Raw genomic sequence first — 57,671 nt, forward strand, 5'->3', positions numbered from 1 at the left:
GCCCTCCGTGGTGCCGAAGACACACAGCTCCGGCACGTTCGTCAGGCCCACGACCACCGCACCGGCCGCCCGCAGCCGGGCCACCGTGACATGGTCCTCGGCCGCCGGCGCGTCCGGTGTGGCGAGCGTGCCGTCGCGGTGGGCCTCGCCGCGCACCGCGAGGTTGTCCTTCACGGCCACCGGCACGCCCGCGAGCGGCAGCCCGGCCAGCTCGGCACGCGAGGCCACCTCGTCGGCCTCGGCCAGCGCGGCCTGTGCGCGGACCTTCCGGAACGACTCGATCCGTCCGTCGAGCCGCTCGATCCGGGCGAGGTGCTCGGCCACCACCTCGCGCGGTGTGACCTCCTTGGCGCGTACGGCGGCGGCGATGTCGGACGCGGTCCGGCCGGCCCAGCTGTTCAAAGGCACTCCTCGGCTAGTCATCTGCTGTGCTCGGGCGACGGCTCCGGCCGGCCGACGGTTCCGCCCGGGCGACGGTCCCGTGGGTTCCGCCCGGGCGACGGCCGGTCGGCCGCCCGGCTCTGCCGGGCCGGTCGCCGGCTCCGCTCGGCCGGCCGCCGGTCCGGCGCCGGGTCGTCGGCCCAGCCCCCGTCGGCGAACCGGATGCCCGTCGGCGGGAGTTCAAGACGCGCACGGAGCCGCGCATCGAGAGGCGTAGGAGAATCCTGCACGGCCGAGCCGGGTACGTCGAGAGGCTGTTTCCCGGACACGGCCGCCGTACGCGCCGATCCGCCGTGTCTCAACCGGAGCGCGCGGGCCCCGTGCTGTCGCGCTCGATCAGGCGGGGGACCGGCACCCGTACGGCCCGGGCCGGTCCGCCGTCCAGCAGCGCGAGCAGCTCCCTGGCCGCCGTCACCCCGAACTTGACGCTGTCCCGCGACAGAGCGGACAGCCACGGCTTGACGATGCGGCACAGCGCCGAGTCCTCCCAGGCCACCACCGACAGGTCGGCCGGCACACCAAAGCCCAGCTCGGCCGCGGCCGCCACGCCGGCGACCGCCATCACGTCGTTGTCGTACACGAGGGCCGTCGGGGGAGTGGGGCCGTGCAGCACCCGGCGGGTGACGGCGGCCGCCGCCACGTCGGAGTAGTCGGTGGTCACCGACTCCACCTCGGACAGGCCGCGCCGCCGGGCCTCGGCGCGCAGGGTGCGGATGCGACGCTGGGTGTGCGCGAGGTCGGGCAGGCCGGCGATGTGCACGATCCGGCGGTGGCCCAGGGCGGTCAGCTCGTCCACGACCGCGGCCATCGCGCCCGCGTCGTCCGCCCACACGGTGGACAGCCCCGGGTGGCGTTCGTCCGGTGCGCCGCCGATCACCACGGCGGGCAGCCCGAGTTCGTCCAGCAGATCGGGGCGCGGGTCCGTCGCCCGCGGGTCGGCCACCAGGACGCCGTCCACCCGGTGCTCCGCCCACCAGCGCCGGTACACGCCGCACTCGTCGGCCACGTCCCGCGCCACCTGGAAGAGCAGGCCGAGATGGCGCTCGGCGAGCACCTCCTGGATCCCGGAGACGAGCTGCAGGAAGAACGAGTCGACCCCCAGCGTGTCCGCGGGGCGGGCGAGGACGAAACCGACCGTGGCGGCGCCCTCGCCGGACAGGGCGCGGGCCGCCGTGCTCGGGCGCCAGCCCAGTTGCTCGGCCACCCGGTGGACCCGGGCGCGGGTGGTCTCGGAGACCCCGGGGCGGCCGTTGAGGGCGAACGACACCGCGCTCTCGGAGACTCCGGCGCGGCGCGCAATGTCCTTCATGGTCGGCCGGCGCGCGGGTGATCGCCTCTCCGCCACCGCGGTGCCCCCCTTTCTCCGGGTGTGGTGCGCGCCAACTGCTAATGCGCTTCAGTAGCCGCACTCTAAAGCGCATTAGCGATCGCTGGCAATGGTCTTCACGAACCGTGCTGAGCAGGGGTTTTGAGTCACTAATGTCTTTAGCGGAGTCGAATCCATTGACGCGTGCGGGAATCGGCGTGCAAGGTCTGGCCCGGCACCTTCGGCCACATCCCCTGCAAAGGAGCCCAGTCGCCGTGCGTATCTCCCGCAGAACCTTCGCCGCCGCTGCCGTCGCCCTCCTCCTGCCGCTGAGCGCCTGCGGCTCCGGCGGTGACGACGGCGGATCGACCGACGCCTCGGGCAAGGTCGAGGGCGACATCAGCTTCCAGACCTGGAACCTGCGCGCCAACTTCAAGCCGTACTTCGAGGGCGTGATCGCGGACTTCGAGAAGAAGTACCCCGGCACCCACGTGAAGTGGATCGACCAGCCCGCCGAGGGCTACGCCGACAAGATCAGCGCCGACGCCGCCGGCGGCACCCTGCCCGACGTCGTCAACGTCTCCCCCGACCTGGTCGCCCCGCTCGCCCGGGCCGGGCTCGCCATGGACCTCGGCAAGGCCGCCGCGAAGTACCGGACCGAGTACCTCGACGGGGCCTGGAAGAGCCACCAGGTGCCGGGCATGAACGGCACGTACGCCTTCCCCTGGTACCTGAACACCGGCCCCCTCTTCTACAACAAGTCCCTGTTTGAGAAGGCCGGGCTGGATCCCGGCAAGCCGCCGGCGACCTACGACGACCTCTTCGCGGACGCCCTGCGGATCGCCCGGAAGACCGGCGGGAAGGTCGCCACGCTCGCCAACGTGCCCACCATCGAGGACTTCGGGCGCTACGGCGTGCGGCTGATGAACAAGGAGGGGACCGGGTTCGCCTTCGACGACGCCAAGGGGGCCGAACTCCTCGGCAAGTACAAGGAGTTGTACGACGCCGGAGCGCTCGATCCGCAGGCGCTGACCGCGACCCCGGAGTCGTCCGGGAAGAAGTTCCTCACCGGGGCCGTCGCCATGAACCCCGGCAGCGCCCTGGACCTCGGCAACTTCAAGAAGCAGGCGCCCGAGCTGTACAGGAACATCGGGATCACCGACCAGATCACCAGCACCGGTCACGTCAACATGTACGTGATGGGCGTCATGGTCAACTCCCGTACCAGGCACACCCCGGCCGCGGTCGCCTTCGCGCACTTCGTCACCGACGCGCGCAACCAGATGTCCTTCGCCAAGAAGGTCGCCATCTTCCCGAGCACCGCCGGTTCCCTCGACGACCCGTACTTCACCGAGCAGGACGGCACCGACGAGACCCGGGTACGCGTCGCCGCGGCGAAGTCGCTGAAGAGCGCCGTCAATTACACACCCGTGCTGTTCAGCGAGCAGATGAAGACCGCGCTGCGCAACGAGGTGGCCAAGGCCCTGCAGGGCAAGGAGAGCCCCGCGGCGGCCCTGGACAACGCTGTCAAGGCCTGCGACCGGCTCCTGAAGCAGCAGGGCTGACCCGTATGGCCACCCCCACCGCACCGACCCGGGTCCGGCGGCAACTGCCCACCAGCCCCTGGCTGTTCGCCGCCCCCGCACTGCTGGTCACCGGCGCCTTCGTGCTGTACCCGTTCGTGGCGACCGTGGTGAACTCCTTCACCGACCGCCGCACCCTGATCCCGGGCCGCTTCGTCGGGCTCGCCAACTACCGCGAGCTGCTCCACGACGACATGTTCTGGACGGGCCTGCGCAACAGCGCGCTGTACATCGCCGGTGTCGTGCCGGCCCTGGTGGTCCTGCCGCTGCTGCTCGCGCTGCTGGTGCGGAAGAACATCCCCGGCATCACCTTCTTCCGCTCCGCCTTCTACACCCCGGTCGTCGCCTCCATCGTGGTCGTCGGGCTGATCTGGGTGTGGCTGCTGGACGAGCGCGGTCTGGTCAACTCCCTGCTGGAGGCCGTGGGCGTGGGGCGGGTCGGGTTCCTCAGCGACCAGTGGCTGCTCCTGCTGAGCGCCATGGCGGTGACGGTGTGGAAGGGCCTCGGCTACTACATGATCATTTACCTGGCGGCGCTCGCGAACGTACCGCGCGAACTGCACGAGGCGGCCGCCGTGGACGGCGCGGGCGCGATCCGCCGCTTCCTCACCGTGACGGTGCCCGCCGTGCGCTCCACCATGGTGCTGGTCGCGGCGCTCTCCTCGGTCGCCGCCTTCAAGGTCTTCTCCGAGGTCTACCTGATGGCCGGCCCGAACGGCGGCCCGGCAGGGGAGGACACCACCCTCGTCATGCTCGTGCAGCGCACCGGCACCGGCCTCACCGGCCGCGTCGGCTACGCCTCCGCCCTGTCCGTGGTCGTGTTCGCGGTCACCGTCGCGCTGATGCTGCTCGTCCTGCGAGCCGACCGGAGGGAGGAGCCGTGAGCGTCCTCGACAAGGTCCGCCCCGCACGGCCCGGAACCCCGGCCGCCGCCCGGGAGCCCCGGGTCACCGACGAGCACGGGCGACGCGTCCGCCCCCTCGAACTGACCCTGCGCTACCTGCTGCTGCTCGCCGTCCTGGCGCTCACCGCGGGCCCGTTCCTCTGGCAGGTGTCCACGTCCCTCAAGGGGCCCACCGAGGACATCTTCAGCTCGCCGCCGACGTTCCTGCCCCGCCATCCGACCCTGCACAACTACGAGCGGGTCGCGCAGACCATCCCCGTCTGGGACTACGCCCTCAACTCCCTGCGGGTGGCGGCCGCGAGCGTCGTGACCAACTGCGTGGGCTCGGCACTCGCCGGGTACGCGCTGGCCCGGCTGCGCTACCGCGGCCGGAGCGTGGCCACGCTCGTCTTCGTCCTGGCGATGCTCGTGCCGGTCGAGGGCATCATCATCGCCCAGTTCACGACCATGCGGGAACTCGGCCTGAACAACACGCTGATCGGCGTCGTGCTGCCCGGCGCGGTCGGCGCGATGAACGTGCTGCTCATGCGCAACGCGTTCCGCAATCTGCCTTACGAGATCGAGGAAGCCGCCTACGTGGACGGCGCCGACGTCTGGCAGCGGTTCTGGCGCATCGCCCTGCCGTCGGTGCGGGGCACCCTCGCCGTCGTCGCGATCTTCGCCTTCATGGGCGCCTGGGACGACTTCCTCTGGCCGCTGATCGTGCTCAGCGACCCGTCCAGGTTCACCCTGACCATCGGCCTCAACTACCTGCACGGCACCTTCGCGAACGACGAACGTCTCGTCGCCGCCGGCACCGTGATCGCCGTGGCGCCGCTCATCGCCCTCTTCGCCTGCCTGCAGCGCTACTTCTTCCGCGGCGTCGGCGAGGGCGCCGTCAAGGGCTGATCCCCGCAACCGAGGAGCAAGGACACCCATGTCCCCTGCCGTGCGCTTCGGCGTCAACTACACCCCCAGCGAGGGGTGGTTCCACCACTGGCTCGACTTCGACCTCGACTCCGTGCGCGCCGACCTCGACGCGATCGCAGCGCTCGGCCTCGACCACGTCCGGGTCTTCCCGCTGTGGCCGTACTTCCAGCCCAACCGCACCCTGATCCGCCCTCGTGCCGTCGACCGGCTCGTCGCCCTCGCCGACGCGGCCGCCGAACGCGGACTCGACGTCAACGTCGACGGCCTGCAAGGGCACTTGAGCAGCTTCGACTTCCTGCCCGCCTGGACCCGCACCTGGCACCGGCGCAACCTCTTCACCGACCCCGACGTCGTCGACGGGCAGGCCGCCTATCTGCGCACCCTCGCCGCCGCCCTGGCCGACCGGCCGAACTTCATCGGCATGACCGTCGGCAACGAGGTCAACCAGTTCGCCGCCGGACCCCATCCGGACCCCGACCGGATCACCGCCGAGGACGCCGGGCGGTGGCTGACGCGCATGCTGGACGCCTGTGCCGAGGGCGCCCCGGGACGGCTCCACCTGCACGCCTCCTACGACGCCGCCTGGTACCAGGACGACCAGCCCTTCACCCCCGGCCACTCCGCCCGCCTCGGTGCCGTCACCGCCGTGCACTCCTGGGTCTTCAACGGCACCGCCCAGCGGTACGGCCGTACCTCCGTGCAGAGCGAGCACCACGCCGCCTACCTCGTCGAACTGAGCAGGGCCTGGGCCGAGGCGCCGGACCGGCCCGTGTGGCTCCAGGAGGTCGGCGCGCCCGCCCCCCTCGTGCCCGCCGAGCACGCGGCCGCCTTCACCGAGGCCACCGTCACCAACGCCCTCGACTGCCCCGGACTGTGGGGCGTCACCTGGTGGTGCTCCCACGACGTCTCCCGCGACCTCGCCGACTTCCCCGAACTCGAGTACTCCCTCGGCCTGCTGACCAACGACCGGCGGCCCAAGGACATCGCCCGGGTGCTCGCCGCGGCCGCCCGGGAACCGCACCGTACGCCCCCGGCACGCAGCACCGCCCTCGTCGTGCCCGCCGACCCGGCCCACCGCTCCCGCTGCGCCCCCGGCGGCCCCGTCTTCGAGGCGTTCTTCCGGCTCGTCGCCGACGGCGCCCGTCCCACCACCGTGCTGGACACGCGCGCCGACGACAAGGAACACCTCGCCGCCCGCGGCATCACCGAGGCCGTCACTCCCGACCAGGTACTCCCCACCCCGCAAGGAGGCACCCGCTCGTGAACCCCACCAGACGCACCGTCCTGATCGCCGGCACCGCGGCGGCCCTGCTCCCGGCCGCCCCCGCCGTGGCCGCGGCCCGCCCGAAGGCCGGCGCCGTCCCGCCGTACGCCTCCTACTGGTACCCGGACTCCCTCCCGCCGGGCAGCCCGGGCGCCGGCGTCACCTGGCGCAGCCTGAAGACCTGGCGCGCGGCCGACGACGCCGACCTCGCCTTCAACGCGGCGTCCGTGCCGCTCGCCACCCGTTTCACACCGGTCCCGGCCAACACCACCGCACGCTCGGGCCAGGCCCGCGTCCAGGCACTGGTCTCCTTCGGGCCCACCTCCTCCAACCCCGCCCAGGGCTCGGCCACCGCCGACTACTACGCCCTCACCCACTGGGCGTACCTCGACGAACTGGTCTTCTGGGGCGGCTCGTCCGGGGAGGGGCTGATCCTGGCGCCGAACGCGCCGATCGTGGACGCGGCCCACCGGCACGGCGTCCCCGTCCTCGGCAACATCTTCCTGCCGCCCACCGCCTACGGGGGCCGGCTGGAGTGGACCCGGGACCTCGTGCAGCAGGACGCCGCGGGGCACCACCCGCTCGCCGCCCAGCTCGTGGCGGTCGCCGCGGCCCACGGCTTCGACGGCTGGTTCCTGAACGCCGAGACGGGCGGCGGCAACACCGCGCTGGGCACGGCCATGCTCGGTTTCGTCAAGGAGCTCAATGCGCTGGCGGCGGCCGCGGGACAGCGGGTGACCTGGTACGACGCGATGACCGTGAACGGCACGGTCAGCTGGCAGGGCGCCCTGAACAGCCAGAACCAGGCCTTCTTCCAGACCGCCGACGACATGTTCGTGGACTTCCGGTGGAGCGCGAACACCCTGGCCGCCTCCGCGACCCGGGCCGAACAACTGGGCCGCGACCGCTACGCGTTGTGGGCCGGCGTCGACGTCGAGTCGAACGGCTCGGACACACCGGTCTCCTGGGACGCCATCGTGCCGGTGACCAAGCCGCACACCACCTCGATCGGCTTCTACCGGCCGGAGTGGACCCGAAACCACCTGCCCGCCGACCGGCGCGCCCCCGAGGACTTCCACGAGGCCGACGACCGGTTCTGGAGCGGGCGGTCGCTCGATCCGTCCCGGCCCGACGGAGCCGACCCGTGGCGGGCCCCGGCGGTGTCGGTGGCCGATCGCTCGACGGTGACCGCGGTGCCGTTCGCGAGCGTCTTCAACACCGGTCACGGACTGCGCTGGTACGAGGAGGGGGCCGTCGCCTCGGACACGCCCTGGAACCACCTCGGACTGCAGGACCGGCTGCCGTCCCGGCGGTGGGTGGTGCGCACGGCGGGGGAGCGGCCGGCGGTCTCCTTCGACTTCGCCGACGCCTGGCGGGGCGGCAGCAGCGTGCTGGTGGCCGGCGAACTCGATCAGCCGGCTGTGCTGGACCTGTACGCGACCCGGCTGCCGATCCGTGCGAGCACGGTTGTCGAGCTGACGTATCGGACCGAGGCTGGGAGCGTGGACGTCGAGCTCGCCGTGGCGACGGCGGAACCGGGCGACGCCGGCGCGGCCCCGCCGTACCGGTATCTGCCGGTCGGCCGGCGCGTACGGGCGCGGTCGGTGAGCGGCTGGCGCACGGCTGTCCTGCCGCTCACCGGCCTGGCCGGGACCGCCCACGCCCTCGGCGTCCGGCTCACCGCCACCGAGGGCCCGGTGCGCTGGCGACTGGGCGCGCTCGCGGTCCGGGACGCGGTCACCGCACCGGCCGCCCCCTCCGGCGCCCGCGTCACCGCGGCGAACGGCGGCGACCTGCGCCTCGCCTGGAACGCCGCCCCCGGCACCGTCCGCCACTACACCCTCCACCGCGTCCTGACCGACGGCACCCGCCGCTTCCTCGCCGCCACCGGCCAGCGCGCCCTCTTCCTCGGCGGCCTGCGGGCCGAACAGGGGGAGAGGGCCGCACGGTTCGAACTGCGCGCGGTGGGGGAGCTCTACAACGCCTCGACCCCCGTGACCGTCACCCACCCCTGGTAATCACCCGGAACCCCGCAGGGAGCACCCCGCATGCATGACGACCGCACTCTGGTGGAAGCCCGCCTCAGGCGCGTCCTCGACGAACGCATCCGCCCCGCCGTGTACCCCGAGTCCGTGCCGCTGCGGGTCGCGGTCTGGCACGCGCCCGGCGAACCCGTGCCGGTCGCGGAGGGCCTCGCCGCCGAGCCGGAGCCGATCGAGGTGGGCGCCCGGTGGGGTGCCCCGTGGGGCACCAGCTGGTTCCGGGTGACCGGGACCGTGCCCGAGGCGTGGGCCGGGCGCACCGTCGAGGCCCTGCTCGACCTCGGCTTCGACGAGAACATGCCCGGCTTCCAGTGCGAGGGACTGGTCTACCGGCCCGACGGCTCCCCGGTGAAGGGCCTCAACCCGCGCAACCAGTGGGTGCGCGTCGGCGCGCCGGCCGAGGGCGGCGAGGAGGTGTGCCTGCACATCGAGGCCGCCTCCAACCCGGTCATCCTCGATTACCACCCCTTCCGGCCCACCCCGCTCGGCGACAAGGACACCGCCGGGCACGAACCGCAGTACACCCTCACCCGCATGGACCTCGCCGTCTTCGACGAGACCGTGTGGCAGCTGGTGCTGGACCTGGAGGTGCTCGGCGAGCTGATGTCCGAACTGCCCGTGGACTCCGCGCGCCGCTGGGAGATCCTGCGCGCGGTCGAACGGGCCCTGGACGCCGTCGACCTGCAGGACGTGGGCGGCACCGCGGACCGGGCGCGAGCCCGGCTGGCCGGGGTGCTGGCCGCTCCCGCCGTGCCGTCCGCGCACCGGATCAGCGCCGTGGGGCACGCGCACATCGACTCGGCATGGCTGTGGCCGCTGCGCGAGACCGTGCGCAAGGTGGCCCGTACGACGTCCAACATGACCGCCCTCATCGAGGACGAACCGGAGTTCGTCTTCGCCATGTCCCAGGCCCAGCAGTGGGCCTGGGTGAAGGAGCACCGGCCCGAGGTGTGGGCGCGGGTGAAGAAGGCCGTGGCGGAGGGCCGGTTCGTGCCGGCCGGCGGCATGTGGGTGGAGTCGGACACCAACATGCCCGGCTCGGAGGCGATGGCCCGTCAGTTCGTGCACGGCAAGCGGTTCTTCCTCGACGAGTTCGGCGTCGAGAACGAGGAGGCCTGGCTGCCCGACACCTTCGGCTTCGCCGCGGGCCTGCCGCAGATCATCAAGGCGGCCGGTTCCAAGTGGCTGCTGACCCAGAAGATCTCCTGGTCGCAGACGAACAGGTTCCCCCACCACACCTTCCAGTGGGAGGGCATCGACGGCACCCGGATCTTCACGCACTTCCCGCCCGTCGACACCTACAACTGCTCCATGAAGGGCTCCGAGATCGCCCACGCGGCGCGGAACTTCAAGGACAAGGGCCGGGCCAGGCACTCGCTCGCGCCCACCGGCTGGGGCGACGGGGGCGGCGGCACGACCCGCGAGATGGTCGCCAAGGCGGCCCGGCTGCGCGACCTCGAAGGCTCGGCGACCGTCGTCTGGGAGACACCGCGCGCGTTCTTCGAGAAGGCCGAGGCCGAGTACCCCGAGCCGCCCGTCTGGGTCGGCGAGCTGTACCTCGAACTGCACCGCGCGACCCTGACCAGCCAGGCCAGGACCAAGCAGGGCAACCGGCGCAGCGAACACCTGCTGCGCGAGGCCGAGTTGTGGGCGGCCACGGCCGCCGTACGCACCGGGTTCCGCTATCCGTACGAGGAGCTGGACCGCATCTGGAAGACGGTCCTGCTGCACCAGTTCCACGACATCCTGCCCGGCTCGTCCATCGCCTGGGTGCACCGGGAGGCCCGGGCGACGTACGAGCGGATCGCCGGTGAGCTGACCGCCGTCGTCGAGGCCGCCCAGCGGGCGCTGGCCGGCCAGGGCACCACCCCGCTGCTCTTCAACGCGGCCCCGCACCCCCGCCACGGCGTCCCCGCCGGCGGCGCCGCCCCCTGGCGGACGCCCGGCCGGACGACCCTCGCGCCCGGCCAGGACGGCGGCCACGTCCTGGACAACGGCCTGCTGCGGATCACCGTGGACGGCCGGGGCCTGGTCGTCTCCGCGTACGATCCCGCCGCCGGCCGCGAGTCGATCGCACCCGGCACGGCCGCCAACCTGCTCCAGCTCCACCCGGACTTCCCGAACATGTGGGACGCCTGGGACGTGGACTCCTTCTACCGCAACACCGTCACCGACCTGACGGACGCCGACTCGGTCACGGCCGGCGAGGACGGCGCCTCGGTGCGGATCGTCCGCTCCTTCGGCGACTCCCGGGTCACCCAGGTGCTGTCGCTGCCGCCGGGGGAACGGCGGCTGCTCATCGACACCGAGGTGGACTGGCACGAGACGGAGAAGTTCCTGAAGCTGGCCTTCCCGCTCGACCTGCACGCCGAACGGTACGCGTCCGAGACCCAGTTCGGGCACGTCTTCCGCCCCACCCACACCAACACCTCCTGGGAGGCGGCCAAGTTCGAGGCCTGCAACCACCGCTTCCTCCATCTGGAGGAGCCCGGCTGGGGCGTCGCGGTGGTCAACGACTCGACGTACGGGCACGACGTGACCCGGACCGTGCGGGGCGGCGGCGACCGCGGTACGACCACCACGGTCCGGGTGTCCCTGCTGCGCGCCCCGCGCTTCCCCGACCCGGAGACGGACCAGGGTGTGCACCGTTTCCGGCACGCCCTGGTCCCCGGCGCCTCGATCGCCGACGCGGTGCGCGAGGGCTGGCGGATCAACCTGCCGGAACGGCGGACCACCGGAGCCGGGGAGGTGGCCCCGCTGGTCACCGTCGACGACGAGGCGGTGGTGATCACGGCGGTGAAGCTCGCCGACGACGGCAGCGGCGACGTGGTGGTCCGCTTCCACGAGGCTCAGGGCGGCCGGGCCCGGGCCACCCTCACCGCCGGTTTCGAGGTCGCGGACGTCACCGTGACCGACCTCCTGGAACGGCCGGGCGGCGACGGGGAGCCACCGGCACGCGACGGCGCCCGGATCACCGTACGGCTGCGCCCGTTCGAGCTGATGACCCTCCGGCTGCGCCGGGCCTGACCGCCGCCGGGCCTGACCGCCGCCGGGGCGGGGCCGGCGGCGGCTCGTGCGGGCGAGGCGGCACACCACCGCGCCCTCCACCGCACCCGGCCCCGGCCCTCCACCGCACGCGGCCCCCGGCCCGCCCCGCACCCGGAGTCCGCCTCGCGGCCCCCGCACCCGGAGTGGCGCGGGAGCCGCGGGCCACCGGGCCGCTGCCCCGCGACGGGGCACCGTCATGAGGGCCGCCCTGCACACCCCGCCGAGGCCCGGCGGCCGGCAGACGTCCCGGCCGGCCGGTTGGGCGCGGACAGTCACGTCGGCCGGCCGGGTGGGCGCGGGCACTCACACCCCGCCGAGCCGGGCGGGCGGCAGGCGCCCCGGTCGGCCGGGTGGGCGCGGGCACTCACACCGCGGCCAGCCGGGTGGGCGGCAGATACTCGCGCACATACGTCCGCTCCCAGTACGCGCCCGTCTCCCGCTTCTCCTGCCGGGTGGTGTAGCGGTAGCGGAAGAGGCGGGCCCGGACGTGCCGGGGCGGGGTGTCCGGCGGGAACGGGGAGCGGCGCAGCAGTCTCAGCGTGTCGCGGTCGTTCTCCAGCAGCCGTTCCACCAGGCCGCCGAACCAGTCACCGGCGTACGCGGGCGACAGCGCGGCGAACCACATCAGCCAGTCCAGGCGCAGGTGGTAGGGCGCGTACTGGCGCGGACGCCGGCGCGGATCGCCGGGTTTGCCCTTGAACTCGTACTCCCGCCAGTCCGAGTCCTCGCCCGGGGTGTCGTCCAGCGTCCCCTCGACCACCACCTCGTAGCGCACCCGGCTGACGCTGCCGAAGGCACCGTAGGTGTTCACCAGGTGCAGCGGGTCGAAGGAGCGGTTCATGATCTGGCGCCGGGAGATCATGTTGCGCACCGGCTGGTAGCTCAGGACGAGCAGCAGGGCGCCGACCGCCAGGACGACGACCTCGTACCACAGCGGTGCCGGCGGCACGGACGGCGCGGTCCCGGGCAGCCGGAGCGCGGACAGGGCCAGCACGATGGTGATCCAGTTCAGCCACGCGAAGTTGCCCGAGAGCACCAGCCACAGCTGGGTGACGATCATCAGGGCGGCCGCGGCCGAGGCGACCGGCTGCGGCGTGAACAGGAGCACCGGCACGACCAGCTGGGTGAGATGGTTGGCGGCCACCTCGGCCCGGTGCACCGGCTTCGGCAGATGGTGGAAGAACCGGCTCAGCGGGCCCGGCATGGGCTGCGTCTCGTGGTGGTAGTACAGGCAGGTCAGCTCGCGCCAGCAGGTGTCGCCGCGGAGCTTGATCAGCCCGGCGCCGAACTCGACGCGGAACAGGATCCAGCGCAGCAGGAACAGCACGACGACGGGCGGCGCCACCTCGTCGTTGCCGAGGAAGGCCGCGAGGAAGCCGGTCTCCAGCAGCAGCGACTCCCAGCCGAACGCGTACCACGTCTGCCCCACGTTGACGATCGACAGGTACAGCGCCCAGGGCACCAGCCACAGCAGGATCGAGCCCCACAGCGGCACTTCGGAGTCCGCGCCGGCCAGCAGGGCCGCCGACACCGCGCAGCCCGCCCAGGCGCAGGCCGCGAAGAACCGGTCCGAGTAGTGGGCGTGGAACAGGCTCGGCGCCCGCTTGAAGGGCACCCGCGCCAGGAAGCGGGGGACCGGCAGCATGCCGCGCTCCCCGAGCAGCGCCCGGAACTGCAGGGCCGCCGTCAGGAACGCGACGAGATACACGGCGGCCAGGGCCCGCTGGAGAACCAGCCGGCTCAGCCAGTAGTCGGGTGCGGTGAACCAGTCCACGGCGGTGCGCGCCCTTCGTAGCGGCCAGACGGTCCCCGAGTTGCCCCTCGGGCCACCGCGATGCGGACGATACCGGGAAATCACTGGGAGTGATGGGGTGCATGCGCCGCGCGTGGGTGCAAACTCGAAGAATCGGGCAAATGCTGGCAAGGTGGCCCCATGGCTGATCGGGCAGCGAGCGCCCTGTCACTCCCGGAGGACTGGCCCGCCCATCCGGACCCGATCCTGGCGCTCAACGGCATGGGCAGCTTCGACTGGGACCTGGAGACCGGTCTCCTCCACATGGACGTCCAGGCCCACGAGGTGTTCGACCTGCTTCCCGAGGAGTTCGACGGCCGCCCCGAGTCCCTCTGCGTCCGGGTGCCGTCGCCGGAGGCGGCCCGGCTCGACGCGGTGGTCTCCCGGGCCATCAAGGACGGCAGCGAGAACTACGGCGCCTACTTCCGGATCCGCTGCCGCGACGGCTCCCCGCGCTGGACGCACACCCAGGGCTACATCCGGCGCGACGCGTCCGGCCGCCCCCGCCGCGTCGTCGGCATCGTCCGCGACGCCACCCAGGAACTCGCCGACAGCACGACCCGCAGCCTGCGGGCCGCCCAGGACGAGGCCCTGCGCCAGCAGACCAACGTCGTCCAGACCGTCTCCGCCGCCCTCGCCCACGCGCGCAGCGTGCAGGACGTCATCGACGTGCTCAAGGACACCCACGGCGTCCGCCATCTCGGCGCGGCCAGCCTGGTCATGGGCCTGGTGGAGGCCGGCCGCATCCGGCTCGTCGCCGAGGCGCCCCCGGGCAGCTTCATCCCGGTCTCCACCCAGGTGCACCGCATCGACGAGCCGTACCCGATGAGCGAGGTCGTCCGCACGCTCCAGCCGCTGTTCATCGAGTCCCCGGAGGAGTTCGCCGAGGGCTACCCGATCCTCTGGCCGCACCTGACCGATCTGCACATCACCTCGGCCGCCTACCTGCCGCTGATCGCCCAGGGCCGGCCGATCGGGGCCATGGGCCTGCTCTACGACGACCGGCGCGGCTTCTCCACCGAGGAGCGTGCCGTGCTGGTCGCGCTCGGCAGCAGCATCGCGCAGAGCCTCATGCGCGCCATGCTCTACGAGCAGGACAAGGACCTCGCCCAGGGCCTCCAGCAGGCCATGCTGCCCCGCACCATCCCCAGCGTCCGCGGCGCCGACGTCGCCGTCCGCTACCGTTCGGCGGCGCTCGGCCGGGACATCGGCGGCGACTGGTACGACGTGATCCCGCTGCCCGGCGGGCGGGTCGGCGCGGTCATCGGCGACGTCCAGGGCCACGACACCCACGCGGCGGCCGTGATGGGCCAGCTGCGGATCGTGCTGCGCGCCTACGCCGCCGAGGGGCACACCCCGGCCACCGTGATGGCCCGCGCCTCCGTCTTCCTGGACGAACTCGACACCGACCGCTTCGCCACCTGCCTGTACGCGCAGGCCGACCTGGCCACCGGGGTCGTGCAGGTGGTCCGGGCCGGCCACATCGACCCGCTGCTGCGGCACGCCGACGGCAGCTGCCACCGGGTCCCCGTCGCGGGCGGACTCCCGCTCGGCCTGTCCGCCGAGTTCGGCCGTCTGGAGTATCCCGTCTCCACCGTCGAACTCGACCCCGGCCACACCCTGCTGCTGTGCACCGACGGACTGGTCGAGCAGCCCGGCACCGATCTCGACGACGGCATGCGCCGGCTGACGGAGCTCGTCGCGGCCGGCCCGGACGACGTCGGTGACCTGGCGGACCGGCTGATCCGGATGGCCGAGGAGCGGGGCGGCGACGACGACGTGGCCCTCCTCCTGCTGCGCCGCCGGGTCCCGGAGTCCCCGCGGCCGGGCGGCCGGCTCCAGCAGCACGTGGGGCCCGGCGATCCGGAGGCCCTCACCCACGCCCGGCACATGATCCGCGCCGCCGTCCAGGCGTGGGGCGCCCGCGACCGCGCCGACGAGATCGAACTGGTCGCCGACGAGCTGATCACCAACGCCCTGATGCACACCGAGGGTTCGTCCGTCGTCTCCCTGCGGTCCCTGGGTGAGGGCCGGCTCCGCATCGAGGTCGCGGACTCCTCCAGCGCCCTGCCGCGCCGCCGCGAGGCGGGCGAGGACGGCGTGTCCGGCCGCGGGCTGCTCCTGGTGGACCGGCTCGCCGACGCCTGGGGCGTCGAGGCGCGCGGCGGCGGCAAGGCGGTGTGGTGCGAATTCCGGGTGCCGTAGGGCCGGCCAGCCGGACCGCCTGGCGCCGCGGGTGCGGTGCCGTAGGGCCGGCCAGCCGGACCGCCTGGCGACGCCGGTGCCGGATGGCACCCTGGACGTATGCCGGAACTGCCCGAAGTCGAAGCGCTGACGGACTTCCTCACCGAGCACCTGGTCGGCCGCCGGGTCGCGCGGGTGATGCCGGTCGCCATCAGCGTCCTGAAGACCTACGACCCGCCGGTCACCGCCTTCGAGGGCGGTGAGGTGACGGCCGTGCGCCGGCACGGCAAGTTCCTCGACCTGGCGGCGGACAGCGGACTGCACCTGGTCACCCACCTGGCGCGGGCGGGCTGGCTGCAGTGGAAGGACCGGCTGCCGGACGGCCCGCCCAGGCCGGGCAAGGGCCCGCTCGCGCTGCGCGTGGCGCTGGAGACCGGCGAGGGCTTCGACCTCACCGAGGCCGGCACCCAGAAGCGCCTCGCGGTGTACGTCGTCCGTGACCCGCGCGAGGTCGAGGGAATCGCCCGGCTCGGCCCGGACCCGCTCGCCGGCGACTTCGACGAGGAGCGCTTCGCCGCCCTCCTGAAGGGCGAGAGACGCCGGCTCAAGGGCGCGCTGCGGGACCAGTCACTGATCGCGGGCGTCGGCAACGCCTACAGCGACGAGATCCTGCACGCCGCGAAGATGTCCCCGTTCAAGCTCGCCGCGTCCCTCACGCCCGAGGAGACCCGTCACCTCTACGAGGCGCTGCGGAGCACGCTCACCGAGGCGATCGAGCGCTCCCGGGGAGTGGCCGCCGGACGGCTGAAGGCCGAGAAGAAGAGCGGCCTGCGGGTCCACGGCCGCACCGGTGAACCCTGCCCGGTGTGCGGCGACACCGTCCGCGAGGTCTCCTTCAGCGACTCCTCGCTGCAGTACTGCCCCGCCTGCCAGACGGGCGGCAAGCCGCTGGCCGACCGCCGGCTGTCCCGGCTGCTGAAGTGAGTCCCGGCCCGGCCTACCGTGCCCTCAGGGTCACCAGCGGCCGGCCGTCCTCGGCGCGGACCTCGTAGCGGTCGATCTCGTCCGGGTGCATCCCGGCCGTGCCGAGCGTCATGGTGGGCCCGGCGTCCCGGCCGGGGTCGGTCCAGCCGGCGACGACCTGCTCCGTGCCGTCACGGCCGATCGCGACGAGCCGGCAGGTGCGCGATCCGGACCCGTCCCTGACCTCCAGCCGCAGGTCGCTGCCCCAGTCCGCGTCCTTCGAGGTGACCTTGGCCCACACCCCGGTGCGCGGGTCGGTGGCCGCGGCCACCCGCGCGGCGGGCTCGGCGTTGCCGGTGAACGCGACGACGCCAGGACCGGCCACGGCCAGCAGGACGGACGCGGCGAGCCCGTACAGCAGACGGCGGCGACGCGCCCGGTGCCGGCTGGCGATCTCGCCGAGCAGCCGGTCCAGCAACCGCGGACCGGGCTTCGCCAGGGCAGGGACGAAGCGTGGCGTGGCCCGCCGGTACAGCATCAACTGCCGTGCCGCAGGGCCGAATTCGGTCACCTCTGCCGCGCACTGAGGGCACTCCATGAGGTGGTCCTCGAAGCGGAAGGCCTCCGCCTCGTCCAACACGCCGAGCGCGTAGGCGCCGACGTCGCGATGCCTCTCCTGGGACCTCATGCCGAATCCTCGTGCCGAAGGGTGGGGGTGGGGTTACTCCTTGCTCCCACCCGTACGCAGCGCACAACCGAATCACTCAAGGCACACACCGAATCGTGACCGAAGAGATTCGGAGCGGTACGGCACGCGGATTGGTGCGAGTTTCGGACGTTCAGAAAAGGTGGATCGCGAGGTGCCCGAGAGGCAGTCCGAGCCGCCAGGCCGGTGTCCACACCTTGGGTCCGTCGTCCTCGCCGAGCACCGCACCGCCGCCCGGTACGGCGTCGAGATCCGGCGCGAGGAGTTCGGTCTCCTCCAGCCAGCGCCAGGCGTCCTCCGCGAGCGCCAGGTCGGGCGAGGGGCCGCCCGTCCCGGTGGCCCCGGCGGTCAGCTCGGCCATGCGCGCGCGCACCCAGTCCCGCCACGGCTGGTCGTAGGCGGTCAGCGACAGCCAGTTCTCCAGCTGGGAGATCACCCGGATGCCGGACAGTTCCCCGTCGGTGTCGGACAGGAAGACGGTCAGCGCGAGCGCGTCCCGGCCGGCCCGGAACTCGAAGGACGTCGGCGGCATCAGATCGCCGGTGCGCAGCAGCTCGTCGGCGATGTACTCGGCGTACAACCAGGCCATCGGGACGGTCAGTTCCCCGCCGCCGGTGCCGTCCCTGCTCTCGTGCCCTCTGTGCAGCATCCCTTCCTGCCCTCCTCCGGTACGTGCGCGTCGCCCTGACCCCCGGACCCTGCCCTCGCCCGGAACGCGGATGAGGACAGCCCATTGCCCGAACGGGGGCCACAGCAAGGCGCTTTACCGAGGTTTGACCAGATTTCCGGTTTCAGTGCGGATCGGCCGCATAACCCGGAAGGACCCGGCGCAGAGCGCGCAGCGCATAGTACGCGCGCGACTTCACGGTACCGGGTGGAATGCCCAGGGTCCGCGCCGCCTCCGCCACACTGGCCCCGCGGAAATACACGAGCACCAGCACGTCACGGTGGGCCGGCGTGAGTGTCTTCACAGCCTCCCGGACGTCCAGCATCGCGGCGGCCCGCTCGGCGTGGTCGCCGGTCACCCGGGCGTCCTCGGCGATCGCGTCGCCGGTCTCGGGCGGCCGGGCCTGCCGGGCCCGCCGGGCGTCGATCGCCAGCCGCCGGGCGACGGTCAGCAGCCAGGGCCGTACGGAATCGAAGTCGCCGGCGTGCAGCGCCTCGGGATGCTGCCAGGCGCGCACCAGGGTCTCCTGCACGAGGTCCTCCGCGCGCTGCCGGTCCCCGTCGCAGAGCCGGAGCAGCAGGGCGAACAGAGGCCGGCCGTGCTCGCGCTGGAGCGCGGCCAGCTCGTGCTCGGCGGTGGTGGTCCCGCGGGTCGCCGCCGCGGTCCCGTGGATCAGTGGGGTTCCGGCCGTCATGGCCGTATGGCAGCGCAGGGTGCGGGCGGGCGACAGGGGGCGCACACGGCTCTGCGGCGGACGGTCGATCGGGGCGGCGAACGGTCGGACGAACGGTCGCAGGACACCGGACGGGTTAATGAGGGTGCCTGGATTGTTTACACAGGGAGCCAGATTCGTACCCATATGCCCGACGCGGCCATGTCGTATATAGGAAAATCCTTGAGGTGAGCTGATGATCGGACGCAGGCAACAGGTGGCCCTGGCCCTCACCGCCGTGCTCGCGGCGGCGGCCGCCTGCCAGAACGCGGAGCGGCAGGAGAACAAGCATCCGGGGGCCGCCGCACCCGCCCACGGCTTCATCCTCGCCGCCTCCGGCGACATCCTGCCGCACGACTCCGTCATCGAACGGGCGGCCTTCGACGCGGGCTCCGGCTTCGACTTCCGGCCCATGCTCGCCGGTGCCGGGCAGGTCGTCTCCAAGGCCGACCTGGCGCTGTGTCACATGGAGACCGTCTACGGCGCCGACGGCGACTACTCCGGCTACCCGAAGTTCAAGTCCCCGCCGCAGATCGCCCAGGCCCTCGCCGCGGCCGGCTACGACGGCTGCTCCACCGCCTCCGACCACTCCCTGGACGACGGCACCGACGGCATCCGGCGCACCCTGGACGCCATGGACCAGGCCGGCCTCAAGCACGCCGGCACGGCCCGCAGCGAGGCCGAGGCACACGCGGTCACCCTCCACCGGGCGGGCTCGGCCAAGGTCGCGCACCTGGCGTACACCTTCGGCACCGACGCCGGCCCGGTGCCGCCGGGACAGCCGTGGGCCGTCAACCTGACCGACCCGGACCGGGTGATCGCCGACGCCCGCGCCGCCCGCCGGGCCGGTGCCGACGTGGTCGTGGTCTCCGTGCACTGGGGCACCGAATGGCAGGACGAGCCGGACCGGCTCCAGCTCGCCCTCGCCCGGCGGCTCACCGCGTCCAGGACGGGCGGCCGCCCGGACATCGACCTGATCCTCGGCACCCACGCCCACGTCCCGCAGCCGTACGAGAAGGTCAACGGCACCTGGGTGGTCTACGGCATGGGCGACCAGATCGCCGGCGAGATGTACAACCGCAGCGGTGTGCAGGACCGGCGCGGCAACGAGTCCACCATCGGCCGCTTCACCTTCGCCCCGCCCGCCCGGCCGGGCGGCCGCTGGCAGGTCGTCAAGGCCGAGTTCGTCCCGCAGGTGTACGACGTCGACGCGGGCCGGGTCCTCGACCTCGGCCAGGCCATCGCCGGCGGCGCCGAACTGGAGGGCGTGCGCCAGCGCATCCACGATGTGGTCCTCAGCCGCGGGGCCGCGGCGGACGGACTGGCCATGGGCGGGTGATCACTCGGCGGACGGGCGCGCGGCGAGCGCCGAGTGGCGGTAGGAGTAGCCGAAGTAGATCACGCAGCCGACCGTGAACCACACCGCGAACCGCACCCAGGTCTGCCACTGCAGGAAGGTGATCAGCCAGACCGAGAAGAGGACACCCAGCGCCGGCACGAACGGCATCCCGGGCGTACGGAAGGTGCGCGGCAGGTCGGGCTGCCGGTACCGCAGCACGATCACCGCCGCGCACACCACGACGAACGCCAGCAGGATGCCGATGTTGGTGAGTTCGGCCGCCTCCCCGATGGGCACGAACCCGGCGATCGCCGCCGACGCGACCCCGACGATCCAGGTGACCCGGGTCGGCACGTGCCGCGTCGGGTGCGTCCTGGCGAACCACAGCGGCAGCAGACCGTCACGGGACATCGAGAACCACACCCGGGTCACGCCCAGCATGAACGTGAACATCACGGTGAGGATGCCGATGATCGCGCCCACCGCGACCAGGTTCGCGAGCGCGCTCAGGCCCACCGAGTCGAACGCCGTGGAGAAGCCGCTCTCCGGATCGATGGCCCGGTAGTTCTGCATGCCCGTCAGCACCAGGCAGGCCGCCACGTACAGCACCATCGAGATCGCCAGCGAGTAGACGACGGCCTTCGGCATGTTGCGCTGCGCGTCCTTCGACTCCTCGGCGGCGGTCGACATGGCGTCGTAGCCGAACACGGCGAAGAACACGGTCGCCGCACCGGTGAACGCACCGCTCACCCCGAACGGGAAGAAGGGGTGGTAGTTCCGGGTGTCGATGTGGAACACACCCACCCCGATCACCACCAGCACCACCAGCACCTTCAGCGCCACCACGGCCGTCTCGAACCGGGCCGCGCTGCGCATCCCCAGGTTGAGCAGCCAGGCGATCACCAGGCACAGCACGGCCGCGAACAGGTCGACCCGGTGACCGGCCCCGGTCCCGGGCGCCCCCTGCAGCCAGTCGGGCAGATTGAGCCCCAGATTCTCGACGAGGAAGCCGAAGTAGCCGGAGATCCCGATCGCGACCACGGCGACGATCGCCGTGTACTCCAGCAGCAGATCCCAGCCGATGAACCAGCCCGCGAACTCACCGAGCACCGCGTAGCCGTACGTGTACGCCGACCCCGCCTTGGGGATCATCCCGGCGAACTCGGCGTACGACAGCGCGGCGCAGGCACTCGCGACGCCGGCGACCAGGAAGGAGACCAGCACCGCCGGCCCGGCGATGCCGTGGGCCACCGTGCCGGCCAGCGTGAAGATTCCCGCGCCGATGATGCCGCCCACGCCGATCGCGGTGAGCTGCCAGAGCCCCAGCGACTTGTCCAGCCCGGTGCCCTCGCCGGCCTCCGTCTCCTCGATGTGCTCGATCGGTTTACGCCGGAGAATCCCCTCACCCGTACGGAGCCTGGCCACGCGCCTCACCTCTTCGCCTCGGGCAAACGGCTGACGGCGGATCATGATGTCCCAGGGCCGCCTTGAGGGGAAGCCGCCACGCACGGCCCAGGCCGGCCGTGGGTCCGCCGGGCGCCCTCACCGGCCCCCGCCACCGCGATCGCCCGCCGGGACCCGCCGCGCGCGGTCCCGGCGCCGTGGCGTCCTACGGAACGACCGTCACCGGCCAGCGTCCCGCCTTCACCAGCCGGACCGCCACCGAGCCGACGATCCGGTGCCCGGCCTGCTCCGAGGCACCCACCACCACGGCGTCCGCCTTCAGTTCGTCGGCCGCCTTCACCAGACCGTTGTAGGGATCGCCGCGGAAGGTGTGGAACTCCCAGCGCACCTCGAATATCCCCCTGACCCGCTCGGCGGCGTCCCGGATCTGCGCGATCAGGTCCTCGGCGATCTCGTCGGTCGTCTCCGCCACCGGCGCCCCGAGCGCCGCCCCGGCGGCGAGCACCGGCTGCACGTACACCACGGCCAGCAGCGCGTGCTGGCGCCGGGCCAGTCCGCCCGCATAGGCGGCGGCACGCAGCGAGGAGTCGGACCCGTCCACGCCGACGACGACGACCTTGGGCCCGTCGGTCCCCCGCTCGAACCGGTGCGAGCGCTCTTCGTGCTGTTCCGTCACGGCCGTGAGGCTATCGGAACCCGCCGTTCCAGCCGAGCCCCGGGGCCGCTCGACGGGCGAGCCGCCCGGCCCCTTCCTACAGTCGGAACCATGACCGCCACCGCGGAGCCCGGCGCACGCGGGCACGCCACGGCACCGCCCCCTGCCGCCGGCCGGCGCCTCGGCTGGGTGCCGGAGGCCTTCGCGACCCTCTTCGGCGCGCTCGGTCTGCTGTGCGCGCTGCTCGCGGTCGTCGCCCCGCTGCGCGGCCCGCTCCGCCCGCTCGCCCACACCCTCGACCTGCTCCTGGTCCCCATCAGCGCCAACCTCGCCTACGCCGTCTTCCTGTTCCTGCTGGCCGGAGCCACCGCCGCCCGCAAGAAGATCGCCTGGTGGCTGGTGGTCGTCTACCTGGGCCTGCTGGTCCTCAGCGATGCCGTCGGCGCCGCGCTCGGCCTGTACGCGCAGTCGCTGCCGTCCCTGGTGCTGTGCGCCCTGCTGCTGCTCCTGCTGGTCGTCGCCCGCAACCAGTTCTACGCCGCCTCCCGCCACGGTGCCGTACGACGGGCGCTCGGCGTGCTGCTGGCCGGTCTCGTCGTCGCCGTCCTGCTCGGCTGGGGCCTGGTGTCGCTGTTCCCGGGCACCCTGCCGCACGGCCAGCACCTGGCCTGGGCGGCCGACCGGGTGTGCGGTGGACTGATCGCCGACAGTTCCTTCGACGGCCGCCCGGCCCGCCAGGTCACCTTCGTCCTCGGGCTGCTCGGCGCCCTCGCACTGCTCAACGCCGTCGTCACGCTGTTCCGCTCCCAGCGCCTCGAGGCCGCCCTGCACGGTGACGAGGAGGCCCGCATCCGCGCGCTGCTGGCCGCCTACGGCGAGCGGGACTCCCTGGGCTACTTCGCCACCCGCCGGGACAAGGCCGTCGTCTTCTCACCCAGCGGCAAAGCCGCCGTCGCCTACCGCGTCGAGGCCGGGGTGTGCCTGGCCGGCGGCGACCCGGTCGGCGACCCGGAGGCCTGGCCGCGCGCCATCGAGGCCTGGCTGGACGTGGCCCGCCGGCACGCCTGGGCACCCGCGGTGATGGGCGCCTCCGAGGACGGCGCCCGCGCCTACGCCCGCGCCGGGCTCGGCGCCCTGCAGCTCGGCGACGAGGCGATCGTGCACGTGGCCTCCTTCGACCTGGGCGGCCGGGACATGCGGGTCACCCGGCAGGCCGTGCACCGGGTCCGCCGCACCGGCGCCACCTGCCGCGTCCGCCGGCACGCCGGCCTCACCGAGCACGAGATGGAGGAGATCGTCACCAAGGCCGACGCCTGGCGGGACACCGAGACCGAGCGCGGCTTCTCCATGGCCCTGGACCGGCTCGGCGACCCCGCCGACGGCGACTGCCTCCTCGTCGAGGCGCTCGGCGACGACGGCCGGCTGCTCGCGCTGCTCTCCTTCGTGCCCTGGGGCCGCGACGGCATCTCCCTGGACCTGATGCGCCGTGACCGGACCGCGCCCAACGGGGTGATGGAGTTCATGGTCGCCGAACTGTGCGCCGCCGCACCCAAGCTGGGCGTACGCCGGATCTCGCTGAACTTCGCCGTCTTCCGGTCCGTCTTCGAGGAGGGCGCCCGCATCGGCGCCGGGCCCGTCCTGCGGCTCTGGCGCCGCCTGCTGCTGTTCTTCTCCCGCTGGTGGCAACTGGAGGCGCTGTACCGCTCCAACGCCAAGTACCGCCCCGAGTGGTACCCGCGCTTCATCTGCTACGGCGACACCGCCTCCCTCGCCCGGATCGGCCTCGCCTCCGGCATCGCCGAAGGCTTCGTGTCCGTACCGTCCCTGCGCAAACTCTGGGGAAAGGGGCACCCGAACACCGGGCAGCGGCCCGCCGGCACCGAGGGGCTGCCGTCCCTGACGGCGCTCGGCCTCGACGGAGGGGACCAGGCCGGGCCCGCAGCCCCGGACGCGGACCTGCCCGACCAGGTCCGCGTCCGGCACCGCAGGCTCGACCGGTTGCGCGCCACCGGCACCGACCCCTACCCCGTCGGCGTCCCCGCCCCCACCCACGCGCTCGCCGACGTCCCCGCCGGCGAGGACGTGACCGTCGCCGGACGCGTCATGCTGGTCCGCGACTTCGGCGGCATCGTCTTCGCCGTACTGCGCGACTGGTCCGGCGACCACCAGATCGCCCTCACCCGCGACGGCTCCGGCACCGCCCTCGACCGCTTCACCCGCGACACCGACATCGGCGACCACATCACCGCCACCGGCCACACCCGCCCGAGCGACAAGGGCGAACCCACGGTCTTCGTCACCTCCTGGCAGCTCACCGGCAAGTGCCTGCGCCCCCTGCCCGACAAACGCCGCGGACTCACCGACCCCGAGGCCAGGGTCCGCCGCCGCCACCTCGACCTCGTGACCGCCCCCGAGGCCCGCGCCGTGCTCCGCACCCGCTCCGCCGCCGTGCAGGCACTCCGCCAGGGCCTGCTGGAGCGCGGCTACCTCGAGGTCGAGACCCCGATGCTCCAGCAGATCCACGGCGGCGCCAACGCCCGGCCCTTCACCACCCACATCAACGCCTACGACCTCGACCTGTACCTGCGGATCGCCCCCGAGCTGTATCTGAAGCGGCTGTGCGTCGGCGGCCTGGAGAAGGTGTTCGAACTGGGCCGCACCTTCCGCAACGAGGGCGTCTCCCACAAGCACAACCCCGAGTTCACCATGCTGGAGGCCTACCAGGCCCACGCCGACTACGACGTCATGCTCGACCTCGCCCGCGAGCTGATCCAGGGCGCCGCGACCGCGGCCTTCGGCTCCCCGGTGGCCCGCAAGGACGGCGAGGAGTACGACATCTCCGGGACCTGGCCGGTGAAGACCGTGCACGGGGCGATCTCCGAGGCCGTGGGAGAGGAGATCGGCCCCGGCACCGAACTGCTCCGGCTGCACCGGCTGTGCGACCGCACGGGCGTGCCGTACACCGCCGACGACGGGCCCGGCGACGTGGTGCTGGAGATGTACGAACGGCTGGTCGAGGAACGCACCGGGCCGCCCACCTTCTACAAGGACTTCCCGACCGACGTCTCCCCGCTCGCCCGGCAGCACCGCACCGATCCCCGGCTCGCCGAACGCTGGGACCTCGTCGCCTTCGGCACCGAACTCGGCACCGCCTACTCCGAGCTGACCGACCCCGTCGAACAGCGCCGGCGCCTCACCGAGCAGTCGCTGCTGGCCGCCGGCGGCGACCCCGAGGCCATGGAACTGGACGAGGAGTTCCTGCAGGCCCTCGAATACGCGATGCCCCCGACCGGCGGGCTCGGTATCGGCGTCGACCGGCTCGTCATGTTCCTCACCGGCCTGACCATCCGGGAGACGCTGCCCTTCCCGCTCGTACGCCGCCGCTGAACCCGCCGTCCACTGCGCCGTCCGGGTGGATCGACGCCGCCGCACCGGTGGCGTTGCGGTGCGCCGGAGTCCGGCGGGGCGACTGATGAGTCATGCAGAAGGATCAGTTGTTCACGCGGCGCCGGTTGCTTCTCGCCGGCGCCGCCGCCGTGGGCGCCGCGGGTACCGCCGGGCTCGTCCTCGCAGGCGGCGACGAGGAGACCGCCCGGACCGCAGCCCCCGTCGCCGGACCGCAGGCCCGCCAGGCGCTCAAGCCCTCCGCCTTCCGGCTCCAGCCGCTCACCGGATACGGACCGCCACGCGAGGCGCCCCGCAAGCTCAAGGTGCGCAAGGAGCCCATCATGGAGATCTCCGGGCGCGGCCGGCGCATGATGCTCACCTTCGACGACGGCCCCAACCCGAACTACACGCCGCACATCCTGGACACCCTGGCCAGGTACCACGTGCGGGCGATGTTCTTCGTGTGCGGCGAGTGCGTCGTCGAGAACCGGGAACTGCTGGCCCGGATGGCCGACGAGGGCCACGTCGTCGGCAACCACACCTGGACGCACCCGCTGCTGACCACCCTGGGCCGCAAGGAGATCCGCTCCGAGATGGAGCGCACCAGCGACGTCATCGAGGACACCTACGGCGAACGCCCGCAGTGGTTCCGCGCGCCCTACGGCGCCTGGAACCGCGCCACCTTCCAGCTGGGCGCCGAGATGGGCATGGAGCCGATGGCCTGGACCGTCGACACCACCGACTGGGAGGTGCCCGGCACCGGCACCATCATCGACCGGGTGGAGAGCGGGGCCGCCCCCGGGGTCGTGGTGCTCTCGCACGACGCCGGGGGCGACCGTTCACAGACCGTCCGGGCGATCCGGGAATGGCTTCCCTATCTGATCGACTCCGGATACCGCCTCACCGTGCCGCCCCGCCGGACCTGACGGCATTCCCCGCCCGCCTGGTGACGCGGCCTCAGGTGACCGCGACCAGGCGGGCGAAGGCGACGACGTTGCCGTCGTAGCCGTTCTGCTTGGAGAAACCGCCACCGCAGGTGATGATGCGCAGTTCCGGAGTCCCCTTGGAGCCGTACACCCGGTCACCGGGGAAGCTGCTCTTGGAGAAGACCTCGACCCCGTAGACCTCGAACACGGCGGTCTTTCCGTCCTGGCGCGTGACGGCGACCTGGTTCCCCTTCTTCAGGGCCCCCAGGCCGTAGAACACGGCCGGGCCCTTCTGGTTGTCGACGTGGCCGACGACGACGGCGGTGCCCTTCTCGCCGGGGGAGACCGCGCCGGTGAACCAGCCGGCCAGGTTCGGATCGTCCGGCGGGGGAGCGGCCACCCAGCCGTTGGCGTCCAGCCCGACCGGCATGACCGGGGCGTCGACCTGGATGGCCGGGATCCGGATCCGGTCGGCGGCGGAGAACGGCAGCGACAGGGGCGCCGCGGCCACGGGGTCCGGCGCGGCGGTGGTACGGGTGTCCGGTGCCGCCGCCGAGGCCGGCTGCGGCGGGCCGACGTCGAACTCTCCCGAACCGTTCCGAATGAGCGCCAGGCCGGTCAGCAGAACAAGCGCTATCACGCCCCAGGGAGCGCGTTTCCTCCGCCGCTCCTCCTCTTCGGCAAGTTCCGCCAACTCGGACGCGTACATTCGTCACCCCTCTCGACGCGGCCGTCGCCGCGTCCGTCGCGCATGGGAAAACGCTAAGTCCCGCGCGCGCGACGGGCGACGGGGCAACGGGCGAACGGGTGGCCCGGCGCATTCCCGGTGCGCCATCCGAGTTGCAGCTTCCAGGAATTTTCTGACGGTCCGTGACCTGCGGCAATGTCTGATTGTGTGGTTTTCGCCCGGCGTGTTGCCTCACCAGGACGGACCATTCTCGAAATGCGGGCGTGTTCCGGGGGTCTGAGGGTCTTTCCGGGAGGTGTTTTCTCGCCGATCGACCGGGGACGGGACCCGGGCGCCTCCCGCGGAGGATCACATGCGAAACCAACGTGCCCTGGCGGCCGCGTGCGCCGCGGTAGCCGCGATCGGGTTCGTCGCCCCCGTGGCCGTCGCGGACGGCATGGGCAACGGGGGCGGCCCGAGCACCACCAACAACAACGGCACGGCCATCGTCCCCGGCACCGGCGTGGGAGGGATCGCCGGCATCGGCGGCGTCGGGGGTGTCGGCGTCATCGGAGGAGTCGGAGGAGTCGGCGGGGTAGGGGGTGTAGGGGGTGTCGGGAACGGCAACGGATTCGGCAACGGCTTCGGGAACGGGAACGGCAACTTCGGCAACGGCAACGGCCACGGGAACTTCGGCAACGGGAACTTCGGGAACGGCAACGGCCGCGGCAACTTCGGGAACGGCAACGGCAACGGCCACGGCAACTTCGGGAACGGCAACGGCAACGGCCACGGCAACTTCGGGAACGGCAACGGCAACGGCCGGGGCGACGATTTCGGCCGCGGTGACGAGTTCGGGGGCGGCGATCTCGGCGGAGACGATTTCGGTCACGGAGACGACGGCTTCGAGGAGGGACTCGGCGTCGGGGACGGACTCGGAGGCGACTTCGGCGGCCGGGGCGGCCCGCGCAACATCGTCGCCCGACCCGGTGTGGTCCCCGCCGGGGGCCGGCTCACCGTCACCGTGGACGGTTGCCGGGGCGGGGCCATGACCTCCCGCGCCTTCCGCACCACGCCGCTGGCCCCGCTGCGCGGCGACGTCTCGCGGGGCGTCGTCTTCGTCGACCGTGGCGCTCGTCCCGGCCGGTACGACATCACCGTCCGCTGCGGCGGCCTCAGGCTGACGCGTCCGAGGGCCTTCGCCGTGCTCGGCGGTGTGCAGGGCGGCCTCGGTGGCAGCAGGACCGTCGGCGCGACGACCGAGGACATGGCCATCGGCAGCGGCCTGGTGGCACTGGCCCTGGTGGGCGGCGGCGCGTTCTGGGTGCGCCGGCGGCACGAGCGGCACGCCTGAGCCCGCCCGCCCGCACCCACGGCACGGCGCACCCGTGCGACAGGCCTGTGCCCCGGTACCTCGCGGGAACCGGGGCCGGGGCCTGCCGTGACGCGCCGGCGGGGCCTGCGGCCCGCGGCCGGTCACGGCATGATGCGGCATGTCAGGGCAGGCCACGCCGTGATGGGGCCGGCTACGCCGTGATGTTCGGGAACAGGTTGAGGAACGGCTCCGCGTTCACCGCGATGCCCCGGCTGTAGGGGGCGTCGAAGTCCCAGATGAGGAACAGCATGAAGGCGATGGTCGCGGAGAAGAGCCCGGCCAGGATCAGTTCCCGGCTGGTCCGCCGGATCTGCAGCGCGAAGACCATGCCGACGGTGATCACCGCGCCCGTGATCAGCCCCCACCACACCACCGGCGGCATGGTGGCCCCGGTGGAGTCGGCGCGCGCGTTGCGGGCCTGGTCCGCTGCGGCCATCTGGTCCAGCACCGGCTGGTAGGCCTGCGCCTCGAAGTCGTTCTTCGGCTGGTAGTCGGTCACGTCCTGCCGGACCTTCTGCAGCAGTTCGGCACCCCGGTCGGTGACCTGCCCGTCGCGCTCCATGGTCTTCCACTCGGTGTGCACCACGTAGCCGGCGTAGGCGTCGACGTCGTTCCGGATGCGGTCGCGGACGTCCGGCGGATACACCCGGACCCGCGCCGAGATCTCGTGCAGCGCCTGGGCCTCGGCCTGCACGTGGTCCTGCGCGGAGTTGCGGGCCTCCCAGACGCCCGCGATGGCCAGGCCCAGGACGATGGCGTACACGACGCCGATCCACATCGTCATGTACTCGATGACGTCGGGGGTCTCACTGGGGTCCTCGTCCTCCGGGGCCCTCTTGTGCCGCACGAAGGTGACGAGCACCACCACGGCACAGACCCCCAGGATCGCGAGGACGAGAACAAGCCAATCCGACAACAGGTGCCTCCTGATGTGAGCCGACCCGCGCGTCAGCGCGGGCGCAGCGCCGCGACCGCGACGATCGCGGGAACGGTGATGAGCAGGACATAGGTGACCGGCGTGGTGTGGCCGGGAGCGGGGTGGCCGGTGGCGTGCGGGTGGTACACCGGGTAGCTCACCGGCGTCACCGACGGCCGCGGTGCCGGTTTCGGTGTCGGTTCGGGCTTGGGCGCGGGCGGGGGAGCCGGCGGGGCGAGAGGCGGGGGCGTCGGCCTGGGCGCCGGCGGAGCAGGGGCCGGCCGGGGCGGCGGCTTCGGCGCGGGAGTGGGCTTCGGCGGCGGCGGTTTCGGTGCCGGCTTCGGCGGCGGTGGGGGAGGGGGTGGCGGGGGTGGCGTCGGGGTCGGCGTGGGCGGGCACGGTGGTGGCGTCGGCTGCGGGCAGGGCGGCGGAGTGGGCCAGTGGTGGTCGTGGTGGCCACCGTGGTGGTGGCCGATACGGTCACCGGCGTAGGCCACCGCCACCGTGCCCTCCGGGCCCGTCGAGGCGGACGCGCAGGCGTCGGCCGAGGCGCTGCCGACCGGGCAGCCCACCAGGGTCCAGGTCAGCGTCAGCAGGGCCAACGCGCGCGTGGTGGGCGCGCAACGGGTCACTTCGGGTCCATGCACGACGAGAGCATGGGTTCCGAAACGCGGTCGTACGCCGTAGGGCGCCGGGATTGCTCCGAAAGGGGTACATGGCGCGAGCGACGGTTTGACCGCCGAAGCGGGACGGCCGCCGGGAGGCGTACGCCCGTACGGGTCGAGGCGGCCGGGCGGCGCGGGGCGCACGGGCCTCGACGGCGGTTCGCGGCACAGCCTCCGGAAAGAAAACTCCGAAGAACTTCCCGTCCCGTTGAACACTCCGGCCCCCGCGCCGCGTACCCATGGCCGTGCGGCGGCACGCAGGGCGCTGCAATATCAGGGTGATGATGGGGAGTTGACCATGAAGACCTCCTGGCGGACCGCCGCACTGGTGGCCACGGCCGCGTCGGTGCTGGCGCTGACGACGGCGTGCGGTCAGGACAACGCCGGCGCCCCCGCGTCGTCGGCCCAGAACGTCGGGGCCACGGCGCCCGCGGGCGGCTACGGCAGCCCGGGCAGCGGGACCACGACCGGCGCGGGCAACGGATACGGCGCGGACGGCAACCAGGGCTCCGCTTCCCCGGCCCAGGCGGCCCCCGCGGGCAAGCTGACCGTGGCAGCCCATCCCGATCTGGGCAAGGTGCTCACCGACGGGTCCGGCCTCACCCTGTACCGGTTCGACAAGGACGTCGCCGATCCGCCCAAGTCGAACTGTGACGGCGACTGCGCCGTCACCTGGCCGCCGGTGCCCGCCGGGGACGCCTCCGCCGGCGCCGGTGTGGACAAGGCGATGCTCGGCGAGGTCACCCGCGCCGACGGCAGCAAGCAGCTCACCATCGGCGGCTGGCCCGCCTACCGCTACGCCAAGGACGTCAACGCGGGCGACGCCAACGGCCAGGGCGTGGGCGGGAAGTGGTTCGCGCTCGCCGCGGACGGCAAGAAGGCGTCCGTGGCCTCGCTGCCCGGCCTGTCCGTCCGCAAGGACGCCAAGCTCGGTGACGTCGTCGTCGACAAGAACGGCATGACGGTCTACCGCTTCATGAAGGACCAGGCCTGGCCCAAGTCCGTGTCCAACTGCACCGGCGCCTGCCTGGGGAAGTGGCCGGCCGTCGAGCCGGTCAGCGCCGACAACACCGAAGGCGTGAAGAAGAAGGGGCTGATGCCCTTCACCCGGTCGGACGGACGGGAGCAGATGACGGTCAACTGCTGGCCGATCTACACCTTCTCCGGTGACAAGGCCCCCGGGGACACCAACGGTCAGGGCGTCGGCGGCACTTGGTACGCCGTCTCGCCCGACGGCAAGCCGGTCGGCATGCCGGGCAAGTAGATCACCTCCCCAGGGTCGATCGCCCCGCCCTACCGGCGTGCCGCCCGAAGGTCCGCCCCCTCCGCACCGCACGGAGGGGGCGGACCGCTGTGCGGGTCACGCGGGTGTGCGTCGCAGGCCGCCGGCCGCGGCCGTCACGCAGCGGGGTCGTACAGGCACTTGCCGCAGGCAGTGACCGGGAACGGATGGTCAATTTCCGTTTCGGGTCGCTCCTTTGGCAGGCGATCAGTAGCCTCAGCTCGAACACCGGATCGCCTCACGCCTGTCGTCCACGCCTTGGAGAGAACATGGAGCGTCCCGCCTGGGCCCCCCGGAGCATCGACATCTCGGTGCCGAGCGTCTCGCGGATCTATGACTACTACCTGGGCGGTTCGCACAACTTCGAGGTCGACCGGGAAGCGGCCCGAAAGGCCATGGAGTTCATGCCGGGCCTGCCGAAGACCATGCAGGCCAACCGGGCTTTCATGCGCCGGGCCGTACGGTTCGCGGCCGAGCGGGGCATCACCCAGTTCCTCGACATCGGCTCCGGCATCCCCACCTACGGCAACGTCCACGAGGTGGCACAGGCGGTCGTGCCCGACGCCCGTGTGGTGTACGTCGACCACGACCCGGTCGCCGTGGCGCACAGCCAGGCCGTCCTGGCCGGCAACGACGGCGTGGACGTGGTCGCGGCGGACCTGTGCAAGCCCCAGGAGATCCTCGCAAGCCCCCAGCGCGAGCGGCTGATCGACCTGAATCGGCCAGTGGCCCTCCTCCTCGTTGCGATACTGCATTTCGTGGAAGACGCGGACGACCCGTACGGTGCGGTGGCCGAGTTGCGCGAGGCCCTCGCGCCCGGCAGCCTGCTGATCCTCACTCATGCCTCGTACGAGGGAGTCCCGGTGCCCGCGGAGCGGGCCGAGGGTGCGGTGGACGTCTACAAGGACATCCGCAACCCGCTGATCATGCGCTCGCGCGAGGACATCGCGCGGTTCTTCGAGGGGTACGACATGGTGGAACCCGGACTGGTGCCGATGCCGCACTGGCGACCGGAGTCTGCGCCGGAGGACGAGGATCCCTACGCCTTCTCCGGATTCGCCGGCGTGGGGCGTACGGCGTGAGCGCGGAGCCGGACGGGCCGGAGGACAGACTGCGCCGGCTGACGACGATCTGGAGCCGGGCGGTCTTCCCGGTGACCTCGACGTCGCTCACCCGCACCGAGTTCGAGGAGCGACTGCTGCCGCTCGCCCAGCGGTTGAGCCGGTTGCTGCGGGCGCGCGGATTCGACGCGGACGGCGCGAGGGCGGTCGGCGCGGCCCTGGTCGAGGCGCACTGCACCGACCCGGAGGCGCTCACCCGCACCCTGGACTGCGTCGAGGCCTACCTGGTCCTGTACTGCGGCGAGGACGGCCCCCAGGAGGAACTGCGCCTGCGCTCCTCGCGGTTGCAGGCCGCCATGGCCGCCGGGTACGCCCAGGCGCTGCGCGAGCGGACCCTGGCCGAACAGGAGGCCATCGCCCAGGCCGCGTTGCAGGCCCAGGGGGTGGTGGCGCAGGCGCTGCACGCCAGTGAGGCGCGGTTCCGCGCGGTCTTCGAGGGCGCGGCCATAGGCATCGGCATCGCCGACCTCGACGGCAAGGTGCTCCAGGTCAACGGCGCCCTGCTGCGCATGTTCGGGCTCACCGACCAGTCGCTGCGCATCCGCCGGGTGCAGGACTGGACCCACCCCGAGGACGCCCCGCAGACCTGGCGGCTGTACGACGAACTGGTCCGCGGCGAACGTGAGCACTACCACCTGGAGAAGGCGTTCAACCGGCCCGACGGCACGGTGCTGTGGACCAACCTGACCGTGTCGCTGCTGCGCGACGCCGACGGCAGTCCGCAGTACCAGCTCGCCCTCATGGAGGACACCACCGAGCGCCGGCTGCTCAACCTCAGGCTGCGCTACGAGGCCACGCACGACGCCCTCACCGGACTGCCCAACCGCACGCTGTTCTTCGAGCGGCTGGAAAAGGCCCTGGGTGCGGGCGCGGGCCAGCGCTTCGGGTTGTGCTATCTCGACCTGGACGGTTTCAAGACCGTCAACGACAGCCTCGGCCACGCGGCCGGCGACCGGCTGCTGGTGGAGGTGGCCGACCGGCTGCAGTCCTGCGCGACCGCGCCCGGCGAGATGGTCGCCCGGCTCGGCGGTGACGAGTTCGTGGCGCTGACCACCGGGCCCGGCACCGAGCGCGAGGTGGACGAACTCGCCGAGCGGATCATGAACGCGCTGGTGACCCCGATCAGCGTGGACGGACGGGACCTCATGGTGCGCGGCAGCCTCGGCATCGTCGAGGGCCCGGCCGGCGAGCGCACCGCGGCGGAGGTCCTGCGCAGCGCCGACATCACGATGTACCGGGCCAAGTCGGCGGGCGGCAACCGTTCGGAACTGGCCGATCCGGAGGCCGACGCCCGCGCGATCACCCGCCACGGCCTGACCACGGCCCTGCCGACCGCCCTGGAGCGCGGCGAGTTCTTCATCGAGTACCAGCCGCTGGTCCATCTCGGCGACGGCAGCGTGCGCGGCGCCGAGGCGCTGGTGCGCTGGCTGCACCCGCAGCACGGCGTCCTCGGCCCCGACCGGTTCATCCCGCTGGCCGAGCACACGGGGCTGATCGTTCCGCTGGGCCGCTGGGTGCTGGAGGAGTCCGTCCGGCAGGCCCGCGCATGGCGCGAACGGTACGGCGACCGGACGGCGGCGGGCCCGCTGCGCATCAACGTCAATCTGTCGCCCTGCCAGCTCAGTCATCCGCGTCTGGTGCAGGACACCGTCGACATCCTCGAACGGGCGGGGGTCGCGCCGGACGCGCTCTGCCTGGAGGTCACCGAGTCCGCGCTGATCGGTGCCGACGACGACCTGCTCAAGCCCCTGCGCCGGTTCGCGGAGATGGGCGTGGACATCGCCCTGGACGACTTCGGCACCGGGTACTCGAACCTGGCGAACCTCCGGCGCCTGCCGGTGCGCATCCTCAAGCTGGACCGGTCCTTCACCCGGGGCATGCAGCAGTTCCCGGCCGACCCGGTGGACCTGAAGATCGTCGAGGGGATCGTCTCCCTCGCCCACAGCCTCGACCTCGCGGTCACCGTGGAGGGCGTGGAGACCGGAGCCCAGGCCGAGCAGCTGCGGATACTGGGCTGCGACACGGCCCAGGGCTGGTACTACGCCCGCCCCGGCCCACCGGAACGCCTGCACGACCTGACCCTGGCGGACGTGACCGGCTGACCCCCCGCCCCCTCTCCGTCCAGAGGGGGCTCGTCAGCGGCGCCCCGAGCCCCGGACTCCGGTGAGCGCAGCGGCCCACCGCGACCCCCTCATCTGCGGTGAGCGCCCCCCAGGGGCGCGGGGAACCGCGCGACCAGCCCCCACACACCCGCACCCGGCAAACGGCGCTCCGGCCCCCCGCACTGGCCTGCGCACCGCCCCTGCGCACGGCGTTCCAGCTCCCGCACCGCACCCGCAAACGGCGCGCCAGCCCCCGCTCCAGCCCCGCAAACGCCGCTGCAACCGCCGCACCCGCACCCGGCGCCGACCTCCACCCTCACCGCTCCAGCAGCATCCGCTGCAACTCCCGAGCGGCCCGGGGCGGAGCCACATCGCTCCGGTGCGCCAGCGCGATCGTCCGATGCAGCCCCGGTTGGGCCAGCGGAGTCACCCGCAGCCCCCGCCCCGCCCGCGTGGCGACCATCCGCGGTACGACGGCCACCCCGAGCCCCGCCCGCACGAACCCCAGCACCGCGTCCATCTCGCCCCCCTCGACCGCGAAGTCCGGCTCGAACCCCGCGGAGCGGCACGCGGCGACGGTCAGCTCCCGCAGGTCGTAGCCGTGCCGGAACATCACCAGCCGCTCACCCTCCAGGTCCGCGACGTGCACGACCCGCGGGCCCGACCCGGTCCCGGAGGCGCCCGGCGCCGGCGCCTCCGGCGAGGACACCACCACGAGGTCCTCCCGCAGCAACTCCACCGTGCTCAGCGCGGGCGCCGGCGTGGGCAGCGGCAGCACGACCAGCGCCAGGTCGAGCGCGCCGCGGGCCAGCTCGCGCACCAGGTCGTGCGAGCCGCTCTCCTCGATCAGCAGCTGGATACCGGGGTAGCGGTCGTGGAAGGCGCGCAGGACGTCCGGAAGCAGACCCGTGCACAGGCTCGGGGTCGCCCCGAGCCGGACCCGCCCCCGGCGCAGCTGCACCAGTTCCTGCACCTCGTGCCGGGCGGTGTCCGCGTCGGCGAGAATCCGCCGGGCCAGCGGCAGCAGCGCCTCGCCCGCGCCGGTGAGCGTGATGTTGCCCCGGGCGCGCAGGAACAGGTCGGCGCCCAGCTCCCGCTCCAGCGCCTTGATCTGCTGCGACAGCGACGGCTGGGCGACATGGACCAGTTCGGCGGCCCGGGTGAAGTGCCGGGTCTCGGCGACGGCCACGAAGTACTGGAGCTGCTGGAACTGCATCCACCCAGGATAGCTTGATCCTATGGAAACCAGCTGGACCATGTCTTGGACCGATCGGCCCGGCCGGCTCTAGCGTGCTGTTCCATGGCTCTGGCAACGCGGACGGACCGACGGCCGTCCATCGCACGCACCGTGTGGGACTCCTCCGTCGGCAAGAAGACGGTGATGGCCGTCAGCGGCCTGATCATGCTCATGTACCTGGTCGCCCACGTGATCGGCAACCTGAAGATCTTCTTCGGCGCGGGCGAGTTCGACCACTACGCCCACTGGCTGCGCACCATCGGCGAGCCCTTCATGCACTACGAGTGGACGCTCTGGCTCATCCGGATCGTCCTCGTCGGCGCCGTGCTCGCGCACGCCGTCTCCGCCTACCAGCTCAGCCGCCGCGACCTGAAGGCGCGGCCCGACAAGTACGTGCACAGGAAGCCGAGGGCGAGCTACGCGACCCGCACCATGCGCTGGGGCGGGATCATCCTCGGGCTGTTCATCGTCTGGCACATCCTGGACCTGACCACCGGCACCGTGCACTCGGGCGGCTTCCAGGAGGGGCACCCGTACCGGAACGTCGTGGACACCTTCTCCACCTGGTACGGCAACGTCGTCTACATCGTGGCGATGCTCGCGCTCGGACTGCACGTCCGGCACGGCTTCTGGAGCGCCGCCCAGACCCTCGGCGTCGGCAGCCGGGCCCGTGACCGCGCCCTGAGGACCCTCGCCGACGTCCTCGCACTGCTGCTCACGGCGGGCTTCGTCGCCGTACCCGTGGGCGTCATGACCGGAGTGGTGAGCTGACCTGTGACCGCATACGTGAACTACACGACCGGCGACCCCGTCGTCGACGCCAAGGCACCCTCCGGCCCGATCCACGAGCGCTGGGACAAGCGCCGCTTCGAGGCGAAGCTGGTCAACCCGGCCAACCGGCGCAAGCACACCGTCATCGTCGTCGGCACCGGCCTCGCGGGCGGCTCGGCGGGCGCCACCCTGGCCGAACAGGGCTACCACGTCGTCCAGTTCTGCTACCAGGACTCCCCGCGCCGGGCGCACTCCATCGCCGCGCAGGGCGGGATCAACGCGGCGAAGAACTACCGCAACGACGGCGACTCCGTCCACCGGCTGTTCTACGACACCGTCAAGGGCGGTGACTTCCGGGCACGTGAGTCGAACGTGCACCGGCTCGCGCAGATCTCGGTGGAGATCATCGACCAGTGCGTGGCCCAGGGCGTGCCGTTCGCGCGCGAGTACGGCGGCCTGCTCGACACCCGTTCCTTCGGCGGGGTGCAGGTCTCCCGCACCTTCTACGCCCGCGGCCAGACGGGCCAGCAGCTGCTGCTCGGCGCCTACCAGGCGCTCTCCCGGCAGATCGCCGCCGGGAACGTCGAGATGCACGCGCGCACCGAGATGCTGGACCTGATCGTCGTCGACGGCCGGGCCCGCGGGATCGTGGCCCGCGACCTGGTCACGGGCCGGATCGACACCTACTTCGCCGACGCCGTCGTGCTGGCCAGCGGCGGCTACGGCAACGTCTTCTACCTGTCGACCAACGCCATGAACTCCAACGCGACCGCCGTGTGGCGGGCGCACCGGCGCGGCGCCTACTTCGCCAACCCCTGCTTCACGCAGATCCACCCGACGTGCATCCCGCGCACCGGCGACCACCAGTCCAAGCTCACGCTGATGAGCGAGTCGCTGCGCAACGACGGCCGGATCTGGGTGCCCAGGGCCAAGGGCGACGACCGGCCGCCGAACCTGATCCCGGAGGACGAGCGCGACTACTACCTGGAGCGCATCTACCCCTCCTTCGGCAACCTCGTCCCGCGCGACATCGCCTCCCGCGCCGCGAAGCACGTCTGCGACGAGGGCAGGGGAGTCGGACCCGGCGGGCAGGGCGTGTACCTCGACTTCGCCGACGCGATCCGGCGGATGGGCCGCAAGGCCGTCGAGGCCAGGTACGGCAACCTCTTCGACATGTACCAGCGGATCACCGACGAGGATCCGTACGAGGTGCCGATGCGGATCTACCCGGCCGTGCACTACACCATGGGCGGCCTGTGGGTCGACTACGACCTGCAGACCACCGTCCCCGGCCTGTTCGCCGTCGGCGAGGCCAACTTCTCCGACCACGGCGCCAACCGGCTCGGCGCTTCCGCGCTGATGCAGGGCCTGGCCGACGGCTACTTCGTCCTGCCGGCCACCATCAACGACTACCTGGCCCGCAACCCGCACCAGGAGCCGGTGGGCGCCACGCACCCGGTGGTGCAGGAGGTGCTGGCGGAGACCGCGGACCGGCTGAACCTGCTCCTCGCGGTGGACGGCGACCGCACCCCCGACTCCTTCCACCGCGAACTCGGCGAACTGATGTGGGAGTTCTGCGGCATGGCCCGGAGCGACGCGGGCCTGCGCAAGGCGCTGGAGCGCATCCCGCAGATCCGCGAGGAGTTCTGGCGGCGGATCAAGGTGCCCGGCACCGGCGAGGAGTTCAACCAGTCGCTGGAGAAGGCCAACCGCATCGTCGACTACCTGGAACTCGCCGAGCTGATGTGCCTCGACGCGCTGCACCGCGCCGAGTCCTGCGGCGGCCACTTCCGCGAGGAGTCCCAGACCCCCGACGGCGAGGCGGCCCGCGACGACGACGCCTTCTCCTACGCCGCCGCCTGGGAGTTCACCGGCACCGGCGAGTCACCCGTCCTGCACAAGGAAGACCTGGTCTTCGAGTACGTCCACCCCACCCAGCGGAGCTACGCATGAAGCTCAACCTGCGCGTCTGGCGACAGCGCGACGCCGAAGCGGAAGGCGCCATGTCCACCTACCGGGTGGACGGCATCTCACCCGACATGTCCTTCCTGGAGATGCTGGACGTCCTCAACGAACAGCTCATCCTCTCCGGCGAGGAGCCCGTCGCCTTCGACCACGACTGCCGCGAGGGCATCTGCGGGGCGTGCTCGCTGGTCATCAACGGCGACGCGCACGGCCCCGAGCGGACGACCACCTGCCAGCTGCACATGCGGTCCTTCCGCGACGGCGACACCATCGACGTCGAGCCGTGGCGGGCCGCGGCCTTCCCGGTGATCAAGGACCTGGTGGTCGACCGGTCCGCGTTCGACCGGATCATCCAGGCCGGTGGCTACGTCACCGCGCCCACCGGCTCCGCGCCGGAGGCGCACGCCACACCGGTGCCCAAGGCCGACGCCGACTTCGCGTTCGAGCACGCCGAGTGCATCGGGTGCGGGGCGTGCGTGGCCGCCTGTCCCAACGGGGCGGCGATGCTGTTCACCTCCGCCAAGGTCAACCATCTGAACGTGCTGCCCCAGGGCGCCCCCGAGCGGGAGACACGAGTGCTGGACATGGTGGCGCAGATGGACGAGGAGGGCTTCGGCGGCTGCACCCTGGCCGGCGAGTGCGCCACCGCGTGCCCGAAGGGGATCCCGCTGGTGTCCATCACGAGCATGAACAAGGAATGGCTGCGGGCCACCCGGAAGGCCGCGAAGCGGTGACCGCCCACTGATCGTTCGCCGACACGGCGGGCGGGTGGGACCGGGCGTGGTGCTCCGACCCGGTCCCACCAGGCATCCGGCGGGCCGGACGCCGACTCCCGTCATTCAGCGGCCGCACATCCCCGGGCCCCGCTCCGGACACGCCGAGGCCAGCCTGCCGCGGAAGAAAGCAGGTGCAGATTTCCGCACGCTTCCGCTCGGCGCAGGAGACCCCATGACCGCCATGCCCGCCTCGCCCCCCGCCCTCGCCGCCCCGCCCGACGGCTCCGGCTACCTCGTGTCGCTCGCCCGCGACCAGGACGACGTCCGCGCCGCGCAGCGCCTGCGCCACCAGGTCTTCGCCGGGGAACTGGGCGCCCGGCTCGACGGTCCGGAGCCGGGCCTGGACACGGACGCCTTCGACGCCTACTGCGACCACCTCCTCATCCGGGACGCCGCCACCGGCGAGGTCGTCGGCACCTACCGGCTGCTGCCCCCCGAGCGGGCCGCGGTCGCCGGGCGGCTCTACTCCGAGGGCGAGTTCGACCTCGGCCCGCTGGCCTCGATCCGGTCCGGCCTGGTCGAGGTCGGCCGCTCCTGCGTCCACCCCGGCCACCGCGACGGCGCCGTCATCGGCCTGATCTGGGCGGGCATCGCCCGCTACATGGTCGACCGGGGCCACGAGTGGCTGGCCGGCTGCTGCTCGGTGCCGCTCGCCGACGGGGGCGCTCTCGCCGCCGCCACCTGGGAGCGGGTGCGCGCCAAGCACCTGGCACCCGAGGAGTTCCGGGTACGGCCGCTGCTGCCCTGGACCCCCGGCCCCGCGGCCACGCCCCGGCCCACGGCCCTTGCCGTGGCCGGCCGCCCGGAGCTGCCGGCCCTGCTGCGCGGCTACCTCCGCCTCGGCGCCTGGGTGTGCGGCGCGCCCGCGCACGACCCGGAGTTCGGGGTCGCCGACCTGTACGTGCTGCTGTCGATGCGCCGGGTCGACGCGCGCTATCTGCGGCACTTCCTCTCGCTCGTCCCCGCGTGATGAGCGGCTGGCTGCCCACCGCGCCCTGCACCCCGGGCGCCTGCGTGGACCCGGCCCGGACCGCCGTGGCCGTACCCCGTGCCGTACTGCGGCTGACCGCGGTCACGGCGCTGGTGCTGGCCGGGATCGTGGTGTCCCTGCTCGGCTCGGCGAGCCCCCGGCTGCGCCGGCGGACGTCCGCCGAGTGGGTCGGCCGGTGGTGCCGGATGATCGTGCGCGCCGTCGGGGTCGGGATCAGCGTCAGCGGCGGCGCCGCACCGCCCGGCGGGCTGCTGCTGGTCGCCAACCACGTCTCCTGGCTGGACATCCCGCTGCTGGCCGCCGTACGCCCGGCCCGGATGCTCGCCAAGACCGAGGTCGGCCGGTGGCCGGTGGCGGGCGCTCTGGCCGCGCGCGGCGGCGTCCTGTTCATCGAGCGGGACCGGCTGCGCGCCCTGCCGGACACGGTCGCCCGGATCGCCCAGACCCTGCGCGAGGGCGGGGCCGTGGCCGCCTTCCCGGAAGGCAGCACCTGGTGCGGGCGGGCCCAGGGGCACTTCCGCCGGGCCGTCTTCCAGGCCGCGCTGGACGCGGGCGTGCCGGTGCAGCCGGTGCGCCTGAGCTACCGGCAGCGGGGCGGCGCCCGCGGCACCGCGGCGGCGTTCGTCGGCGAGGACACCCTGCTCGCCTCCCTGTGGCGGGTGGCCCGCACCCGGGGCCTGGTGGCCGAGGTGGAGGTGCGGCCGGTGATACCGCCGGGCGCCCACCCCGACCGGCGCGCCCTGGCCCGGGCCGCCCAGCCGGCCACGCCCGAGCCGGCCTGGACCCATGCGGCCCTCGTCGCCGGCCGGCCGGTGCCCCCGCGGACCGCACGGCCCACCGCTCAGGACATGACCCGCGCCAGATAGGGCGCCGTGGCGCTGTCCGCCGCCCGCGCCACCCGCTGCGGGGGGCCGGCCGCCACGATCCGGCCGCCCCTGTCGCCGCCGCCCGGTCCCAGGTCGATCACCCAGTCGGCGCCCGCCACCACCGTCATGTCGTGCTCCACGACCACGACCGTGTGCCCGGCGTCCACCAGGCCGTGCAGCCGGTCCATGAGCACCTCGACGTCGGCCGGATGCAGTCCGGTCGTCGGCTCGTCGAGCAGGTAGAGGGTGTGACCGCGACGGCCGCGCTGCAGCTCGTTCGCCAGCTTGATCCGCTGGGCCTCGCCACCGGACAGCTCGGTCGCCGGCTGGCCGAGCCGAAGGTAGCCGAGGCCCACGTCGAGCAGGGCGCCCAGGCTCCGGGCCGCGGCCGGGATGTCCGCGAAGAACTCCGCCGCGGCCTCCACCGTCAGGTCGAGCACCTCGGCGATGTCGCGCCCCCGGTAGGTGACCTCCAGCGTCTCGGGGTTGTAGCGTGCGCCCCCGCAGTCCTGGCAGGGCGCGTACGTGCTCGGCAGGAACAGCAGCTCGACGCTGACGAAGCCCTCGCCCTGGCAGGTCTCGCAGCGACCGCCCGCCACGTTGAACGAGAACCGGCCGGCGCCGTACCCGTGCGCCCGCGCCTCATCGGTGCCGGCGAACACCTTGCGCACCACGTCGAACAGGCCCGTGTAGGTGGCCAGGTTGGAACGCGGGGTGCGCCCGATCGGCTTCTGGTCCACCCTGACCAGCCGGTCCACCCCCTCGACCTCCTGCGTCAACGCGCCGATGAGGGTGGACTTCCCGGAACCGGAGACCCCGGTGACGGCGGTGAACACGCCCACCGGGAACTCGGCCGTCACCCCGCGCAGATTGTGCCGGGTCACGGGTCCGACCTTCAGCCGGCCGCGCGGCCGGCGGACCTCGCGGGCCGGTCCCGGTGCCTCGTCGAAGAGGAACGCGGCGGTCGCCGAGTCCTCGACCGACGCCAGCTCCGCCGGCGGCCCGCTGTACAGCACCCGGCCGCCGTGCTCGCCCGCGCCGGGGCCCACGTCCACCAGCCAGTCGGCGCCGCGCACGACGTCCAGGTGGTGCTCGACGACGAACACCGAGTTGCCCGCCGCCTTCAGCCGGTCCAGCACGGTCAGCAGCGCCTCGGTGTCCGCCGGGTGCAGTCCGGCGGACGGCTCGTCCAGTACGTACACCACGCCGAACAGCCCGGAGCGCAACTGCGTGGCCAGTCGCAGCCGTTGCAGCTCGCCCGCCGAGAGGGTGGGGGTGGGCCGGTCCACGCTCAGATAGCCGAGGCCCAGTTCGACCACCGGGGCGATGCGGGACCGGAGGTCCTCCATGAGCACCCGGGCCGTCTGCGAGTCACCGGCCGGCAGTGCGGCGAGCTCGCCGAGCGGCAGTGCGGCCAGCTCGGCGATCGTCCGGCCGTCGAAGGTCACCGCCAGCGCCTCCGGCCGCAGCCGGCTGCCCCCGCAGACCGGACAGGGCCGGCTGGTCAGGAAGCGCTCCGCCTTCGCCCGCAGCGTCGCGGACTTGGTGTCCGAGAAGGTCTTCAGCACATACCGGCGGGCGCTGGTGTACGTGCCCTGGTACGGCCGCTGGATGCGGTCGGCGTCCCGGACCGGATGCACGGTGACGACCGGCTGCTCGTCGGTGAACAGGATCCACTCGCGCTGCTCGGCGGGCAGTTCGCGCCAGGGCCGGTCCACGTCGTAGCCGAGGGCGCCGAGGATGTCCCGCAGGTTCTTGCCCTGCCAGGCGCCCGGCCAGGCCGCGACGGCGCCCTCGCGGACGGACAGCGAGGGATCCGGGACGAGCAGCTCCTCGGTCGTCTCGTGCACGCGTCCGAGGCCGTGGCACTCGGGACAGGCACCGGCCGCCGTGTTGGGCGAGAACGCGTCCGAATCGAGCCGCTCGGCGCCCGTCGGATACCGCCCGGCCCGGGAGAACAGCATCCGCAGGGAGTTGGAGAGAGCGGTGACCGTGCCCACCGAGGAGCGCGAGGTGGGGGCCGAACGGCGCTGCTGCAGCGACACCGCGGGCGGCAGTCCGCTGATCTCGCCGACCTTGGGCGCCCCGACCTGGTGGATCAGCCTGCGCGCGTAGGGCGCGACCGACTCGAAGTAACGCCGCTGGGCCTCGGCGTAGATGGTGCCGAAGGCCAGCGACGACTTGCCCGAGCCGGACACACCGGTGAACACGGCCAGTACGTCGCGCGGGATGTCCACGTCGACGCCTCTGAGGTTGTGCTCGCGGGCGCCGCGGACACGGACGTACGGGTCATGGGGGCTGTGCATCGGGGGGAACTCTATCCGCCCCCGTGCGTTACGACTGCGGAGGGTTGCCCTGGTCCCGGCGGGTGCCGAACTCGTCCCTCAGCTTGTCCTGCCCGGTGTCGACCTGCGACTGGTACTTGTTCCCGGTGCGCTGGTCGACGTAGTCGCCGCCCTTGTCGATGCCCTTGTCGGTCATGTCCTCATGTCCCTTGAGCATGCCCTTGATCTTGTCCATGATGGACATGGCGGCCCTCCTCGTCGCTCGACGCTTTCCTCCCAGGGTCACCGGGCCCCGCCGGGTCCGCATCTCGAGCCGGTCAATCGAGCCGGTCAGCGCCCCGGCGGCCGGTCGGCGCTCGGGTGCGAAGAAAGCGGCGAGCCGCCGGTGGGAGTCCGGCAGCGCCGTGCGGTCGTGGGTGCGTTTTCGAGACCGGGCGGGAGCGCCGGTGAGTCCGACGTCCCAGCCCCGGTTGCCGACGGCCGACGAGGTCCGCGCTCCGGACGAGCCGCTTCGGTGCGCCGAGGCTGGAACTGCCGCTGCGCGAGGCAGGTTTTGTCGGTCAGCCTGCGCGCCGGGTGACCGGGGCCTGCCTCTCCAATTTCGCTGCGGCGGTCCGGCGCTCCTGCACGTGGGCGTAGGCCATCAAGCCGAACAGGACGGCGAGCAGGACGGCGGACGAGCCGGCCGTGCCCAGGTCCAGGCCGCCCTTGGCGACCGGCTTGGTGAGGAAGTCGCCCGCGGTGGCACCGAGCGGGCGGGTGAGGACGAACGCGATCCAGAACAGCAGCACGTTCGGCACCGCGGGCACCTTCATCAGCGCCACCAGCACCGCGAGCAGCCCGGTCACCAGCAGCGCGCCGCCCAGGTAGCCGAGGCCAGAGCTGTCGGAGAGGAAGTCACCCATGGACGTGCCGAGGGTGTTCGACACCAGGATCGCCGACCAGAACAGAGCCTCGCCCCTGAAGGTGACGATGTCGGTGATCTGGAAGGTCATCCCGCTCAGCTTCCAGCCGAGGAAGATCAGCAGCAGGATCGAGATCAGGATCGCCGCGCCCTCCGGATAGCCGAGACCAAGACCCTGCGGGCCCCACCCCAGTTTCGTCGCACCGCCGGAAAGGTACTTCGCACTGGCGTCACGGTTCATGAAGTCGGACATCGTGGTGCCGGCCATGCTGGTCGACAGGATCACGGTCCAGTAGAAGAACGGGTTGTAGCGGCTGGATCGCAGCTGGATCACGAGCGTCACCACGAAGACCAGGAACAGCGCGATCGTGGTGAGGAAGTAGCCCAGTCTCAGTGTCTGCGCGAAGAGGTCGCCCGCCGTCTCGCCCAGGGTCGTCGCCGCGATCTTCATGATCCAGAAGGCCAGCGTGACCTCGGGCAGCTTCTTCATCACCGACTTGGTCGTGCTCGACGTGCCCGCCACGTCGAGGTCGGTGAGGACCTCCGGTTTCTCCAAGTCACTTTCTCCTGTCCAGTCGAAACGGCAGGGCGCTCTCCCCGGGAAGCGGGACGAGCGCCCTGTGAGAGGGGCGGCCGCGACGCAGCCGTGATGTCCAACCGTGGCACAGAGTGCCTGAACGGATTCTGGAAGCGGGCTGTTCGGCAGGTCGGGTTGCGTGTCAGGCGGACGGCTGCGGCGCAGTTCGTGTCCCTGCGTGTCACGTTGAGGTCAGGAACGTACGCTGGTGATCGCGGTTCTCAGCGACGGCCTCGATGTGTTCGCCCGGCCTGGACGCCGGAGCCGACGATCACCTCGTCGAATCCCTCGGTCCGACCGCCTGCTCGCTCGCCGCTGCGCCGCCACGCCATCGCCGTGCCGCTCCGGCTCGACGACCTCGTCGTCGACACCGCAGCCCGCCGCCGCACCCTGTGCGGCACACAAAATCAACGTCAAGCGGATCACCGCCCACTGGGAGGGAGGCTCCGCCTTCGCGTCGGAAGCACCCGAACCTCACCCCGGCGCCGTGGGCAGCGGAGAACCCGACTACCGACGGGCATTGATCACCAAGGCGCGTGGGGGCGACAAGGTATGGCTGGACTGGTCGGACTCCCCGGGGTCCTGGCATCAGTGCGGCCCATACCAGGCCCGTACCGGGCATGACAAGCACACGACGACTGACCACAGGTCGGCGACTCGGCGCACCGAAGGAGCGCTGAGTCGCCGACCTGTACTTATGTGCAGTTCCCCTACATGTGCGGGTCAGATCCTTGCGATCGTCGTGCAGACCGATCGATTCGTGGGGACGGTGGGGTCAGGAAGGCTTGACCGGCGAGACCGGGGTGACGGTCACCTTGTTGTCGCACTCGGCCCACACCCCGTCGTTCAGGGCGACCTGGTGCTTCCCGGAGTGCGGCAGCCCGACGACCATCGTCGGATACGTCACCGGGGCCTTGCCCGACACGCAGTAGCCGTCGCCCTCCCCCTGGACCTGGACGAAGGTCAGCTTCACCCACGCCTTGCCGTGCGGCCGGACCGTCACGGTGGCCGCCCTGCCGGTGCGGGTGACCTTGAGCGGGGTGTTGTGGGCGGGGGAGCCGTTGCCGGCGCCCGCGACCGTCGGATGGCCCTTCAGGACGCACGTCCGCCGGGAGACGTTGGTGAACTGCACGACCGCCGCCCCGGTCCCGGTCCCGACGGGCCGGTGCGCGGCCTGCCAGGCGCTGACCCGGAGGGCGGAGGTCGGGCAGGCGGGCGGCGGGGTGGAGGTGGTGGTGCTCGCCGCCATGGCGGTGCCGGGCAGGATGCCGGTCACCGTTGCCGCGACGGCCGCGACCGCCGTCGTCGCCAGAGCCGCCCTGCGAATGCCGTTGCTGTGCCTCATGCTGTCGTCCCCCTGGGTCGTGTCGTCCGCGGGTTTCGGTCGTCGGTTGGTGCCCCGCGGTACGCGTGGTCGTGGTACGTGAGTGCAGACAGGGCGGGAGAGCGGCGGGGTTCCGTGCGGCGCCTACTTGTGACGGAACGGTGACGAGGCCCCGTGCAGATGGCCGTCAGGGCGGACGGAAGCACCTCCAAGATCGGATCCGGCGAACCCGGTAGCCCGAGATCGACCCCGGCGGCTTGCGTCGATGTCCAGGGGCGATCAAGCCCTCGTCCCAACACCCGGTCTCCTTCCGCGCGCCCTCGCCGGGCGCCGGCACGGAGAGGGGACCGCGAGGCCCTCCGCGGGGCGGGCGCGCACCCCGGCCGGCGAGCCGCCCTCCACCCACTGCAGGGGCTCGCCCCACCGCGGGCGAAGTCCTCGGCGTCCCCCCTGTCCCGGCCGAGGGCCTTGCGCACGCCGCCCGTGAAGCCCACGGAACGGCCGAGCCCCGTGTCGGTCCGGCCCGGGAACAGCGACTCCGGCACGGCGAACTGCTCGGCCACGACCGGCGGTCGATGATCGGGCGGCATCACCCCGCCGGTGCCGACGCGGATCGTGCGGGTGGCCGCGGCGCCCGGGATGCGCGCGGCCGGCGCCACGTCCGGCGGGCCGCCGCCTGGCTACGCTGTCGGGGTGACCGACAGCAGCAGGCGACCGCTCGCCGTGTTCGACCTGGACAACACCCTCGCCGACACGGCCCACCGGCAGCACCACCTGGAGAGCCGGCCGCGCGACTGGGCGGCCTTCTTCGCCGCCGCGCCGGCGGACCCGCCCCTTGCCGAGGGACTGGCGCTGGTGCGGGAGACTGCCCGGGAGTGCGAGGTCGTCTATCTCACGGGCCGGCCCGAGCGGTGCCGCCGGGACACGCTGGAGTGGCTCGCGAACCACGGGCTGCCCGACGGGCGGGTGCACATGCGCGGCAACGCCGACCGCCGGCCTGCCCGGTTCACCAAGCTGGAGATCCTGCGACGGCTCGCCCGGGACCGTGAGGTGCGGGTCCTCGTGGACGACGACGAGCTGGTGTGCGACGACGCCGAACGCGCCGGGTTCACCGTGGTGCGGGCCCGCTGGGCCGCCGAGTCCGCCGCTCTGCGTCAGGCGCAGGAGGGCGAAGGGCGTACCTGACCGCTCAGGCGCCGTCCTCGAGGCGGAATCCCAGCTTCAGGCCCACCTGGTAGTGCTCGATCCGGCCGTTCTCGATCTGCCCGCGGACCTGTGTCACCTCGAACCAGTCCAGGTTGCGCAGAGTCTGGTCGGCGCGGGCGATGCCGTTGCGGATGGCCTGGTCGATGCCCTCGTGCGAGGTGCCGACGATCTCGGTGACCCGGTACGTGTGGTTCGTCATGCGGGTGCTCCTCTCGTGTCACGCCGTACTCCACGGTGCCGTATCCGCGCCCGGGCCGCACGGCGTCGTCGGCGGACCGGAGCAGCCCTTGACCCTGCGCATTGGTCCATACCAAAATCCAGCACACCCGTACGAACGCTGTGTTCGGCCCCCCACGACCGGGCCCCCACCCCTGTCCGCACCGCCCAGGCCAGACAGAACAGGACCCCTCGTGAGACGTCGTCTGCTCGCCCTCATCTGTGTCACCGGCTCCCTCGTCAGCGCCTGCGGGCTGCTCCCCGGCGGGCACGAGCGCAAGACCGTCACGGTCTGGCTGATGAAGGACAGCGCTTCCAAGGAGTTCCTGCGGCGCTTCACCGAGGACTTCGAGAGCACGCACGAGGACCTGCGTCTCGACATCCGCATCCAGGAGTGGACCGGCATCGTCGAGAAGGTCAGGGGAGCCCTCCAGGACGGCTCCGGGGACGGCCCGGACGTCATCGAGGTCGGCAACACCCAGGTGCCGCTGTACGCGGACGGCGGCCGGCTCGTCGACCTCACCCTGGAGTCGATGCGCGACTGGGGCAAGGAGAAGTGGCTCCCCGGCCTCGCGGAGCCCGGCAAGGACGGCAACAAGCAGTACGGCATCCCCTGGTACGCGGCCAACCGGGTCGTCATCTACCGCAAGGACCTGTTCCGGCAGGCCGGTATCACCGGGGTGCCGAAGACCCGCGACGAGTGGCTCGCCGACACCGGGAAGCTGAACTCGGCCGGCAACCAGGGCATCTACCTCGCCGGACAGGACTGGTACACGCTCTCCGGCTTCATCTGGGACGAGGGAGGCGACCTCGCCCGCGAGAAGGACCACGAGTGGCGAGGCACCCTGGACACCCCGGCCGCGCTGCGCGGCATGGACTACTACCGGCGGCTGCAGGCGCTGGGCGACGGACCGGCGGACGCCGACGAGGAACACCCGCCCCAGGCCGGGGTGTTCGCCGGCGGCAAGGTGGCACAGATCGTCGCGGTACCCGGCCTGGCGCAGTCGATCGTGCGGCAGAACCCGGCACTGAAGGACAAGCTGGGCTTCTTCCCGGTGCCCGGCCGGACCGCCGGCCGGGCCGGCAGCGTGTTCACCGGCGGCTCCGACCTCGTCGTCCCGCAGAACACCGAGGACCAGTTCGCCGCGACCGCCGTCGTCGGGGCGCTCACCGGCGCCAAATGGGACACCGAACTCGCCCGGGCGATGAACTACGTGCCGAACAAGACCACCCTGGCCGGCGCGGTCGCCGACGCGGAGGGGGTCGCCGCCATGGCCGTGGGCGCGGCGCACGGGCGGGCGACCCCCAACACCCCTCAGTGGGCCGACGTCGAGGCCCGAAACCCGATCAAGGAGTACATGACCCGGGTGCTCGGCGGAGCGGACCCGGCGACCGAGGCGCGCCGGGCGTCCGAGAAGATCACCGAGGCGCTCCAGCCCGACGTGGGCTGACTCACCGCGCCACGCTCAGTGACAGCGCGAAGCGGTTTCGGGCGTCCGTCCACCAGTGGGTCAGCTCGAAGCCCACCGCGGCCAGTTCGGGGCCCACCTTGTCCCTGCGGAACTTCGCCGACACCTCGGTGCGCAGCTCCTCGCCCGCCGCGAAGTCCACGGCGAGGCCCAGCGCGGGCACCTTCACGGTCTGCTCGGCACGGGAACGCAGCCGCATCTCGATCCACTCGCGCTCGGCGTCCCACAGCGCCACGTGGTCGAACGCGTCCGGATCGAAGTCCGCGCCCAGCTCCCGGTCGATGACGGACAGCACGTTCTTGTTGAACGCGGCCGTCACCCCGGCCGCGTCGTCGTACGCCCGCACCAGCACCTCCTCGTCCTTGACCAGGTCGGTGCCGAGCAGCAGCCCGTCGCCGGGAGCGAGCAGGGCCCGCACGGACGTCAGGAACTCGGCGCGTTCGGCCGGCAGCAGATTGCCGATCGTGCCGCCGAGGAACGCCACCAGCCGGGGCCCGGGTGTGGCCGGCAGGGTGAGCGGGGCGGTGAAGTCCGCGATCAGCGCGTGGACTTCGAGGTCCGGGTGGTCGGCGATGAGCGCCTGCGCGGCCTGGGTGAGGGCGCTCTCGCTGACGTCGACCGGGACGTAGGCCGCGAGCGGGAGCGCGTCGATGAGATAGCGGGTCTTCTCCGAGGAGCCGGAGCCCAGCTCGATCAGCGTGCGGGCACCGCTCGCGGCGGCGATCTCGCCGGACCGGGCGGCGAGGATCTCCCGCTCGGCCCGCGTGGGGTAGTACTCGGGCAGCTCGGTGATCCGCTCGAACAGCTCGCTGCCGCGGGCGTCGTAGAACCACTTCGGCGGCAGCGACTTCGGTGTGGCGGTGAGGCCGTGCCGGACGTCGGCGCGCAGGGCCGCGTCGGTGGCGTCCTCGGGGAGGGTGCGGGTGACGTGCAGGGGGCTCACGTACAGGGCTCCTTCGTCGATGGGTGCGCCCCCGCTCGAGTGGTGCCGAGAGCGGGGGAGGCCGCCGGGTCCTCCAGCGGGGCGAGCAGCACGCCGGTGCTGCTCGCGGTGAGCGCGGTGCGGTCCGGGACCTCCTGCCAGAGCGGATCGTCGTCGGACGGTTCGGAGGCGACGACCGTGCCACGGCCGGGCTCCGTGCGGTACCAGAGGCTGTCGCCCCAGGTGGTCGCGGCGATCGTGGCGCCGTCGGTCAGCAGCAGGTTGAGGCGTGAGGCGGGGGCCGCCAGGGCCAGCCGGCGCACCGTTTCGCCGAGGGCCCGGGCCGGTTCCTCGCCGCTGCGCAGCCGGTGCAGCACCAGCGCCCAGACGAACGCCGAGTCGTTGCGGGCCTGCAGCGACAGCAGGTCGACCGGGGGCAGCGCGGACACCAGCGGTGCCGCCGAGTCCGGCCAGCCCGCGACCGCGCCGTTGTGACTGAACAGCCACCGCCCGGCCGCGAACGGCGCCGCCGCGGCCTCGGCGTCCGCGCCCGCGAGCGTCGCGTCCCGTACGGCCGCGAGCACCGCGCCGGAGCGCACCACCCGCGCCAGGTCGGCGAAGGACAGGTCCGCCCAGATCGGCCCGGCCCGCCGGTAACGGGCCGGGACGGGATCCCCGGGGGAGTACCAGCCCACCCCGAAACCGTCGGCGTTGACCGTCCCGTAGCGCTGCCGCCGGGGCGCCCACGACTGGCGGAACAGACTGTGCGCCGGCTCCACCAGAAGCCGGCCCAGTGGCTCCTCGGGCCCCAGATAGGCCAGGTGACGGCACATCAGAGGCTGTCCGAGCGGGCCGTGCGGAAACCGGAGAAGATCTGCCGGCGGATCGGGTGGTCCCAGTTGCGGAACGTGCCCCGGCACGCCACCGCGTCCACGGCGAACGAGCCTCCCCGCAGCACCTTGTAGCCGGAGCCGAAGAAGACCTCCGAGTACTCCTTGTACGGAAACGCCTGGAATCCCGGGTACGGCAGGAAGTCGCTGGCCGTCCACTCCCACACGTCGCCGATCAACTGCCGTACCCCCAGCGCCGATTCGCCCGCCGGGTAGCTGCCGGCGGGTGCCGGCCGCAGGTGCCGCTGGCCCAGGTTGGCGTGCTCGGGCGCCGGGTCGGCGTCGCCCCAGGGGTAGCGCCGCGAGCGGCCGGTGGCCGGGTCGAACCGGGCCGCCTTCTCCCACTCCGCCTCGGTGGGCAGCCGGCGCCCGGCCCAGCGGGCGTAGGCGTCGGCCTCGTACCAGCACACGTGCAGCACCGGCTCCTCGGCCGGTACCACCTCCGTGATCCCGAACCGGCGCCTGAGCCACTGGCCGGCGTCGCGGCGCCAGAACTGCGGGGCCCTGAGGGAGTGCCGCCTGATGTGCGCCCAGCCCTCCGGCGTCCACCAGCGCTCGGTGTCGTAGCCGCCGTCCGCGATGAACGCCTGGTACGCCCCGTTCGTCACCGGGGTCGTGTCGATCCAGAACGGCGCCACCTCACGCGGGTGCGCCGGGCGTTCGTTGTCCAGCGCCCACGGTTCGGCGGAGGTGCCCATGATGAACGGGCCACCGGGGACCAGGACTTCGGCCGGCCCGGTGAAGGGTGCGGCCGGCTCCGGGTCCGGCGCGGTCAGGGCCTGGGGCCCCTTCCGCAGCTGATGGGTGATCAGCATCGTCTCGTCGTGCTGCTGTTCGTGCTGGGCGATCATCCCGAAGGCGAAACCGGCCTCGGTCAGCCGGGTGCCGTGGAAGTCGGCGGCCGCCAGCAGATCCGTCACCCGGCCGCGCACCTCGGCCGCGTACCGGCGGGCTTCGGCGGGCGGCAGCAGCGGCAGCGAGGGCCGCTCCGCGCGTGGATGCTCGAAGGCGTCGTACAGGGTGTCGATCTCCGGCCGCATCGCCTCCCGGCCGCCGACCGCCCGCAGCAGCCACAGCTCCTCCTGGTTGCCGATGTGCGCGAGGTCCCACACCAGCGGGGACATCAGCGGGGAGTGCTGGGCGGTGAGGTCCGGTTCGTCGACGCAGTCGGTCAGCAGCGCGGTGCGCTCGCGGGCGGTGGTCAGCGAGGCCAGTGCCCGCTCGCGCAGGGCGTCGGCGTCCGGCTCGACGGCCGTGGTGTCGGTCTCGGGGGCGCTCATGTGCGGATGTCCTTCCTCCCGTGGGCGGTGCGGGTACCTCCGACGGGGCCGGACCGGAACCGGCGCCGGTCCGTGTCGTGCGATCCGTCCAGCAGGTCGTCGGCCGGGCAGCGGCCCCGGGCGACGTAACGCTCCAGGTGGTCCGCCACGGCGTCGACGACCTGCTGGGACGCGCCGAGCCGGGGCAGTGCCTCCAGCGCCACCCGGAAACAGGCGGTGGCCGCGTCGCGCAACTCCGGGTCGGCGAGCCCCAGGCGGGCCGCGTCGGCCCACAGCGGATTGTGCGGGGCGGGCAGGTTCAGCGCCCGCTCGGCGAGCGGCTTCACGATCCGGTACGCGGTCTCCGCGGCCGCCGGATCGTCGAACAGCGCCGCCGTCACCGCGAGCGGCACGATCCAGCCGTCCTCGCCGGGCTGCGCGTCGATCATCCTGAGCTCCAGGTGACCGCGTGGCCGCACCGGTGGGAACAGGGTGGTCAGGTGGTAGTCGAGGTCCGCCCGGGTGGGCGGCCGGGGCGACCGGGTGCGGGTCCACTCCCGGAAGGTGAGCCCGTCGGGCACCTCCCACGGCCCGTGGTCCCGGCGGACGCACATCACCGGCGAGTCCAGCGCGTGCCGGGCCCACACGGCCCGCGGGTCGCCGTCCAGCGGGGGACCGCCGGCCCGGCCGGCGCCGATCTCCATCCAGACCCGCTGCCGGGTCGACATCCAGCCCGTGGGCCGCTGCCCGACCAGCGGGGAGTTGGCGAACGCGGCCACCAGGACGGCACCCAGCTGATGGGCCAGCCACCAGCGCCGCCGGTGCCCGAGCGGTCCGGGTTCCTCGTGGCCGGCGTCCACACACACCTGGACGGAGGCCGAGGCGCACATCATGTGCCGGCCCGCCCGACCGTTGCGGTCCAGGCACGCCTCCATGGCGTCGTAGCGCGGCTGGTGCAGGAACCTGCGGGGTGCGTGCCAGGGATCGTGGCCGATGCCGGCGAGGCCGAGACCGTGCTCGGCGAGGACGGCGCGGACGGTGTCCAGGTCGGCCGAGACGGTGCCGATGCACTCCATCAGGGAGGCGGCGGGCGGCGAACTCAGCTCCAGCTGACCACCGGGTTCGACGGTGAGCGCCGACCCCAGGGACACGGCCCGCAATGCGGCGTAGGCCGCCTCGAGACGTTCGGGTGTCACGGTGAGCCGCGGCTGCCGCAGCTCGTGAACGAGCCATTCCAGTTCCACCCCTATGGTGCGGGGCGGCCCGGTCTTGAAGCAGATACCCCTGACCAGGGCCTCCACCTCAGGCTCGGTGACGGCGACGGGGGGCTCGGTACAGTCACCACCGTCGCTACGTGAATCAGACATGTCGGGATCCTCCTGAGATTCCACCATGCCACCGGCCCGGTACGGCAGGGGCCGAGCAGGCGTTCGCTCCACCCAAAACCCTCGAGCCGATTCGCACAAGGGCGCCCCGCCGGACGTTCCGGACCAGTCATCTCCGTTTCCGTACCTGTTCTCCGGGCTGTTGTGCGGTCGGCAAAACTCCGTTGCACCGCATCACCAGCATCACCCAGGATGCCTGTATGAGCACCACGGGGCAGATCGCGCAGGCCGCGGGCATGGCGTCCACGGGGGTGGCGCCATGAGCGCGCGCCTGCGCGGTATCGCCGCGGACACGGAGAAGATCGTGGCGGCCGGCCGGTACCTGACGCCGGACGGGCGGGAGGTGCCGATCGCGGCGGCCGTCGCGGCGGCGCGATCCGGTACGCGCATCCTCGGCCCCGCGCCGGTGCCCGTCCCGCCGGTCCGGCCCGCGCCGGTGCCCCTTCTCCGCCGATCGGGTGATCCACTCACCGGCCGTCCCGGTCTTCCGTGACGAACGCGGCGGGCTGCTCGCCGCGCCGTGCACTCGCACCCGGCGGGCCGCCAGGCACGCGGTGTGCCGGGTGCGTCCGGGTGCGGGTCGGGCGGGTCAGGTCCAGCCGTAGCGCTCGTGGAGCCGCCTGCGGACCAGGTCGAAGCGCATCCGGTCCAGGGCGCACGCCTCCCGGCGCATGCCCTCCTCGTACAGCCGCAGCACCCGGTCCACATCCACCCACGAGTCGCGCCCCGACCGGTCCCACGGCCCGCTGCCGATCGGGACCCACTCCCGGTCGCCGTCGTGCCGCTTGCTGGAGAGCTGCACGGCGAGGAACGTCCCCGCGGCCTCCCGGGCGACGACCAGGACCGGGCGGTCCTTGCCCCGGCCGTCGTTCTCCTCGAACGGCACCCAGGTCCACACGATCTCCCCGGGGTCCGGGTCCCCGTCGTGGGCCGGGGAGTACTCGGTGCGCACCCGGCCGACCTCTCGCGGGTCGGCCTCGGTGGTGGCGTGGGGGCCCTGACGGCCGGGGATGTCCTCATCGGTAAACGTGCTCACGAGGGCACCCTAGTGGTTGCCGCCCTCGGTCGAACGGGCGCCCGCGGTGCGCAGGTTGCTCCGGTACGGGCGTGGCCATATACGGACGCCGTGGAACCTTGCGGACCCCGTGGACCCATGCGGACCCCGTGGAGCCACGTCGACCCCGTGGACACATACGGCCGGGGTGGACCGGAGGCGCACCGGTGGAGCCGGTGTGCACGGCGGCCTCCCCTGGTGAGGGACCCGGCCGTACATGATTCCTCAGTCCTCCCGGTCCACCGGAACCTTCTGCGGCGGGGGCGTCACCGCGCCGTTGAGTGACGGCGAAGTGCCGTTCCCCGGCTGCGCGTTGTCACCTGTCGCGGCCAGCAGCCGGCGAGCCAGCCCGAGGCCGGTGCCGCCCATGGTGAGCGCCTTGGCGAACAACTCACCCATGCCGTCGGCGCCGTTGAGCAGCACCATGTTGTCCACGTTGCCGAACGCGGACGCGCCCGCCTGCACGATCTCCGGCCACTTCTCGGCGAGTTGCTGGGCGACGACCGCCTCCTGGTTCTCGGCGAGCGCCGCGGCGCGAGCCTTGATGGCCTCCGCCTCGGCCAGGCCCTGCGCCTTGGTCGCCTCGGCCTCCGCGAGACCCTTCGCCCGCGCGGCGGCGGCCTCGGCCTCACCGGTGGCCCGCGTGGCATCGGCACTCGCCGCACCGCGCGACGTGGTCGCCTCCGCCTCGGCGGCCGCCGCGGCCTTCACCCGGGTCGCCTCGGCGGCGGCCGCCAGCTCCGTCTCCTTCGCCTTGGCCTGGGCCGCCGAGATCCGCGCGTCGCGCTCGGCCTCGGCCAGTGTCCGCTTCTCGTACGCCTTCGCGTCGGCCGGCTTGCGCACGTCCACCTGGAGCTGCTGCTCCCGCCGCTGCGCCTCCAGCTCGGCCACCCGCGTCTCCTGGACGACGACCTCCTGCCGGGCCGCGGCCGCGGCGAGCGGTCCGGCCTGCTGGGCCTTCGACGCCGCCTTGTCCCGCTCCGCCTGATAACCGGCCTGCAGGATCTCGCTGTCCCGGGTGGCCTCCGCCATCCGGGCGAACGACTGCTGCTCGGCCTCGGTGGCGAGCCGGTTCGCCTCCGCCTGCGCGATGCGCGCGTCCCGCTGCACGGCCGCCGCGTGCGGCATGGCCAGGTTCCGGATGTAGCCCGTCGGGTCCTCGATCTCGTGGATCTGCAGCGAGTCGACGATCAGGCCGAGCTTCTCCATCTCCGTACCGCAGGCCGCCCGGGTCTGCCCGGTCAGCTTCTCCCGGTCGCGGATCATGTCCTCGACCGTCAGCCCGCCCACGATCGAGCGCAGATGACCGGCGAAGACGTTGTGCACCCGCTCCGACATCAGCTTCTGCTGGTCCAGGAAACGCCGTGCCGCGTTGGCGATCGACACGAAGTCGTCGCCCACCTTGAAGATGACCACACCCCGCACCTTGAGCGGGATGCCCTGGTGCGTGACGCAGTCCACCTGCAGCTCGGTCTCGTTCAGATCGAGCGAGAGCTTGCGCACCGCCTGCACGCCGGGCAGCACCATCGTGCCCCGCCCGGTGACGATGCGAAACCCCAGGCCCTCCTCGATGCCTTCGGTGCGGTGCTTGGAACCGGAGATGATGAGCGCCTCGTTCGGCTCGGCCACCCGCCACATCATCTTGAACAGACCGATCAGCACGAGGACGGCAGCGACCGCCACCCCCGCAACGACGCCGACAACCATCGGCATACGCCCCCTTTGCCTGGTGCCCGTTCGGCACCGAACGAAGGGAGTGTGCGCTCGCCGGGACGCGCCGAGAAGACGCCGGCGGATCCTTGTTGCAATCTTGACGCATGCCGCCCTCACCTGGAGCGCAGCGCGCTCACTTGGTGCTCCGTCAGCTGTCGTAGGCCGCGGTGACGTAGACCGTTCTCGGCGGCAGGTGCTCCATCACCATCACCACCGTGCCGGGCTCGATGCGACCCGTGCCGTCGGCCGGGTAGGCGAGGAAGTGTTCCGCGCCGCCGCGCACCCGCACGATCACCTCGCCGACGAGTCCGGGCCCGACCGTCCCCGTGACCCGCCCCATCAGCCCGACCATCGACACGTCGCCCATGGCCACAGGGTACGGGCGGATCGCGGTCAGGTGGCCGGTGTGCCGGCCTGCGCCCGCTGCGGGGGCCACACCTCGTGCCAGCGCAGCTCCGCCTCCAACTGCGCCGCCACGGACACCAGCAGAGGCTCGCTGCCGGCCGGTCCGAGCAACTGGGCGCCGACCGGGAGGCCGCCGTCCACGAAGCCGGCGGGCACGTTCACGCCCGGCCAGCCCAGCACGTTCCAGGGCCAGGCGTAGGGGCACGCGGCGATCATCGCGCGGTCCGTGGCGAACCCGCTCAGTCCCGCGAGGGCGCCGATCCGGGGCGGGGGAGCGGCCGTGGTCGGCGCGAGGACCACGTCGTACGACCGGAAGAACCCGCCGATCCGCCGGTGCAGCACCGCCTCCGCGCGCCGGGCGGCCCTGAGCGGTGCCCCGCCGAGCAGCCGGCCCAGCCGGGAGGCGCCCCGGGTGCGCGGGTCGAGCAGCATGAAGTCGGGTGCCTCCAGGGCCCGTTCGGCGATCCCCGCGGTGGCGCGGGGCAGGAAGGCCAGCCCGATCTGACCGTAGGGCGGATCGGCCTCCTCGACATCGTGCCCCAACCCGGCCAGTTTCTCGGCCAGTTCGACCACGCGGGCGCGCACCTCCGGCCGGAGCCGGGCGGGTACGGCGGTGAACGGAGGCTTCAGCGAGAGGGCGACGCGCAGCCGGCCCGGGTCGCGGCCGACGGCGTCGGCCGCCGTCACGGCGGCCGGCCGGTGCGGGTCCAGGTCGTGGTTGCCGCTCGCCGCGTCCAGCAGCAGGGCCGCGTCGGCGACCGTCCGGGCGAGGGTGCCGTTGACCGTGATGCCGTGGAAGGACTCGCCGCGGGGCCAGGTCGAGATCCGGCCGCGCTGCGGCTTGATGCCGATCAGGTGGGTCCAGGCCGCCGGAATGCGCACCGAACCCGCGCCGTCGGAGCCGAGCGCGGCCGGGACGAGCCCGGCGGCGACCGCGGCGGCCGAGCCGCCCGAGGAACCACCGGGCGTGTGCTCGGTGTGCCAGGGATTGCGCGTCTCGCCGAACGCCGGGCCCTCCGTGAACGGCCACTGCCCCAGTTCGCAGGTGTTGGTCTTGCCGACGATGACCGCGCCGGCCGCGCGCAGGCGCCGTACC

At 72.7% G+C, this 57,671-nt stretch carries 46 protein-coding genes and 3 pseudogenes (2 of these 49 running past the window's edge); 23 read left to right on the plus strand and 26 right to left on the minus strand.

Features of this window, described 5'->3' with window-relative positions:
* Positions 1-402, minus strand: the 5' portion of a protein-coding gene (locus ABVB68_RS07780) for an amidase (RefSeq protein WP_353600139.1). The gene continues 954 nt to the left of window position 1, outside the view; the window shows 402 of its 1,356 coding nt (coding positions 1-402); its start codon is at positions 400-402; the stop codon falls past the left edge of the window.
* 337 nt (positions 403-739) lie between these two features.
* Positions 740-1,750 (minus strand): LacI family DNA-binding transcriptional regulator, encoded by a 1,011-nt coding sequence (locus tag ABVB68_RS07785; protein WP_353600140.1) that lies wholly within the window; start codon positions 1,748-1,750, stop codon positions 740-742.
* A 272-nt stretch (positions 1,751-2,022) separates the two neighbouring features.
* Here ABVB68_RS07785 and ABVB68_RS07790 point away from each other — a divergent pair, with 272 nt between their 5' ends.
* Genes ABVB68_RS07790 through ABVB68_RS07815 form a run of 6 tightly spaced genes read left to right on the plus strand, consistent with a single transcriptional unit; the run spans position 2,023 to position 11,476 of the window.
* On the plus strand, positions 2,023-3,312 hold the full coding sequence (locus ABVB68_RS07790; RefSeq protein WP_353600141.1) for an ABC transporter substrate-binding protein: 1,290 nt from the start codon (positions 2,023-2,025) through the stop codon (positions 3,310-3,312).
* Between the two features lie 5 nt (positions 3,313-3,317).
* Entirely contained in the window at positions 3,318-4,214 is an 897-nt protein-coding gene (locus ABVB68_RS07795; RefSeq protein WP_353600142.1) for a carbohydrate ABC transporter permease, read from the plus strand.
* The gene (locus tag ABVB68_RS07800; protein ID WP_353600143.1) at positions 4,211-5,122 is read left to right on the plus strand and encodes a carbohydrate ABC transporter permease; all 912 of its coding nucleotides are present in this window, start codon (positions 4,211-4,213) and stop codon (positions 5,120-5,122) included. The genes ABVB68_RS07795 and ABVB68_RS07800 overlap by 4 nt, the downstream gene beginning before the upstream one ends.
* A 40-nt stretch (positions 5,123-5,162) precedes the next feature.
* Positions 5,163-6,407 (plus strand): glycoside hydrolase 5 family protein, encoded by a 1,245-nt coding sequence (locus tag ABVB68_RS07805; protein WP_353600263.1) that lies wholly within the window; start codon positions 5,163-5,165, stop codon positions 6,405-6,407.
* Positions 6,404-8,425 carry an endo-beta-N-acetylglucosaminidase gene (locus ABVB68_RS07810; RefSeq protein ID WP_353600144.1) on the plus strand — a complete coding sequence of 674 codons (2,022 nt, stop codon included), beginning with the start codon at positions 6,404-6,406 and terminating at the stop codon, positions 8,423-8,425. The genes ABVB68_RS07805 and ABVB68_RS07810 overlap by 4 nt, the downstream gene beginning before the upstream one ends.
* A gap of 30 nt (positions 8,426-8,455) precedes the next feature.
* Positions 8,456-11,476: an alpha-mannosidase gene (locus tag ABVB68_RS07815; protein ID WP_353600145.1), complete on the plus strand. Its 3,021-nt coding sequence runs from the start codon at positions 8,456-8,458 to the stop codon at positions 11,474-11,476.
* Between the two features lie 385 nt (positions 11,477-11,861).
* On the opposite strand, the gene ABVB68_RS07820 is transcribed toward ABVB68_RS07815, so the two are convergent.
* On the minus strand, positions 11,862-13,271 hold the full coding sequence (locus ABVB68_RS07820) for a lipase maturation factor family protein (protein WP_353600146.1): 1,410 nt from the start codon (positions 13,269-13,271) through the stop codon (positions 11,862-11,864).
* 159 nt (positions 13,272-13,430) lie between these two features.
* On the opposite strand from ABVB68_RS07820, the gene ABVB68_RS07825 reads away from it, so the two are divergent.
* Positions 13,431-15,494, plus strand: coding sequence for a SpoIIE family protein phosphatase (locus ABVB68_RS07825; RefSeq protein WP_353600147.1), 2,064 nt, complete (start codon positions 13,431-13,433; stop codon positions 15,492-15,494).
* Between the two features lie 99 nt (positions 15,495-15,593).
* On the plus strand, positions 15,594-16,457 hold the full coding sequence (locus ABVB68_RS07830; protein ID WP_353600148.1) for an Fpg/Nei family DNA glycosylase: 864 nt from the start codon (positions 15,594-15,596) through the stop codon (positions 16,455-16,457).
* A gap of 13 nt (positions 16,458-16,470) precedes the next feature.
* Here ABVB68_RS07830 and ABVB68_RS07835 read toward each other — a convergent pair whose 3' ends face one another.
* The 3 genes from ABVB68_RS07835 to ABVB68_RS07845 form a co-directional block, all read right to left on the minus strand.
* Positions 16,471-17,124, minus strand: coding sequence for a zf-HC2 domain-containing protein (locus tag ABVB68_RS07835; protein ID WP_353600149.1), 654 nt, complete (start codon positions 17,122-17,124; stop codon positions 16,471-16,473).
* A gap of 151 nt (positions 17,125-17,275) precedes the next feature.
* Entirely contained in the window at positions 17,276-17,791 is a 516-nt protein-coding gene (locus ABVB68_RS07840; RefSeq protein ID WP_353600150.1) for a hypothetical protein, read from the minus strand.
* 142 nt (positions 17,792-17,933) lie between these two features.
* Positions 17,934-18,503: a sigma-70 family RNA polymerase sigma factor gene (locus tag ABVB68_RS07845; protein ID WP_353600151.1), complete on the minus strand. Its 570-nt coding sequence runs from the start codon at positions 18,501-18,503 to the stop codon at positions 17,934-17,936.
* A 214-nt stretch (positions 18,504-18,717) separates the two neighbouring features.
* On the opposite strand from ABVB68_RS07845, the gene ABVB68_RS07850 reads away from it, so the two are divergent.
* Positions 18,718-19,860 carry a CapA family protein gene (locus ABVB68_RS07850; RefSeq protein WP_353600152.1) on the plus strand — a complete coding sequence of 381 codons (1,143 nt, stop codon included), beginning with the start codon at positions 18,718-18,720 and terminating at the stop codon, positions 19,858-19,860.
* Here the strand turns inward: ABVB68_RS07850 and ABVB68_RS07855 are convergent, their stop codons facing one another.
* Positions 19,861-21,285, minus strand: a complete 1,425-nt coding sequence (locus tag ABVB68_RS07855; protein ID WP_353600153.1) for an amino acid permease — start codon at positions 21,283-21,285, stop codon at positions 19,861-19,863.
* Positions 21,286-21,469: 184 nt separating this feature from the next.
* Positions 21,470-21,940, minus strand: a complete 471-nt coding sequence (locus tag ABVB68_RS07860) for a universal stress protein (protein WP_353600154.1) — start codon at positions 21,938-21,940, stop codon at positions 21,470-21,472.
* A 90-nt stretch (positions 21,941-22,030) separates the two neighbouring features.
* Here ABVB68_RS07860 and lysX point away from each other — a divergent pair, with 90 nt between their 5' ends.
* Complete coding sequence (gene lysX, locus ABVB68_RS07865) at positions 22,031-25,306, plus strand: bifunctional lysylphosphatidylglycerol synthetase/lysine--tRNA ligase LysX (RefSeq protein ID WP_353600155.1); 3,276 nt, start codon at positions 22,031-22,033, stop codon at positions 25,304-25,306.
* A gap of 92 nt (positions 25,307-25,398) precedes the next feature.
* On the plus strand, positions 25,399-26,232 hold the full coding sequence (locus tag ABVB68_RS07870; protein WP_353600156.1) for a polysaccharide deacetylase family protein: 834 nt from the start codon (positions 25,399-25,401) through the stop codon (positions 26,230-26,232).
* 31 nt (positions 26,233-26,263) lie between these two features.
* On the opposite strand, the gene ABVB68_RS07875 is transcribed toward ABVB68_RS07870, so the two are convergent.
* Entirely contained in the window at positions 26,264-26,941 is a 678-nt protein-coding gene (locus tag ABVB68_RS07875; protein ID WP_353600157.1) for a class F sortase, read from the minus strand.
* 907 nt (positions 26,942-27,848) lie between these two features.
* Here ABVB68_RS07875 and ABVB68_RS36870 point away from each other — a divergent pair.
* Positions 27,849-28,253 (plus strand): annotated as a pseudogene (locus ABVB68_RS36870) (hypothetical protein); the annotation flags it as partial.
* A 172-nt stretch (positions 28,254-28,425) separates the two neighbouring features.
* Here ABVB68_RS36870 and ABVB68_RS07885 read toward each other — a convergent pair.
* The gene (locus ABVB68_RS07885) at positions 28,426-29,190 is read right to left on the minus strand and encodes a bestrophin-like domain (protein ID WP_353600159.1); all 765 of its coding nucleotides are present in this window, start codon (positions 29,188-29,190) and stop codon (positions 28,426-28,428) included.
* 32 nt (positions 29,191-29,222) lie between these two features.
* The gene (locus tag ABVB68_RS07890; protein WP_353600160.1) at positions 29,223-29,351 is read right to left on the minus strand and encodes a hypothetical protein; all 129 of its coding nucleotides are present in this window, start codon (positions 29,349-29,351) and stop codon (positions 29,223-29,225) included.
* Positions 29,352-30,153: 802 nt separating this feature from the next.
* Here ABVB68_RS07890 and ABVB68_RS07895 point away from each other — a divergent pair.
* From ABVB68_RS07895 to ABVB68_RS07905, 3 genes are all read left to right on the plus strand, one after another.
* Complete coding sequence (locus ABVB68_RS07895; protein WP_353600161.1) at positions 30,154-31,119, plus strand: SCO0930 family lipoprotein; 966 nt, start codon at positions 30,154-30,156, stop codon at positions 31,117-31,119.
* 287 nt (positions 31,120-31,406) lie between these two features.
* On the plus strand, positions 31,407-32,219 hold the full coding sequence (locus ABVB68_RS07900; RefSeq protein ID WP_353600162.1) for an SAM-dependent methyltransferase: 813 nt from the start codon (positions 31,407-31,409) through the stop codon (positions 32,217-32,219).
* Positions 32,216-34,360, plus strand: a complete 2,145-nt coding sequence (locus ABVB68_RS07905) for a putative bifunctional diguanylate cyclase/phosphodiesterase (RefSeq protein ID WP_353600163.1) — start codon at positions 32,216-32,218, stop codon at positions 34,358-34,360. Before ABVB68_RS07900 ends, ABVB68_RS07905 begins: the two co-directional genes overlap by 4 nt.
* A 316-nt stretch (positions 34,361-34,676) precedes the next feature.
* On the opposite strand, the gene ABVB68_RS07910 is transcribed toward ABVB68_RS07905, so the two are convergent.
* Positions 34,677-35,576 (minus strand): LysR family transcriptional regulator, encoded by a 900-nt coding sequence (locus ABVB68_RS07910; protein ID WP_353600164.1) that lies wholly within the window; start codon positions 35,574-35,576, stop codon positions 34,677-34,679.
* Between the two features lie 120 nt (positions 35,577-35,696).
* Between ABVB68_RS07910 and ABVB68_RS07915 the strand changes: the two genes are divergently transcribed.
* The 5 genes from ABVB68_RS07915 (at position 35,697) to ABVB68_RS07935 (ending at position 40,966) form a co-directional block, all read left to right on the plus strand.
* The gene (locus ABVB68_RS07915) at positions 35,697-36,368 is read left to right on the plus strand and encodes a succinate dehydrogenase (RefSeq protein ID WP_353600264.1); all 672 of its coding nucleotides are present in this window, start codon (positions 35,697-35,699) and stop codon (positions 36,366-36,368) included.
* Between the two features lie 3 nt (positions 36,369-36,371).
* Positions 36,372-38,321, plus strand: coding sequence for a fumarate reductase/succinate dehydrogenase flavoprotein subunit (locus ABVB68_RS07920; RefSeq protein ID WP_353600165.1), 1,950 nt, complete (start codon positions 36,372-36,374; stop codon positions 38,319-38,321).
* On the plus strand, positions 38,318-39,067 hold the full coding sequence (locus ABVB68_RS07925) for a succinate dehydrogenase/fumarate reductase iron-sulfur subunit (protein ID WP_353600166.1): 750 nt from the start codon (positions 38,318-38,320) through the stop codon (positions 39,065-39,067). The genes ABVB68_RS07920 and ABVB68_RS07925 overlap by 4 nt, the downstream gene beginning before the upstream one ends.
* A 214-nt stretch (positions 39,068-39,281) precedes the next feature.
* Entirely contained in the window at positions 39,282-40,079 is a 798-nt protein-coding gene (locus ABVB68_RS07930; protein ID WP_503006033.1) for a GNAT family N-acetyltransferase, read from the plus strand.
* A complete protein-coding gene (locus ABVB68_RS07935; RefSeq protein ID WP_353600167.1) occupies positions 40,079-40,966 on the plus strand; it encodes a lysophospholipid acyltransferase family protein in 888 nt (295 codons plus the stop codon). The genes ABVB68_RS07930 and ABVB68_RS07935 overlap by 1 nt, the downstream gene beginning before the upstream one ends.
* Here ABVB68_RS07935 and ABVB68_RS07940 read toward each other — a convergent pair.
* From ABVB68_RS07940 to ABVB68_RS07960, 5 genes and pseudogenes are all read right to left on the minus strand, one after another.
* Positions 40,942-43,272 carry an ATP-binding cassette domain-containing protein gene (locus tag ABVB68_RS07940; protein WP_353600168.1) on the minus strand — a complete coding sequence of 777 codons (2,331 nt, stop codon included), beginning with the start codon at positions 43,270-43,272 and terminating at the stop codon, positions 40,942-40,944. The genes ABVB68_RS07935 and ABVB68_RS07940 overlap by 25 nt on opposite strands.
* A 28-nt stretch (positions 43,273-43,300) precedes the next feature.
* Positions 43,301-43,495 carry an antitoxin gene (locus tag ABVB68_RS07945; RefSeq protein ID WP_353600169.1) on the minus strand — a complete coding sequence of 65 codons (195 nt, stop codon included), beginning with the start codon at positions 43,493-43,495 and terminating at the stop codon, positions 43,301-43,303.
* A 316-nt stretch (positions 43,496-43,811) separates the two neighbouring features.
* Positions 43,812-44,711 carry a COG4705 family protein gene (locus ABVB68_RS07950; protein WP_353600170.1) on the minus strand — a complete coding sequence of 300 codons (900 nt, stop codon included), beginning with the start codon at positions 44,709-44,711 and terminating at the stop codon, positions 43,812-43,814.
* Between the two features lie 796 nt (positions 44,712-45,507).
* Positions 45,508-46,077 carry a DUF4232 domain-containing protein gene (locus ABVB68_RS07955; RefSeq protein ID WP_353600171.1) on the minus strand — a complete coding sequence of 190 codons (570 nt, stop codon included), beginning with the start codon at positions 46,075-46,077 and terminating at the stop codon, positions 45,508-45,510.
* Positions 46,078-46,398: 321 nt separating this feature from the next.
* Positions 46,399-46,730, minus strand: a pseudogene (locus ABVB68_RS07960) (LLM class flavin-dependent oxidoreductase); the annotation flags it as partial.
* A gap of 19 nt (positions 46,731-46,749) precedes the next feature.
* Here ABVB68_RS07960 and ABVB68_RS07965 point away from each other — a divergent pair.
* Positions 46,750-47,241 (plus strand): phosphatase domain-containing protein, encoded by a 492-nt coding sequence (locus ABVB68_RS07965; RefSeq protein ID WP_353600172.1) that lies wholly within the window; start codon positions 46,750-46,752, stop codon positions 47,239-47,241.
* Between the two features lie 4 nt (positions 47,242-47,245).
* Here the strand turns inward: ABVB68_RS07965 and ABVB68_RS07970 are convergent, their stop codons facing one another.
* Entirely contained in the window at positions 47,246-47,461 is a 216-nt protein-coding gene (locus tag ABVB68_RS07970; protein WP_353600173.1) for a dodecin, read from the minus strand.
* A gap of 211 nt (positions 47,462-47,672) precedes the next feature.
* Between ABVB68_RS07970 and ABVB68_RS07975 the strand changes: the two genes are divergently transcribed.
* Positions 47,673-48,929, plus strand: a complete 1,257-nt coding sequence (locus tag ABVB68_RS07975) for an extracellular solute-binding protein (protein WP_353600174.1) — start codon at positions 47,673-47,675, stop codon at positions 48,927-48,929.
* Between the two features lies 1 nt (position 48,930).
* Here the strand turns inward: ABVB68_RS07975 and egtD are convergent, their stop codons facing one another.
* From egtD to egtA, 4 genes are read right to left on the minus strand one after another with little or no spacing between them, the layout of a single operon-like run.
* Positions 48,931-49,890, minus strand: coding sequence for an L-histidine N(alpha)-methyltransferase (gene egtD / locus ABVB68_RS07980; RefSeq protein WP_353600175.1), 960 nt, complete (start codon positions 49,888-49,890; stop codon positions 48,931-48,933).
* The gene (egtC, locus tag ABVB68_RS07985) at positions 49,887-50,702 is read right to left on the minus strand and encodes an ergothioneine biosynthesis protein EgtC (protein WP_353600176.1); all 816 of its coding nucleotides are present in this window, start codon (positions 50,700-50,702) and stop codon (positions 49,887-49,889) included. Before egtC ends, egtD begins: the two co-directional genes overlap by 4 nt.
* Positions 50,702-52,039, minus strand: coding sequence for an ergothioneine biosynthesis protein EgtB (gene egtB, locus ABVB68_RS07990; protein ID WP_353600177.1), 1,338 nt, complete (start codon positions 52,037-52,039; stop codon positions 50,702-50,704). The genes egtC and egtB overlap by 1 nt, the downstream gene beginning before the upstream one ends.
* On the minus strand, positions 52,036-53,385 hold the full coding sequence (egtA, locus tag ABVB68_RS07995) for an ergothioneine biosynthesis glutamate--cysteine ligase EgtA (protein WP_353600178.1): 1,350 nt from the start codon (positions 53,383-53,385) through the stop codon (positions 52,036-52,038). The genes egtB and egtA overlap by 4 nt, the downstream gene beginning before the upstream one ends.
* Positions 53,386-53,662: 277 nt before the next feature.
* Here egtA and ABVB68_RS08000 point away from each other — a divergent pair.
* Positions 53,663-53,930: pseudogene (locus ABVB68_RS08000) on the plus strand (hypothetical protein); the annotation flags it as partial.
* A gap of 62 nt (positions 53,931-53,992) precedes the next feature.
* On the opposite strand, the gene ABVB68_RS08005 reads toward ABVB68_RS08000, so the two are convergent.
* The 4 genes from ABVB68_RS08005 to ABVB68_RS08020 all read right to left on the minus strand — a co-directional run.
* Positions 53,993-54,439 carry a type II toxin-antitoxin system PemK/MazF family toxin gene (locus ABVB68_RS08005; RefSeq protein ID WP_353600179.1) on the minus strand — a complete coding sequence of 149 codons (447 nt, stop codon included), beginning with the start codon at positions 54,437-54,439 and terminating at the stop codon, positions 53,993-53,995.
* 243 nt (positions 54,440-54,682) lie between these two features.
* The gene (locus tag ABVB68_RS08010; protein WP_353600180.1) at positions 54,683-56,170 is read right to left on the minus strand and encodes an SPFH domain-containing protein; all 1,488 of its coding nucleotides are present in this window, start codon (positions 56,168-56,170) and stop codon (positions 54,683-54,685) included.
* 148 nt (positions 56,171-56,318) lie between these two features.
* On the minus strand, positions 56,319-56,537 hold the full coding sequence (locus ABVB68_RS08015) for an NfeD C-terminal domain-containing protein (protein WP_353600181.1): 219 nt from the start codon (positions 56,535-56,537) through the stop codon (positions 56,319-56,321).
* A 26-nt stretch (positions 56,538-56,563) separates the two neighbouring features.
* Positions 56,564-57,671, minus strand: partial view of an amidase gene (locus ABVB68_RS08020; protein ID WP_353600182.1) — the 3' portion only. The gene runs 317 nt beyond the window's last position; 1,108 of the gene's 1,425 nt are visible here — the last part of the coding sequence; the start codon falls outside the window, past its right edge; it ends in the stop codon at positions 56,564-56,566.

This window comes from Streptomyces sp. NPDC096012 (assembly GCF_040426375.1).
Lineage (GTDB): Bacteria > Actinomycetota > Actinomycetes > Streptomycetales > Streptomycetaceae > Streptomyces.

What these genes read in the sequence shown, in the direction of transcription:
- ABVB68_RS07970 (WP_353600173.1), bottom strand. Translation starts at nt 47,461, where the DNA reads ATGACGAACCACACGTACCGGGTCACCGAGATCGTCGGCACCTCGCAC.
- ABVB68_RS07935 (WP_353600167.1), top strand. Translation starts at nt 40,079, where the DNA reads ATGAGCGGCTGGCTGCCCACCGCGCCCTGCACCCCGGGCGCCTGCGTG.
- ABVB68_RS07795 (WP_353600142.1), top strand. Translation starts at nt 3,318, where the DNA reads ATGGCCACCCCCACCGCACCGACCCGGGTCCGGCGGCAACTGCCCACC.
- ABVB68_RS07785 (WP_353600140.1), bottom strand. Translation starts at nt 1,750, where the DNA reads ATGAAGGACATTGCGCGCCGCGCCGGAGTCTCCGAGAGCGCGGTGTCG.
- ABVB68_RS07815 (WP_353600145.1), top strand. Translation starts at nt 8,456, where the DNA reads ATGCATGACGACCGCACTCTGGTGGAAGCCCGCCTCAGGCGCGTCCTC.
- ABVB68_RS07825 (WP_353600147.1), top strand. Translation starts at nt 13,431, where the DNA reads ATGGCTGATCGGGCAGCGAGCGCCCTGTCACTCCCGGAGGACTGGCCC.
- ABVB68_RS07910 (WP_353600164.1), bottom strand. Translation starts at nt 35,576, where the DNA reads ATGCAGTTCCAGCAGCTCCAGTACTTCGTGGCCGTCGCCGAGACCCGG.
- ABVB68_RS08010 (WP_353600180.1), bottom strand. Translation starts at nt 56,170, where the DNA reads ATGCCGATGGTTGTCGGCGTCGTTGCGGGGGTGGCGGTCGCTGCCGTC.
- ABVB68_RS07955 (WP_353600171.1), bottom strand. Translation starts at nt 46,077, where the DNA reads ATGAGGCACAGCAACGGCATTCGCAGGGCGGCTCTGGCGACGACGGCG.
- ABVB68_RS07870 (WP_353600156.1), top strand. Translation starts at nt 25,399, where the DNA reads ATGCAGAAGGATCAGTTGTTCACGCGGCGCCGGTTGCTTCTCGCCGGC.
- ABVB68_RS08015 (WP_353600181.1), bottom strand. Translation starts at nt 56,537, where the DNA reads ATGGGCGACGTGTCGATGGTCGGGCTGATGGGGCGGGTCACGGGGACG.
- egtA (WP_353600178.1), bottom strand. Translation starts at nt 53,385, where the DNA reads ATGTCTGATTCACGTAGCGACGGTGGTGACTGTACCGAGCCCCCCGTC.
- lysX (WP_353600155.1), top strand. Translation starts at nt 22,031, where the DNA reads ATGACCGCCACCGCGGAGCCCGGCGCACGCGGGCACGCCACGGCACCG.
- ABVB68_RS07830 (WP_353600148.1), top strand. Translation starts at nt 15,594, where the DNA reads ATGCCGGAACTGCCCGAAGTCGAAGCGCTGACGGACTTCCTCACCGAG.
- ABVB68_RS07900 (WP_353600162.1), top strand. Translation starts at nt 31,407, where the DNA reads ATGGAGCGTCCCGCCTGGGCCCCCCGGAGCATCGACATCTCGGTGCCG.
- ABVB68_RS07925 (WP_353600166.1), top strand. Translation starts at nt 38,318, where the DNA reads ATGAAGCTCAACCTGCGCGTCTGGCGACAGCGCGACGCCGAAGCGGAA.
- ABVB68_RS07835 (WP_353600149.1), bottom strand. Translation starts at nt 17,124, where the DNA reads ATGAGGTCCCAGGAGAGGCATCGCGACGTCGGCGCCTACGCGCTCGGC.
- ABVB68_RS07930 (WP_503006033.1), top strand. Translation starts at nt 39,282, where the DNA reads ATGACCGCCATGCCCGCCTCGCCCCCCGCCCTCGCCGCCCCGCCCGAC.
- ABVB68_RS07845 (WP_353600151.1), bottom strand. Translation starts at nt 18,503, where the DNA reads ATGACGGCCGGAACCCCACTGATCCACGGGACCGCGGCGGCGACCCGC.
- ABVB68_RS07945 (WP_353600169.1), bottom strand. Translation starts at nt 43,495, where the DNA reads ATGTCCATCATGGACAAGATCAAGGGCATGCTCAAGGGACATGAGGAC.
- ABVB68_RS07940 (WP_353600168.1), bottom strand. Translation starts at nt 43,272, where the DNA reads ATGCACAGCCCCCATGACCCGTACGTCCGTGTCCGCGGCGCCCGCGAG.
- egtC (WP_353600176.1), bottom strand. Translation starts at nt 50,702, where the DNA reads ATGTGCCGTCACCTGGCCTATCTGGGGCCCGAGGAGCCACTGGGCCGG.
- ABVB68_RS07850 (WP_353600152.1), top strand. Translation starts at nt 18,718, where the DNA reads ATGATCGGACGCAGGCAACAGGTGGCCCTGGCCCTCACCGCCGTGCTC.
- ABVB68_RS07875 (WP_353600157.1), bottom strand. Translation starts at nt 26,941, where the DNA reads ATGTACGCGTCCGAGTTGGCGGAACTTGCCGAAGAGGAGGAGCGGCGG.
- ABVB68_RS07840 (WP_353600150.1), bottom strand. Translation starts at nt 17,791, where the DNA reads ATGCTGCACAGAGGGCACGAGAGCAGGGACGGCACCGGCGGCGGGGAA.
- egtB (WP_353600177.1), bottom strand. Translation starts at nt 52,039, where the DNA reads ATGAGCGCCCCCGAGACCGACACCACGGCCGTCGAGCCGGACGCCGAC.
- ABVB68_RS07895 (WP_353600161.1), top strand. Translation starts at nt 30,154, where the DNA reads ATGAAGACCTCCTGGCGGACCGCCGCACTGGTGGCCACGGCCGCGTCG.